Raw genomic sequence first — 55,826 nt, 5'->3', positions numbered from 1 at the left:
GCCGTTCGACACGGAGCAGGTGGTGGCCTTCCTATTCTAGCGCTTGGGCGATGGCAGCTTTCTCAATATTGGGTTACTGTATGTTTGTACAGCGATTGAATAGAGGGAACGCCCGTGGTGAATGTTGAACAACTGAAAAGCAGCGTTAATCGCATGTCCGCCGACGTCGTGCGCGATGCGGTGAACGAGCTGCGCCTCGACGGCCTGGTCACGGAAGGCAAGACGCCGTTTAACAAAGTGCATTTCAATACCTGCTTTGCCGAGATCGAAGCGCTGTTCCAGCGCGCCGGTTATCACAAGCAGTTGGATGTGGTGGGTTACCAGGGCTTGCTGTACGCGCTATATGATCCGGGCCGTTGGGAAGCGGTGGACGTGCTGCGCTGGCTCAAGGAATTTACCGAGGCCGCCAGTGCTTCGCCGATCCTGCGGGCGCAATTGGCCAAGGCCTGAGATCCGCCCTAGGCTCAATCCCGCTCCATGCGGGATAATGCCGGCCTGTTTCCCAGGCTTCGAGCATCTGCATGTCCACTTCCGGTTTTTCCGCGTCCCAGCATCAAGCCAGCACCCTGTACTTGCCGCCTGGCCCTTGGGCGACGGTGCTCGACTGCCTGTGCGAGCATTTCCCGGCGATCGGCCGCACGCAGTGGCTGGACCGCATCGCCCGTGGCCGGGTGCTGGATCTGCAGGGTAGCCCGATCCGCCTGGACCTGGCCTACAAGGAAGGCCTGTGCATCTACTACTTCCGCGAAGTGCCGAACGAAAAAGTCATCCCGGTGCAGGAAACCATCCTGTACGCCGACGAACACCTGGTGGTGGCGGACAAACCACACTTTCTGCCCGTCACCCCGGCGGGTGAGTACGTCGAGCAAACCCTGTTGCGCCGCCTGATCCGCCGCCTGGACAACCCGTCCCTGGTGCCTCTGCACCGCATCGACCGGCATACGGCGGGGCTGGTGCTGTTCTCGGCCAACCCGCAAAGCCGCTCGGCCTATCAGCAGTTGTTTCCCACGCGTCAAATCGACAAGTTCTACGAGGCCATCGCCCCGGCCTTGCCGAACCTGACCTTCCCGCTGGTCCACAAAAGCCGTCTGGTGGATGGCGAGCCGTTCTTTCGCATGCAGGAAGGGCCGGGCGCCAGCAACACCGAAACGGCCGTGGAAGTGCGCGAAACCCACGGCGACTTATGGCGCTATGGGCTGTTCCCTGTGACCGGCAAGAAGCACCAGTTGCGTGTACACATGACGGCGCTCGGCGCGAGCATCTGCAATGACCCGTTCTACCCCGAGGTGATCAAGGATGCCGTGGACGACTACGCCAATCCCTTGAAGCTGCTCGCCCAGGGGGTGCGTTTTATCGATCCGGTCACGGGTGCAGAACGCAGTTTCCGCAGCCAGATCACGCTCGACTGGTAACCGCAGAAACGACAAGGCCCGCGCGAGGCGGGCCTTGTATGCAAGCGTTGCGGCTTACAGGTCTTTAACGGTACGCACTTGATCCTTGTTGATGCGGGTGCGCTTGCCGTCAAGCTGTTCGAATTCGTAGAAACCCGTATCTTCATTGTATTTCGGGGTATCGACAGCCTGGATTTCGCGACCGTCATTCAGGGTGATCACTGTCGGCGAGGCGCAACCGGCAAGGGTAGCGAGGCCCAGTGCAAGCATGAAAGCGGCGATGGTCCGTTGAGTCATGGGTGTGTCTCCAAGAAAATTCTTTTTGATTGCTGACTGTGTGACGCGTGGCGCGTCGACAAAGTTCCTTGTGCGGGGTTCATTCTGACACGTCGGGCCTGGTGTGTAACAGCGCAGGCGTGTTCAGGTTGGCCAGGCGCGGATCATCTGCCGGGCATTCCAGCCCGATGCCCCCCAACTGCAGGAAGATCTTGCGCGGGCTGCGCTCACCGGCTTGCCAGGCCTGTTCTACCGCGCTTTGCAGGTGGGTGGGGATGATGCAGATCAACGGTTCCCAGAATTCACCGTGGCGCACCATCACCGGCAGCCGCAGATTGCGCTGCGCCGTCTTGCGCAGGTCGGCGAGCAGTCGAGCGTCAAGATGCGGCACATCGCACGGCAAAATCAGTAAGTGCTCATGGCGGGCGGCGTTCAAGCCTGCGCGGATACCGGCCAGCGGCCCGGGGAAATCCGTACTGTCGTCACTCACCAACTGGTCGGCATACGGCGTGTAGCGGTCCGGGTTGCGGTTGCACGAGATGATCAGGTCGTCGGTCAGTGGGCGCACCAAGTGGTGCAAGTGCGCGATCAATGGCTGACCCTGCCATTCCAGCAAGCCTTTGTCTTGTCCGCCCATGCGTTGGCCGCGGCCACCGGCCAACAGCAGAATCGAACAGGGCAGAGGCGAAGAATCGTCGGGCATGGGGGTTCCGCAGCGGCAGGTAAATAGGGGCCTGTGATATAACATCGGGCTGTTCCTTCGACAACCGGACCGTGCCATGAAAGCCAAGGCAGATGCGCCCTTTGTACCCCTGAATATCGCTGTACTGACGGTCAGCGACACCCGCACCCTGGACACCGACACTTCGGGCCAGGTTTTCGTCGACCGCCTGATCGCCGCCGGCCACCTCCTGGCCGAGCGCGTGCTGCTCAAGGACGACCTCTACAAGATTCGCGCCCAGGTGGCCCACTGGATCGCCGAAGACGTGGTGCAGGTCGTGCTGATCACCGGTGGCACCGGCTTCACCGGCCGCGACAGCACGCCCGAAGCGGTGAGCTGCCTGCTCGACAAACAGGTCGATGGCTTTGGCGAGCTGTTCCGCCAGATCTCCGTGGCCGACATCGGCACCTCCACCGTGCAATCCCGCGCCCTGGCCGGCCTGGCGAACGGCACCCTGGTGTGCTGCCTGCCGGGTTCGACCAACGCCGTGCGTACCGGTTGGGACGGCATCCTCGCCGAGCAACTGGACAACCGTCACCGCCCCTGCAACTTCGTACCGCACCTGAAGCAGGCCGAACCCTGTGAATCCCGTGGATAAGCCGGGCAAGACCGGCGCCTTGATGCCGGTGGAAGAAGCCCTGCAACGCTTGCTCGAGATGGCCGAGGCCGCGCCGATTCGCGAGCGGCAGGTATTGCCCCTGGCCGCGGGTGATGGCCGCGTACTGGCGCAGGATTTGATCTCCACCCTCGATCTGCCGCCGTGGCCCAACAGCGCCATGGACGGTTATGCCGTGCGCCTGGCGGACTGGACGGGCGAACCGTTGGCGGTGAGCCAGCGCATCTTCGCCGGTCAGGCCCCCGCGCCATTGGCTGCCGGCACCTGCGCACGCATCTTCACCGGGGCGCCCGTGCCCCAAGGCGCGGACTGCGTGGAAATGCAGGAAAACGCCGTGGTCCACGCCGACGCGCGTGTGAGCTTTACCGAGCCGTTGCATATCGGTCAGAACATTCGCCCGCAAGGGCAGGAAACCACCGTCGGCGAAGTGGTGCTGACCGCGGGCACGCGCCTGGGGCCGATCGAACTCGGCCTGGCTGCGTCCCTCGGTCTCGACCAATTGGCCGTGGTGCGCCGCGTGCGGGTCGCGGTGCTGTCCACCGGCGATGAGTTGATCGAGCCCGGCCTGCCCCTCGGCCCAGGGCAGATCTACAACAGCAACCGTCGCGTGCTGTGCAGTTGGCTGGAGCGCCTGGGATGCGAAGTGATCGATGCGGGCATTCTTCCCGATGACCTGGACCAGACGCGCACGTGTCTGGCGGGCCTGGGCGCGGTTGACTTGATTCTGTCGACCGGCGGTGTGTCGGTGGGCGAGGCGGATTTTCTCGGCATTGCCCTGCGTGAAGAAGGCGAGTTGGCCTTGTGGAAGCTCGCGATCAAACCGGGCAAGCCGCTGACCTTCGGCCATTTCCGTGGCGTGCCGGTGATCGGCCTGCCGGGCAATCCGGCGTCGACGCTGGTGACGTTTGCCCTGTTGGCACGCCCCTATCTGCTGCGCCGCCAAGGTGTGGCGCAGGTCGAGCCGCTGCGGTTCGAGGTGCCGGCGGGGTTCGTCTGGCCCAAACCGGGCAACCGCCGCGAATATTTGCGCGGGCGCATCGAGCAGGGCAAGGCGGTCATCTATCGCAACCAGAGCTCCGGCGTGCTGCGCAGCGCGGCGTGGGCGCAAGGGTTGGTGGAGGTGCTGGAAGGGACGACGCTGGCGATGGGCGACCGGGTGAATTTCATTCCCCTGAGCGAAGTCCTGAACTGAAGCCGATCTGAATGTGGGAGGGGGCTTGCCCCTCCCACATTTGGATTGTTGTTTGTCTGGGGCTACTCAGTAGTCGTCGCCACGCTCGGTGACATCGCGCTCGACCGGCTCGGCGTGCGGGTCGTACCCCGCCGGAAACTTGCCCTTCAGCGTCCAGGCAAACGCAATGATCTCGGCGATCGTGCGGTACAACTCTTCCGGGATACTGTCGCCCAGTTCCATGCGCGCCAGCAGCTTCACCAGCTCGGCGTTTTCATAGATGGGCACTTCGTTTTCCCGCGCCAGCTTGAGGATCGCTTCGGCCAGGGCATCGTCGCCCTTGGCGGTCAGGGTTGGCGCTTGTTGGCCGTCATACTTGAGGGCGATGGCCTGGCGCGGTGGGTTGGCGTTGTTCATGCGGTTTCGTCCACCCAGCGTTGCTCCAATCCGGTTTTCGGCCCGCGTGGCGGCGTGCCGAGGTGGCAGTCGAGGTCGCCGACATTGATGCCCGACGTCACCAGGCGCTCGCGCAAACTGCCCAAGTGACTTTCGATCAAACTGGCGGTGAACGGTCGCGTCGCCCACAACTGGCTCGACAGTTTGCCCTGAGACAACTGCGCCTGGACCTGCAAGGGCCCCAGCGGCTCCATGTCGAAGGCCAGTTCCACGCGCCAGAGCATCTGCTTGGGGTCTTTTTTGTCCTTGCGTTCAGGCTGGTCCTTGTCCTGCGCGGGCTCTTCGCGCTGGAACTTGACCTGCAGCGGCACGATGTCCTGCAGGGTCCGCATGGGGATTTCCAGCTGCCAGGTGGTTTGCAGGCGGCCGTCGGCGGTGGTGCCGGTCTGTTCCAGGCTCGACAGCTGATGGCTCTGTAACCGCGAGATGGCCCCGGCGGCCAGGCGCAGCAGGTTTTCCAGGTCGCCTTCGCCTTCCAGGCGTTGCATCAGCCGCTCCGGCAATGGAAAACCGGCGGGTGCCTGGCGGGCGCTGATCTGCCCGAGGGTGTTTAGCGGGCTGCGCACGAAGTTGGGCAGTATCTGGGCCAGGGTGTTGGCGGCGAGGATGGCATTGAGGTTGGTGCTGACGGGCAGGGCGGGCAGCAGATCGGCGACCAGGCGCAGCAGCGCGCCTTTCATATCCAGCGGTGGAATTTGCGGGTTTTGCCCGGCCAGCAACTTGGCTTCAAGAAACGCGCCGCTGTTCTGGATGACTTGCGCCAGCACCTTGGGATTGCTGACTTGCGCCAGGTCGGGCAATGCCGCGAGCAGCCGCGTGGCGGCCGAGCGCAGTTCGACGGACGTACTGTCGTCCTGGGGCAGGCGTTGCAACGCGGTGAACACCGCATCCAACGAGCCCTGGCGACTTTGCTGGGTGGCGAGTTGCTGGGTCACGGCCAGTTGATCCTTGAGCCCGCTCAAGGGCACAAAGTTCAGGGTCTGCGTGTCCTGTACCACAGCGCTGAGCAGGCTGCCGACGCGTAGCGGTTGCGGGCTTTCCAGGGTCAGGGTCGTGCCGGCCAGGGTGCTGTTGAGCACCGTCACCAACGAACGGTAGATCGTCGGTTGCGTGGTGCCTTGGGGCAGCGCTTGGCTGGTCAGGACTTTGGCTTGCAGCAAGGTGCCCGCCGGCATTTGTGTGGTGTCGATGCGGGTTAGGGCGGCGACGTTGGCGCTCAAGGCCTGCTGCAGGCTGAGGGTCAGGTTACCGGCGGACGTCTGGCTCACCGCCACATTGCTGCCCAGCGGCAAGGGTTGCGGGCTGCTGGCCTGCACCAGCGTCTGGCGGCCACCGTCGAGGGTCAATTTGAGCAGCAACTGAAAGGCTTCGCCGCCTTGTTTAAGTGCGATGACTTCGGCGTTCGCGGTTTTTCCCGGGTCGATCAAGCCGATCTGCGGCTCCAGCAGTTTCAGCAACTCACCGGTTGCTGGCGCCGGCGCCGGCGCAGGGGCCGGCCCGGCTGTCGGGGCAGGAGAAAGCGTAGGAAGGTTGATCTCACCGGTCATCGTGCGTGTCGTCTCAGGGGAAATAGCCCTCTTTAGCGTAGGGCATCGCATGTATAATGCGGCCCGTCTGCCATGAGAGCGGTAAAAACCTCACAACTATTTGATCCAGCTCTCTAAAATCGGTCGCCAAAGCCGTTATTGTGCTCCTTTCTATAACGGCCGCAGCACCGCCGACTTGAACCGTAAAGGCCCGCGATCTTTTGACCAGCCCTCTTCTTGAAGCCGTAGCGCTTGCCTGTGAACGCGACCTGCGCCTGCTGTTCGAGCACCTCGACCTGCGCCTGGCGGGCGGTGACATGGTGCAGATCAGCGGGCCCAACGGCAGCGGCAAGACCAGCCTCCTGCGTTTGCTGGCCGGGTTGATGCAGCCCACGGCGGGCGAAGTGCGGCTCAACGGCAAGCCCCTGAACGAACAACGCACCGAGCTGGCCCGCAACCTCACCTGGATCGGCCACGCCGCCGGGATCAAAGACGTGCTCAGCGCCGAGGAAAACCTCAGTTGGCTCAGCGCCCTGCATCATCCGGCCAGCCGCGAGGCGATCTGGCAGGCACTCGCCGCCGTCGGCCTCAAGGGCTTCGAAGATGTGCCCTGCCACACCTTGTCGGCCGGCCAGCAGCGCCGTGTGGCCCTGGCGCGCCTGTATCTGCCCGGCCCGCCGCTGTGGATTCTCGACGAACCCTTCACCGCCCTCGACAAACAAGGCGTCGCCCAGTTGGAAGAACACCTGGCGCGGCATTGTGAGCAGGGCGGCCTCGTCGTGCTGACGACGCACCACAGCCTGACGCGCCTGCCCGCCGGTTACCGCGAGCTGGACCTGGGGCGGTGGTCGGTATGAGTGTGTTCGCGCTGTTGGTGGCCCGCGAGGCGCGGCTGTTGTGCCGGCGCCCGGCCGAACTGGCCAATCCGCTGGTGTTCTTTGCGATTGTCATCGCGTTGTTCCCGCTGGCGGTCGGCCCCGAGACTAAACTGTTGCAAACCTTGTCTCCGGGACTGGTGTGGGTGGCGGCCCTTTTGTCCGTGCTGCTCTCGCTGGACGGGCTGTTTCGCAGTGATTTCGAGGACGGTTCCCTGGAACAGTGGGTCCTTTCGTCGCACCCCCTGCCACTTCTGGTATTGGCCAAGGTACTGGCACACTGGGCGTTTTCCGGCCTGGCGCTGGTGTTGCTCTCGCCGTTGCTGGCAATGATGCTAGGGTTGCCCAGTGAATGCCTGCCGGTATTGCTCATGTCCTTGTTGCTCGGCACGCCGGCGCTCAGCCTGTTGGGAGCGGTGGGCGCGGCGCTGACGGTGGGTTTGAAGCGCGGCGGCCTGCTGCTGGCCCTGTTGATTCTGCCTTTGTATATCCCGGTGTTGATCCTCGGCAGCGGCGCTTTGCAAGCCGCGCTCATGGGCATGCCGGCGACCGGTTACCTCCTGTGGCTTGGCAGCCTGACCGCCCTGGCGGTAACCCTGACACCCTTTGCCATAGCCGCCGGCCTGAAGATCAGCGTCGGCGAATAATGAAGTCGGGTTACGCGTAACCCGTTCTTCAACATAAGAAAGACCCTACGCTTCTTGCAAATACAAGACGCAACCGTGATGGAAACAGCAATGAACTGGACCTGGTTTCACAAGCTCGGCTCGCCCAAATGGTTTTACGGCATCAGCGGCAAGCTGCTGCCGTGGTTGAGCATCGCCGCCGTAGTGCTGATCGGCCTCGGCCTGGTCTGGGGCTTGGCCTTCGCGCCGCCGGATTACCAGCAGGGCAACAGCTTTCGCATCATCTATATCCACGTGCCTACCGCAATGCTGGCTCAGTCCTGCTACGTGATGCTGGCGGTGTGCGGCATCGTCGGCCTGGTGTGGAAGATGAAACTCGCGGACGTCGCCCTGCAATGCGCCGCGCCCATCGGTGCGTGGATGACCGCCGTGTCGCTGGTCACCGGCGCGATCTGGGGCAAACCCACCTGGGGCTCGTGGTGGGTGTGGGATGCGCGACTAACGTCCATGTTGATCCTGCTGTTTCTGTACTTCGGTCTGATTGCCCTGGGCAACGCGATCAGCAATCGTGACAGCGCCGCCAAGGCCTGTGCGGTGCTGGCGATTGTCGGTGTGATCAACATCCCGATCATCAAATACTCGGTGGAGTGGTGGAACACCCTGCACCAGGGCGCCACCTTCACCCTCACCGAAAAACCGGCGATGCCTGTGGAAATGTGGGCGCCGCTGTTGCTGATGGTGCTGGGGTTCTACTGCTTCTTCGGCGCTGTGCTGCTGATGCGGATGCGCCTTGAAGTGCTCAAGCGTGAAGCCCGCGCCAGTTGGGTCAAGGCCGAAGTGCAGAGCAGCCTGGGAGCGCGTGGATGAGTTTTGCTTCTTTCAGTGATTTTCTCGCCATGGGCCACCATGGCCTGTATGTCTGGACGGCCTACGGCATCTGCCTGGCGGTACTGGCCCTCAACGTTGCCGTGCCGATCCTGGCCCGCAAGCGTTACCTGCAACAAGAGGCGCGTCGTCTGCGCCGGGAGACCGAAAAGTGAATCCGCTGCGTAGAAAGCGTCTGTTGATCATCCTTGCCATTCTGGCCGGCGTCGGTATTGCCGTGGGCCTGGCGATGAGCGCCCTGCGGGAGAACATCAACCTGTTCTACACCCCAACCCAGATCGCCAACGGCGAAGCACCGCTGGGCACGCGCATCCGCGCCGGCGGCATGGTGGAGAAGGGCTCGTTGAAACGCTCCGGCGATTCTCTCGACGTCACCTTCGTGGTCACCGACTTCAACAAGGCCGTGACCATTACGTATCGCGGCATCCTCCCGGACCTGTTCCGCGAAGGCCAGGGCATCGTCGCCCTGGGCAAACTGAATGCCGATGGTGTGGTGGTGGCCGATGAAGTACTGGCCAAGCACGATGAGAAATACATGCCGCCGGAAGTCACCAAAGCGTTGAAAGACAGCGGCCAAACCGCTCCAACTCCAGCCAAGGAGGGCTAAGTGATGACGTCCGCACTGTTTATTCCGGAGCTGGGCCATTTGGCGATGATCCTCGCCCTGTGCTTCGCCATCGTCCAGGCCGTGGTGCCGTTGCTCGGCGCGTGGCGCGGCGACCGCCTGTGGATGAGCCTGGCGCAGCCGGCCGCCTGGGGCCAGTTTGCCTTCCTGGTGTTCGCGTTCGGTTGCCTGACCTACGCCTTTATGACCGACGATTTTTCCGTCGCCTATGTGGCCAGCAACTCCAACAGCGCCTTGCCCTGGTATTACAAGTTCAGCGCCGTGTGGGGCGCCCACGAAGGTTCGCTGCTGTTGTGGGCCCTGATCCTCGGCGGTTGGACCTTCGCCGTGTCGATCTTCTCCCGGCAACTGCCGCAAGTCATGCTGGCCAGGGTGCTGGCAGTGATGGGCATGATCAGCGTCGGCTTCCTGCTGTTCCTGATCATGACGTCCAACCCGTTCAGCCGCATCTTGCCGCAGATTCCGGTGGACGGGCATGACCTCAACCCGCTGCTGCAGGACATCGGCCTGATCGTCCACCCGCCGATGCTCTACATGGGCTACGTCGGTTTCTCCGTGGCCTTCGCCTTCGCCATCGCCGCCTTGCTCGGCGGGCGCCTCGATGCGGCCTGGGCGCGCTGGTCGCGGCCATGGACCATCGTCGCCTGGGCCTTCCTCGGCATCGGTATCACCCTGGGTTCGTGGTGGGCCTATTACGAGCTCGGTTGGGGCGGCTGGTGGTTCTGGGACCCGGTGGAAAACGCGTCCTTCATGCCTTGGCTGGTGGGTACGGCGCTGATTCACTCGCTGGCCGTCACGGAAAAACGCGGCGTGTTCAAGAGCTGGACGGTGTTGCTGGCCATCGCGGCGTTTTCCCTCAGCCTGCTCGGCACTTTCCTCGTGCGTTCGGGCGTGCTGACTTCGGTTCACGCGTTTGCGTCCGACCCTGCCCGCGGTGTGTTCATCCTGATGTTCCTGCTGTGTGTGGTCGGCGGTTCCCTGACCCTGTTTGCCCTGCGCGCGCCGGTGGTCAAGAGCCAGGTCGGCTTCAACCTGTGGTCGCGGGAAACCCTGTTGCTGGGCAACAACCTCGTGCTGGTGGTGGCCGCGTCGATGATCCTGCTCGGCACCCTGTACCCGCTGGTGCTGGATGCGCTGACCGGCGCCAAGCTGTCGGTCGGCCCGCCGTATTTCAACGCCTTGTTCATTCCGTTGATGGGCTTGTTGATGGTGGTAATGGCCGTCGGCGTGCTGGTGCGCTGGAAAGACACCCCGGTGAAATGGCTGGTGGGCATGCTGACCCCGGTGCTGCTGGGCAGCGCCGCCTTGGCCGTGATCGCCGGTATCGCTTATGGCGATTTCAACTGGGCGGTCCTCGCCACGTTCATGCTCGCCGCCTGGGTATTGCTGGCCGGCATGCGCGACATCGTCGACAAGACCCGTCACAAAGGCCTGATCAAAGGCCTGCCCACCCTGACCCGCAGCTATTGGGGCATGCAGATTGCGCACATCGGCATCGCCGTGTGTGCCCTCGGCGTGGTGCTCTCCAGCCAGAACAGCGCCGAGCGTGACCTGCGCCTGGCCCCCGGCGAGTCCATGGACCTGGCCGGTTACCACTTCATCTTCGAAGGCGCCAAGCACTTCGAAGGGCCGAACTTCACGTCCGACAAAGGCACTGTGCGCGTAGTCCGCAACGGTAAGGAAGTCGCCGTGCTGCACCCGGAAAAACGCTTGTACACCGTGCAGAGTTCGATGATGACCGAAGCCGGGATCGACGGCGGTTTCACCCGTGACCTTTACGTCGCCCTGGGTGAGCCGCTGGGCGAAGGTGCCTGGGCGGTGCGCGTGCATGTCAAACCGTTCGTGCGCTGGATCTGGTTCGGCGGTTTGCTCACCGGTCTGGGTGGTGTGCTCGCGGCTCTGGACCGGCGCTATCGGGTCAAGGTCAAGAGCCGGGTGCGTGAAGCACTGGGCCTGCAAGGAGCGGCGGTATGAAGCGTTGGTTGATGGTCGTGCCGCTGGCATTGTTTCTGCTGGTGGCGGTGTTCCTGTATCGCGGGTTGTACCTGGACCCGGCCGAGTTGCCCTCGGCCATGATCGGCAAGCCGTTCCCGGCGTTTTCCCTGCCGACGGTGCAGGGCGACAAGACCCTGACCCAGGCCGATTTGCTGGGCAAACCGGCGCTGGTCAACGTGTGGGGCACCTGGTGCATTTCCTGCCGCGTAGAACACCCGGTGCTGAACAAACTCGCCGAGAACGGCGTGGTGATCTACGGCATCAACTACAAGGACGACAATGCGGCGGCCTTGAAGTGGCTGGCGGAATTCCACAACCCGTACCAGTTGGATATCCGCGATGAAGACGGCAACCTGGGGTTGAATCTCGGCGTCTACGGCGCCCCGGAAACCTTCTTTATCGATGCCAAGGGCGTGATCCGCGACAAGTATGTCGGCGTGATCGATGAAGTGGTCTGGCGCGAACAACTGGCCGCCAAGTATCAGGCCCTGGTCGACGAGGCCAAGCCATGAAGCGCTGGTTAGCTGCTGCCGTATTGGCCCTGGGCCTGGCGGGCGTGGCCCACGCCGCCATCGACACCTACGAATTCGCCAACGACGCCGAGCGTGAGCGTTTTCGCGAACTGACCAAGGAACTGCGCTGCCCCAAGTGCCAGAACCAGGACATCGCCGACTCCAACGCGCCCATCGCCGCCGACCTGCGTAAAGAGATCTTCCGCATGTTGGGGGAGGGCAAGGACAACCAGCAGATCATCGACTTCATGGTCGACCGCTACGGCGATTTCGTGCGCTACAAACCGGCCCTCACCGGCAAGACCGCACTGCTCTGGTTCGGCCCCGCCGGGCTGCTGCTGGCTGGCATGGTGGTGATGGTGGTGATCGTCCGCCGTCGCCGCGCCGCGCCTACCGATGGTTCCGACGCGCTATCCCCCGACGAGCGCCAACGCCTCGACCAATTGCTGGACACCAAGACTGATGATTGATTTCTGGCTCGCAGCCGGTTTGCTGCTTCTGATTGCCCTGAGTTTCCTGTTGATCCCTGTGTTGCGCGGCCGTCGTGCCCAGCGCGAAGAGGATCGCACCGCGCTGAACGTGGCGCTGTATCAAGAACGCGTGGCCGAACTGCAAACCCAGCAGGACGAAGGCGTGCTCAACGCCACGCAACTCGACACCGGCCGCGCCGAAGCCGCGCGCGAATTGCTGGCCGACACCGAAGGCATGGAAAAGCCCCGCGAATCGCGTCTGGGCAAGCCGCTGCCGTTGCTCGCAGCGGTTTTAGTGCCCGTGCTGGGCATTGGCTTGTATCTGCACTTCGGTGCCAGCGACAAGGTCGAACTGACCCGCGAATTCTCCCAGCCACCGGTGTCCATGGAAGACATGACCCACCGCCTGGAACGGGCCGCCGCCGCCCAGCCGGATTCGGCAGAAGGCTTGTACTTCCTCGGTCGCGCCTACATGGCCCAGGACCGCTCCGCCGATGCCGCCAAGGTCTTCGAGCGCACCGTGGCCCTGGCCGGGCGCCAGCCGGAGCTGTTGGGCCAGTGGGCCCAGGCCCAGTACTTCGCCGACAACAAGCAGTGGTCGCCCAAGGTCCAGGCCCTGACCGACGAAGCCCTCAAGCTCGACCCGCGAGAAGTCACCAGCCTCGGTCTGCTTGGCATCGCGGCCTTTGAAGGCCAGCGCTACCAGGAGGCGATCGATTACTGGAGCCGCCTGCTGGCGCAACTGCCGCCCGAAGACAACTCCCGCGTCGCCCTGCAAGGCGGGATCGACCGCGCGGCAGAGCGGCTGAAAGCGAGCGGTGGCACCGTCGCCCAAAAAGCTGTGATGAAAGTGCGCGTGGACCTCTCCGCCGACATCAAGGCCAAGGCCCTGCCAAGCGACAGCGTGTTCATCTTCGCCCGCGCTGTCTCCGGCCCGCCGGCGCCGCTGGCGGCCAAGCGTGTGACCGTCGCCGACCTGCCGGTCACCGTCGAACTGGGCGATGCCGACGCAATGATGCCGCAGTTGAAACTGTCCAACTTCCCTGAAGTCCAACTGGTTGCGCGCATATCCCGGGCCGGTCAACCGACCACTGGCGAGTGGATCGGCCGCAGCCAACCCCTGGCCAGCACCACCACTGCGCTGCAGCAGCTGACCATCGACAGTCCGGACAAGTAATTCGAGGAAACGCCTATGACCGCCCTTGCACGCATCACCCTGCTCAGCCTGGTATTGGGCTTGAGCGCTTGTGCGGTCCACCGCCCACCTCCGGCACCCACCGGCCCGACCATTCCCCCATCGGGCCCCTCGACCAAGCCAGCCACCAGACCCTCCAGCCCGGTCACCGCACCCGCGAAAGCGCCACCGAGCAAGTCGCCGACCTTCGCCCCGCCACCCGGCGCGGCCAGCCACTGGGACGGCAAGATGCAGGTGTATGTGCTGGAAGACCAGCCCGACACCTTCTACCGCCAGCGCACCTACTACCGCTGGAGCAACGGCTGGAGCCGCTCCATCAGCCCGGACGGGCCGTGGGAAGAGACCGACGTGCATGGCGTACCGCCGGGGTTGAGCAAGCAGTACGCGCAGTGACAGAAGGCGACCTTTGGGTCGCCTTTTTCATGCCTGCAGTGTGGTCCTTCAAACGCTGGAGATCCAATGCCGGAGCCGGACTTGTCCGAGATAGAGGTCTGTCAGATAAAAATGATTTCCGAACTCAGCGCCATGAGTCCGTCATAGGCTGATGGCGTCATTCGGCGGATCTTCATCCTTACTCTCAACAAGTGCCGTTCGATAAAAGATTGTGCTGTCTTCGCACTTTCCACACGGACTGCCGCCATTCGCCCCTAGACGGACAGTTTGGGTGAAAAAATCGGCTCGACACCTACAAGCTGCTGGCGCGGCGTTGCTGCTTTCTTCGCCTTGTAGGACGGACCCTGTAGCGAGCAGGTAGGTATGAATGCCACCTCTGCGGACACGTACTTGGTGACCAGGGAATTGAGTTTCAGACAAGGCGAAAACTACTGCGATGGCATGGCGGAAAACCGCGCCTGTACTGCTGAAGGGCTGGGTCACATTGATTTCGTGATACTCGCACTTGAACTCCGCAGGATGGCGATCTGCGACACGCCCGCAATATCCGTATTGATTGAGACGGCGGCTGGTCAGCGAGCCGAGGAGGCCTGCGCGCCACAGTACGCCTACCGTAAAGGTAGGGCGAGATGAGCGAGGGGTAACTGCAAACCTGTAATTATGCTGCCCGGTAGCTCATAAGTTGAAGTTTGAAATTGCCCGTCAGGGGATGGTTGATGCGGTGTTGGGGATGTAACTCCATTAAATGAGAGGTTTCACTCAATAAAAAAGGAAGTTTCTATGTGTTGCCTACTTTTGTTGGAGTAGGAAGGAGGTTTTTTTTAAACTTGGCGGTTGGCTCATAGTTGGTTCGTAGCGGATGGCAAGGCTCTAAGTCGCATGTTTCATAGGTTTGTTGGAAATAATTGATTTGTGGATTGACATGTGTGGCGTGATGCTAATAATTTTGTGTGCAATGCCTTTTTAAAGGCGGGTTGAAATTCATTTGTTATAAAAACAAGGATAATTATATGAGTGTTCAGAATCCGATCGGCGCGGGATCAAATGAAAGATCTACTCGTGGTGAAATATATAAAGTGTGCGAGGCTGGTTATAATGAAATCGCAAATGCGATAGTGCGGCACTCTGCCCTACGTGAGCTTGAGTCGTTTGGGAAAATTATTTCCGATAAGCCACTAAGTCATCCAGAAAGGGCTCTATTTTTTGCAACTATTTGGGCTTTCTTCAAGGATGTTCCGGCTGGAATCGTCGCATTGGCTGCGCGCGTTACGGATGAATGGATTAAAGAAGATATGTGGCACGGCACGGCTAAAGCCGCGCATATTCTTTACGCATCCGTGGATGAATACGGTCTACATCAACATAGCAAGCATATGTTGCCAACCCATCATCAAATGTTCAAACAACTGACCACTCACCTGGGACTTTCCGATGCTGAGCTGTTCAATCCTCACTACATTCTTCCTGAGGGCACCGCCATGGGTAATAATACCCATCGAATGTACCGTTCTGAGTTTTTAGGTGAGGCATTGGGTTTTCATTTGGCGTCAGAAATGACTTCCTCACGAGAGTTTCAGTTTTTCCTGAAAGGATTTCAAAAATATGCCGGCGAATATGGCCTGGTCGACGAAGATGACCCCGTTTTGGCATTCTTTGCGATTCATTGTGAGGTTGAACCTATGCATGTCGCGACCGGGCGCGAAATCATGATTTCGTACTTGGAGAAAAATCCAACTATTGCCCCGCATGCAATGCGCGGGGCGATGGCATTTATGGATGGGTTCGAGCAAATGTTTGCCGCTTTGAATCGGCGGCTGGCCTGAAAATCGAACTTCTGATAGTGAAGGACATTATTATGAGTCGGTCTTATGAGTGCCAGATTTGCCACTACGTTTATTCAGAGTCTTCAGGCGAGGCTCTAGTCGATATAGAACCCGGCACGACTTGGGATGAGATTGGGGAGGCGTTTCAATGCCCGCACTGCCAAGCGAAGAAAAAGCTGTTTATTGAGGTTCTGAGTTAGATGCAGGGTTTTCTGAGTTCGATGGTATTCGCCACAATGCTTTCCATAGGTTTTGGACCGATAGCCTTGATCATCCTGAGGCAGTCCATCGCCTGTGGCTTTCGCGGCGCACTACCTGGGGCTCTAGGTGCGGCAGTTGCAGATGCGGTTTTTGCGGCTGTCGCATTTTATGGTTTGCAGACAATCAAGGCATTTTGGCTAGCCAATAACCGTCTGTTGACCTGGGTGGCAATTGCTTACCTGTTTTATCTGGGGGGCATTACATTTGCAAAACATACAGCTGTGGCACAAGTAAAAACGACAGCAGGATTTATCCCGGTCTTTTTACTGACGCTAATGAACCCACTCACTATCGTAGCGATCTCCTCCTATGTGATTGCCAGCGGCACGCTGTTTGAGGGGCTCGGGCTCTACCTGAGTCTGGCGGGTTTTCTGGTGGGTTCATTTTTAGGTCAGATGTTATATGCGCTGGGTGGCAGCCTCATCAGGACTGCGCTGATCGATAATCCTGATCTTGATGTGATCAATCGTATCAGCGGTGGACTATTGATTGGCTTTGCGGTGTGGCAATGCGCGCGCGTTTTGTCTGGAGGCTGACCCTCTGCCTTCCGGGAAACCGTGCACAGTTCCTGCACCCGAACATGAAAGCGCCTACGCGCACGCCTGACCGAGTGCGTAGCGCGTCACAATCCGATACTGTGGCCGCCGCCGTGAAACGTAGTCGGTCATGCAACAAATCTGCAGACAAGCGAAGAGGGTGTATTGATGGCGGGCAGGTTGATCTATCTCATCGGGCCATCGGGTTCGGGCAAGGACAGCCTGTTGGACGCTGCACGACCACGTTTGGCCGAGCGTGGCTGCCGCATTGTGCGTCGGGTGATTACGCGCTCGGCGGAAGCGGTGGGCGAGGCGGCACAGGGGGTGAGCGCCGAGCAGTTTGTCGCGATGCAAGCCGAGGGCGCGTTTGCGTTGAGTTGGCAGGCCAATGGGTTGTCCTATGGCATACCCACGGACATCGACGCGTGGCTGGCGGCGGGGGAGGATGTGCTGGTCAACGGCTCCCGTGCCCACCTGGCGCAGGCCCGCGAGCGTTACCCGGCGTTGCTGGTGGTGTTGCTGAGTGTCGATCAGGCGGCGCTGCGCCAGCGCTTGCTGGCGCGGGGGCGTGAGTCGGTGGCGGATATCGATGCGCGCCTGGCGCGTAATGCACGGTTTACGGCGCAGTTGCTGGCCGGCATGGGGGCGGGGTTGCTCGTGCTGGATAACTCCGGCCCGCTGGAGCATACGGTCGAGTGTTTGCTGCGCTACCTGGACCCGTCAGCGCGTTGACAACCGTTCCACATACTCCACAAACGCCCGCGCCTTGGCACTCGCCATCCGCCCTGTCGGAAACACCGCCCATAAGTCCCGCGCCGGCAAATGCCAGTCGGTCAGCACTGGCTTCACCGCGCCACTGGCCAGTTCCGGCGCGAACATCCAGGCCGATGCCAGGGTCAGGCCCAAGTGGTTCAGCACAGCCGCGCGCACCCCTTCCGCCGCTGTGATGTGCAAGCGGCCATGGACGACGATCGGGTATTCGCGGGCGTCTCGGGTAAATGTCCAGCGCGCGCCCTCGCCCTGGGTGTAGATGACCGCCTGGTGTCGCAGCAGATCGGCTGGCGTGGCGGGTTCGCCGAAGCGTTCGAAGTAGGCCGGGGTGCCCAGGATATGGCAGGGCGACGCCCCGATCTTGCGTGCGGTCAGCCCCGAATCGCTCAGGTTGCCCATGCGCAGGGCGACGTCGATGCCTTCTTCCACCAGGTTGAGGCTGTGGTCGTCGAGTACCACATCGATGTTCAACCCAGGGTACTGCTCCAGGAACGGCCCCAGGTGCGGAAGGATATGCAGGCTGGCGAAGGTCACGGCGGCGCTGATGCGCAAGTTACCCGACAGCCCGGCGCCCGCGCTGCGGGCAGCGTCGTCGGCCTCGTTGGCCTCATCGATGGCGCGCTTGGCTTTTTCGAAATACGCCAGGCCTGCTTCGGTCGGCGTCAGGCCCCTGGTTGAGCGCAGTACCAAGCGCACCGCCAGGCGCGCTTCCAACTGCGCGACGCTCTTCGACACCGCGGGCTGGCCGATGCCCAGGCGTTTGGCGGCGGCGGAGAACGAGCCGGTTTCGACAACGTGGACGAAGGTTTCCATGGCGGTCAGGCGGTCCATCGGGTGTCCCTTGCTTGTGATTGAGCGCATCGCGACGCAGTACGGCGCAAAGCCTACGGGGAATGGCTATGGCTTGTCACCCGCTCCCAGGCGGGGTTTATCGCCGTGAAGAAGCTTAAGTGGATATGTCTTTGTCTGGCGGGAATTGAAGTAAGCCAGTGACGGGTATTTGTTTAGAATTTGTTTTTTTATTGTAAAAGCAACCCGGTATTGGTGAGTCGGTTGTGTGGTTGGATGTTTAAATTGCAAATAAAATCCTGGTTGTCTGACTGCATGTTACGCGGCGTGTGGTTGTTTCAGCTGAAACTAAAATAGTGTTGGTCCGCTATTTTTCACTGTGCGAGATTATCGGCGATAACGATGAGCCTGGTTTAACGCGGCTCGCGGTTATTGATACTTAATCTCCGGATCGATTCGATTCGGTGTTCTTGTGTATTCATTAATAATACGAGTGCCGCACAATGAATGGACCTGATCTGTTTTCTGTAACTTCCCGCATGGGGTTTCCGATATCGGACCCCGGCCCGTTTGGTGCCGGGGCCTCGAAGAAACCGTCGTTTACGACGGACCAGGCGGCCAAACAAATCACGCGGGAAAATCATCGTTTCCGTGACCGTAACGGCGATCAGAAGATCGACTTGCACTACACGGTCGACGCGAGTTTCACCGCCCAGCAGAAACAGCGCGTGCACCAGGCAGTGCAAGCCTGGCAGGATGTGGCCAATATCAGTTTCCGCGAGCAGTCAAACGGTACGGACGGAGCGCTCAGTATCCACAACAACCCTCGCGGCGACCGGGGGGTTGCCGACTTACCTCATGGTTCCACGAATCGGACAGCGGCCACGATCGGCACCCGGGGCGGGGCGGCTTCGCCTGCGCTGGGCAGTCACTTTTCGGTCACGGCTATTCATGAAATCGGTCACGCTATTGGCCTGCAACATCCGGGACGCTATAACGGCGACGGTGCCAACTACCAAAACGGCGCGGTCTACGCGCAGGACACCAAGGCACGCACCGTGATGAGTTACTGGTCGGAACGCCATCAATCCGGTCATGACTTCAGATCGCTCAATCCGTCTGCCCCGATGATGGACGATATCGCCGCGGCGCAACGCTTGTATGGCGCCAACCACCAGACCCGCAAGACCGACACCGTCTATGGTTTCAACTCCAATACCGAGCGCGAAGTGATGAGCCTTACCAGCGCCAGGGACAAACCGGTGTTCTGTGTGTGGGATGGTGGTGGTGTGGATACGCTGGATTTTTCCGGGTTTTCCCAGGATCAGAAGGTCGATCTGAATGCGGAGTCGTTCTCTGACGTGGGCGGCTTGAAGGGCAATGTGTCCGTCGCCAAGGGATGTGTTATTGAAAACGCGATCGGCGGTGCCGGTCGTGATGCCTTGATCGGCAATGATGCGGCCAACCGCCTCAAGGGCGGTGCCGGCGCCGACACGTTGAGGGGCGGCGGCGGCGCGGATACGTTTGTCTACGATAACGTCAGCGACTCCGCCGCACAGAGCCCCGACCTGATCGAGGACTTCACCAGCGGTACCGATAAGATCGACGTCTCGGGTGCGTTAAAAGCGGCAGGTGTGCGCGCCCTGGTGTTTACCGATCGGTTCAGCGGCCGCGCCGGTGAAGCGGTGCTCAAACACGATGCCAGTACGGGGGGGGCGAGCCTGGCCATTGATCTGAAGGGGACGGGCAACGCGGACATGGTGATCAACAGCAAGGGGCAGATCAAGCCTGGCGATGTACGGTGGGATGGGTCGCAGCCTGAAGTTCAGTCTGTGCCGACGCCAGCCCCAACTCCGACTCCGGCTCCAACCCCAACCCCAACCCCAACCCCGCCGCCGGGTGAAACCCCAAACGGGCCGTCCGCACTGATCGAAATGCTTGCCAAGACGCTGTCAGCGTTCGTGTTACAGCTGCTGCAGATTATCGCCCCATCGTCCAGTGGCAGGCCGCGCTCGTAACCCCACCCACGATCCCGAGGCATCATGCCGTCAGGCAGTGACCGCCGAAGTGTGGCGCGAAGCACTGAGAAAGCGCAGCAGCGCCACCAGCGGGAACGCACTGCCCACCAGCATCACGCCCAGCCAGCCGCCGTGTTCGTACACGCTGCTGGCAATCGCCGAGCCGAAGGCACCGCCGATGAAGATGCTGGTCATGTACAGCGCGTTCAGGCGGCTGCGGCTGTTGGCGTCGAGGGCGTAGATGGCGCGTTGGCCGAGGACCATGTTCATCTGCACGCAGAAGTCGAGGACCACGCCGGTCACCGCCAGGCCGATCACGCTGTACAGCGGGTGTACGAAGGCCGGCAGGAAGCTCAGCACCGCAAACACCATGGCCAGCAGTGACGCGCGGTAGGTGTGGCCGGCATCGGCCAGGCGCCCGGCGATGGGCGCGGCGATGGCACCGATGGCACCGACCAGGGCGAAGATCGCGATCTGGGTCTGGCTCAGGCCATGGTTGCGCACCAACTCCAGCGGCGCGGCGGTCCAGAACAGGCTGAAGGTGGCAAACATGCAACCTTGATAAAAGGCGCGCTGGCGCAACAGCGGTTGTTCACGCAGCAGGGTGCCGAGGGAACGCAACAACTGGCCATAGCTGGCGCTGTGGTCGGGCTGGCGCTTGGGGATGGTCATCAGCAAGACCACGCTGATAACGGCCATCAACGCGGCGGCGGCCATGAACATCGCGCGCCAGCCGAAATGGTCGGCGACCACACTGGACACCGGCCGCGCCAGCAGGATGCCCAGCAACAGGCCGCCCATGATGCTGCCGACCACGCGGCCACGGGACTCGGCGGGTGCCAGGTGCGCCGCCAGTGGGATCAGGATCTGCACCGACACCGAGCTGAAACCGATCAACAACGACACCAGCAGGAACAGGTTCGGTTGCTCGGTAAACGCCGCACCCAGCAGGCTGGCGATGGCGATCACGGTGGTGCTGATCATCAGCTTGCGGTTTTCCAGCAAGTCACCCAGGGGCACCAGGAAGAACAGGCCCAGGGCGTAGCCGATTTGCGTCAGCGATACGATCAGGCTGGCCATGGCGGGCGTCAGGCCGATGTCCGGCGCGATCAGCTCGATGATCGGTTGCGCGTAGTAGATGTTGGCGACGATGGCGCCGCAGCAAAACGCAAACAGCATCACCATCCCGCGGGTCATGGTGCTCGTAGCGTGGGGAGTAGCGTTCATGGTGTTCTCATAAAAGCGAAGGAAGATGGCGAGCGAGAGTAAAGACAAGACACTGCGACGAGTAGGCTGTTAGCGGTGATAACACTCATGCCGTGAAATGATGACTGAAGCCTTGGCGTTGGCTTCGAACGCCCATGATACATGCAGACGCACCGGCCGAAACAGGCGACCCGGCGGCCTGACGATCACGCTTGGCATCAAACGAATGTGGGAGCGGGCTTGCCTGCAATGCGGACACCCCGGTGTATCGGACACACCCGGGCGACGCTATCGCAGGCAAGCCCGCCCCCACATGGGCTCGCGTTTCTTCAGTGCAAGCGGCTTACTGCCCGTTGTAGATCTGGTCGAACACCCCGCCATCGTTGAAGTGGGTTTTCTGCACGGTGCGCCAGTCGCCAAAGGTCTTCTCGACCGACAGGAAGTCGACTTTCGGGAAGCGATCGGTGTACTTGGCCAGCACTTTCGGGTCACGCGGGCGCAGGTAGTTGTTGGCCGCGATTTCCTGGCCTTCCGGCGACCACAGGTACTTCAGGTAGTCTTCGGCGACTGCGCGCGTGCCTTTCTTCTCGACCACTTTGTCCACCACCGTGACCGGTGGCTCGGCTTCGGCGGAGACACTTGGGTAGACCACTTCGAACTGATCGCGGCCGAATTCGCGGGCGATCATTTCCGCTTCGTTTTCAAAGGTCACCAGCACATCGCCGATCTGGTTGGTCATGAACGTCGTGGTCGCGGCACGGCCACCGGTGTCCAGCACGGGCGCTTGCTTGAACAGCTTGCCGACAAAGGCCTTGGCCTTGTCTTCGTCACCGCCGTTCTTCAGCACGTAGCCCCAGGCCGACAGGTAGGTGTAGCGACCGTTACCCGAGGTCTTCGGGTTGGGCACGACCACTTGCACACCATCCTTGAGCAGGTCCGGCCAGTCTTTCAGGGCTTTCGGGTTGCCCTTGCGCACGATAAACACGGTGGCCGAAGTGAACGGCGCGCTGTTGTTCGGCAGGCGGGTAGCCCAGTTGTCCGGCACCAGTTTGCCGTTGTCGACCAGGGCGTTGATGTCGGTGGCCATGTTCATGGTGATTACATCAGCCGGCAGGCCGTCGATCACCGAGCGCGCTTGTTTGCTGGAGCCGCCGAAGGACATCTGCAAGGTCAGCTTGTCGTTCGGGTGCTCGGCTTCCCAGTGTTTCTGGAAGGCGGCGTTGTAGTCCTTGTAGAAATCGCGCATCACGTCGTAGGACACGTTGAGCAGGGTGGTCGGTGCGGCCTGGACGACACCGGCCAATGCAAGGCCGGCGGCCAGAAGAGAGGCGCTAACGAGTTTTTTCACTGCTCATTCCTTGTTGTACGAGAGTAGAGAGAGGCACTTTGCCAGCGACTATAGCCGGGGGGGCACATTCGCTTAAAGATCAAAAAGATCTTTGCTTATTTCAACTTATTAAACAGTGCATTGCCACACCGTGAACAAAACGCCGCGTTTGCGTCATGGGTGTTTTTCTTGCACACCGGGCAGTCCGTTTGCAACTGTTCACCGCGCATGGCGTTGGCCAGTTCGGCGGTGAAGATCCCGGTGGGCACGGCGATGATCGAATAACCGGTGATCATCACCAGGGACGAGATCACCTGGCCCAGCGGGGTCTTGGGCACGATATCGCCGAAGCCCACGGTGGTCAGGGTCACGATCGCCCAGTAGATGCCCTTGGGGATGCTGGTGAAGCCGTGCTCCGGCCCTTCGATCACATACATCAAGGTGCCGAACACCGTCACCAGGGTGCAGACGCTGAGCAGGAACACCACGATCTTCTGCTTGCTGCCGCGCAACGCCGACATCAGGTAGTTGGCCTGCTTGAGGTACGGCCCGAGCTTGAGCACCCGGAAGATGCGCAGCATGCGGATGATGCGGATGATCAACAGGTACTGGGCATCGCTGTAATACAGCGCGAGGATGCCGGGCACGATGGCGAGCAAATCCACCAGGCCATAGAAACTGAAGGCATAGCGCAACGGCTTGGGCGAGCAGTACAGGCGCAGGCCATACTCGATGGCGAAGATGACGGTGAAGCCCCACTCGATGTAGGCCAGCACGGCGGCGTAATTGTCGTGGACTTCCTGGATGCTGTCGAGGATCACCACCACCAGGCTGGCGAGAATGATCAGCAGCAGGGTGCTGTCGAAACGCCGCCCGGCCGGTGTGTCACTCTGGAAAACCATGACATAGAGACGCTGGCGCCAGTCGTTGTTGCTGTCCATCACGTTCGCCCCTATCGAATATCGGGCAAGCCTAGGGGGATTCGAACGGGCTGTCCACGCGGGCTTTGTGCCACATCCGGCGGCTGGCGCGCACCAACCAGCAGGCGAGGATAAAGGGCGCGGTCAACGCGGGCAGGTGCAGCGCGGCAAAACCGGGGGTGAGGATGATCGCCAGGGCGATGCCGGCCAGCGGCAACCCAGGTCGGCGGCGTGTGCCGCTCAGGGCCAGGGCGGCCAGCGCCGGGTTGTAGCTGTGCAGGCCGAGGAGGGCGCCGACGGGCTCGCCCAGCAGCAGGGCGAACAGCACGCCGAGGACGGCGCCGGTCAATGCCCATGCTGCGGCACGGCGGTTGGCCAGGCATAACCCGAGCGCAATCAATGCGCCGGCCAGGGGCTGGTCCAGCAGCAGGATTTGCGCGAGGCCGCTAAAAGGCGCGCTGACGATGCCGAGAGCGTCGGGTTCGCGCAAGGCCACGGCGCTTTCGGCGGCCGCGCCCAGCAGCAGCCAGCCGAGGCCGACAAACGGCGCGGTATAGGCGGGCAAGGCCTCGGGCTGGGTGGTGTGTCGCAGCCATTGTCGGGTCAGGATCGCACTCAGGCCGCCGCAGGCGAGGATCAGCGGCACCACCATGACCGACCAGGCAAAGTGCTGGCTGATCAACAGGCCCAGCAACACACCGTTGTAGCTGTACAGGCCGGCCTGGCGTTCCGCCTTGGGATAGTCGCGGCGCTGGGCCGTGAGTAAGCCGGCGAGACCACCCAGCAGTGCACCGCCGAGCAGGGCTGGAGCGCCGAGCAGGATCGCCAGCAGACACAGCAGACCACACAGCGGCTGGCGCTGCAGGACGATCTGGCTGAAGCCGTTGAGCAGCGCTTCGGCCCAGTCGGGGCAGGAGGGAGTGGGCATTGTTGTGTGATTCAGTGAGAGCGAGTTGTCCTCATCGCAGACTTGCCTGCGATGAGGCCCTGACCGGCGCTAGATCAACGTCTGATCGACCCCGGTTGCGCAACCCGCAGTTTCGGCCCTTGCAGGTCCATCGGGATGCTGAAGGGGGCATTCAACAGGGTGGGCAGCCTCGAGAATCAGAATGGCGCGAAAGTCGTTGACGTTGGTGCGGGTCGGTTCGGTGATGATCAGATCGTCGAGGGCGGCGAAATAGCCGTAGCCATTGTTGTTGTCCAGCTCGTCGCAGGCCGACAGCCCCAGCGCTTCGGCGCGGGCGTAGCTGGTGGGGGTCATGAGCGCGCCGGCGTTGTCTTCCGAACCGTCGATGCCGTCGGTATCGCCGGCCAGGGCGTAGACGCCGGGCAGGCCCTTGAGGCTGTCGGTGAGGCTCAGCAGGAATTCGGCGTTGCGCCCGCCACGGCCAGTGCCGCGCACGGTCACGGTGGTTTCCCCGCCGGACAGGATCACGCATGGCGCCGCCAACGGCTGGCCGTGCTGCACGATCTGCCGGCTGATCCCGGCGTGGACCTTGGCCACGTCCCGCGCTTCGCCTTCGAGGTCGCCGAGGATCAGCGGGCTGAACCCGGCCTGGCGGGCTTTTACCGCGACCGCTTCCAACGACTGTTGTGGGCGGGCGATCAATTGGAAGTGGCTGCGGGCGAGCAGCGGGTCGCCGGGTTTGACGGTTTCCGAGGCCGGGTTCTGCAACCAGCTGCGCACGGACGCCGGCGCGTCGATGCCATAGCGCTTGAGAATGGCCAGGGCCTGTTGCGAAGTGCTTGGGTCGCCGACCGTGGGGCCGGAAGCGATCACCGTGGCCAGGTCGCCCGGCACATCGGAAATCGCGTAGGTATAGACCGTCGCCGGCCATGCCGCCCTGGCCAGTCGGCCGCCCTTGATCGCCGAGAGGTGCTTGCGCACGCAATTCATCTCGCCGATGGTGGCGCCGGATTTGAGCAGGGCTTTGTTGATGGCCTGTTTGTCGGCCAGGCTGATGCCTTCGGCGGGCAGGGCGAGCAACGCCGAACCACCGCCGGAGAGCAGGAAGATCACCCGGTCGTCGTCGCTCAGTTGGCTGATCAGCGCCAGCACGCGCTGCGCCACTTTGATGCCGGCAGCATCCGGGACCGGGTGGGCGGCTTCGACCACTTCGATTTTCTGGCACGGCGCGCCATGGCCGTAGCGGGTGACCACCAGGCCCGTGACTTCACCGTGCCAGGCGTTTTCCACGACCAGCGCCATGGCGGCCGCGGCTTTGCCGGCGCCGATCACAATCACCCGGCCGCTGCGGTCGGCGGGCAGGTAGGCTTCGAGGACTTGCCGGGGATGGGCGGCGTCAATGGCTGTGGCAAACAGCTCGCGAAGCAGGTGTTGCGGATCGACCGACATAAGCGGGCTCCCGGGGATTTTTTTGTTATTAGAGATGCAGCAATTGCGGCTATTGAAATGCGATCAACCTGTGGGAGGGGGCTTGCTCCCTCCCACATTTGACGGCATTTCAAAAGGGCAGCGGTGTGGGTTATTTGTCGCGAATCGAGAAGTTCGCCATATGCTCCAAGCCCTTGATCAACGCCGAGTGGTCCCAGTTGCCGCCCCCGATTGCGGTGCAGGTGCTGAACACCTGTTGGGTGCCAGCGGTGTTCGGCAGGTTGATCCCCAGCTCCTTGGCCCCGGCCAGCGCCAGGTTGAGGTCCTTCTGGTGCAGGTTGATGCGAAAGCCCGGATCGAAGGTGCCCTTGATCATGCGTTCGCCGTGTACTTCAAGGATCTTCGACGAGGCGAAGCCGCCCATCAGCGCTTCACGCACCTTGGCCGGGTCGGCGCCGTTTTTCGCGGCGAACAGCAGCGCTTCGGCCACCGCCTGGATGTTCAGCGCGACGATAATCTGATTCGCCACTTTGGCTGTCTGGCCGTCGCCGTTGCCGCCGACCAGAGTGATGTTCTTGCCCATGCTCTGGAACAGCGGCAAGGCACGCTCGAAGGTCTGCGGCTCACCGCCGACCATGATGCTCAAGGTGCCAGCCTTGGCCCCGACTTCACCGCCGGACACCGGCGCATCGAGGTACTGCGCGCCGGTCTGGTTGATCCTGGCGGCAAAGGCCTTGGTGGCGGTGGGGGAGATCGAGCTCATGTCGATCACCACCTTGTTCGGCGACAGGCCGGCGGCCACGCCATCGGCGCGGAACAGCACGTCATCGACCTGCGGGGTGTCGGGCACCATGACGATGATGAATTCGGCTTCCTGGGCGACGTGCTGCGGGGTGGCCAGCGCGATGGCGCCGGCGGCGATCAACTCGGCTGGCGCCTTGCCGTGATGCTCGGACAGGAACAGTTGGTGACCGGCTTTTTGCAGGTTGGCGGCCATGGGTTGGCCCATGATGCCGGTGCCGATGAATCCGATTTTAGCCATGAAGAAATCCTCTTTTTATTCGATAGAGCGCGGTCTGCCAAACACATGGGGTCCAAATGTGGGAGGGGGCAAGTCTCCTCCCACAGGTTGGTTGCGTGTTGTGCCTGTCAGAGGGCGTTATGGGTCTTGAGCCAACCCAAACCCGCTTCGGTGGTGGTCAACGGCTTGTATTCACAGCCGACCCAACCCTGATAACCGATACGGTCCAAATGCTCGAACAGGAACCGATAGTTGATCTCCCCGGTCCCGGGCTCGTTGCGACCCGGGTTATCCGCCAGTTGGATGTGGTTGATCTCACCCAGATGCGCGGCCAGGGTGCGGGCCAGATCGCCTTCCATGATTTGCATGTGGTAGATGTCGTATTGCAGGAACAGATTGGCGCTGCCCACCTGTTCGCGAATCGCCAGGGCCTGCGCGGTGTTGTTCAGGTAGAACCCAGGGATGTCGTGGGTGTTGATCGCTTCCATCACCAGCTTGATACCCGCCGCTTGCAGGGTGTCGGCGGCGTATTTGAGGTTGGCGACAAAGGTCTTTTCTACGATGGCATCGTCCACGCCCTGCGGCCGGATGCCCGCCAGGCAGTTGACCTGGGTGTTGCCCAGCACCTGGGCGTAAGCGATGGCCAGGTCGACCCCGGCGCGGAACTCCTCGACCCGATCCGGGTGGCACGCCAGGCCCCGTTCGCCCTTGGCCCAATCGCCGGCCGGCAGGTTGAACAGCACCTGGGTCAAGCCATTGGCATCCAACTGCGCCTTGATTTCGGCAGAGCTGAATTCGTAGGGGAACAGGTATTCGACGCCTGCAAAGCCCGCATCGGCGGCCGCTTTGAAGCGAGCGAGAAACGCCTGTTCGGTGAACAGCATGGACAGGTTGGCGGCAAAGCGCGGCATAAGGTTCTCCTTAATCGAGCAGGGAAATGGCGGTCGGCGCATCGTTGCCGACCAGGGCCAGATCTTCGAATTCGTTGACGGCGTTGATCTCGGTGCCCATGGAAATATTGGTCACGCGCTCCAGAATAATCTCAACGATCACCGGAACCTTGAATTCTTCGAGCATTTCCTGGGCACGGCGCAGTGCCGGCTGGATCTGGCCGGGCTCGAACACGCGCAGCGCCTTGCACCCCAGGCCTTCGGCGACCGCGACGTGGTCGACACCATAGCCGTTGAGTTCCGGGGCGTTGAGGTTGTCGAAAGACAACTGCACGCAGTAGTCCATTTCGAACCCGCGCTGGGCCTGGCGGATCAGCCCCAGGTAGGAGTTGTTCACCACTACGTGGATATACGGCAGCTTGAACTGCGCGCCCACGGCCAGTTCTTCGATCATGAACTGGAAGTCATAGTCGCCGGACAGCGCCACCACCTTGCGGCTCGGGTCGGCCTTGACCACACCGAGCGCCGCCGGGATGGTCCAGCCCAACGGGCCGGCCTGGCCGCAGTTGATCCAGTGACGCGGCTTGTAGACATGCAGGAATTGCGCGCCGGCAATCTGCGACAGGCCGATGGTGCTGACGTAGCAGGTGTCCTTGCCGAACACCTGGTTCATCTCTTCGTACACCCGTTGCGGCTTGACCGGCACGTTGTCGAAGTGGGTCTTGCGCTGCAAGGTGGCCTTGCGCTGCTGGCAGTCATGCAGCCAGGCGCTGCGGTCCTTGAGTTTGCCTGCGGCTTTCCACTCGCGGGCGACTTCGATGAACATCGTCAGTGCGGCCCCGGCGTCGGAAACGATGCCGAGGTCCGGGGTGAATACGCGACCGATTTGCGTCGGTTCAATGTCGACGTGAATGAACGTGCGCCCCTCGGTGTACACCTCCACCGAACCGGTGTGGCGGTTGGCCCAGCGGTTGCCGATGCCGAGCACCACGTCGGCTTTCAGCAGCGTCGCGTTGCCATAACGGTGCGACGTTTGCAGGCCGACCATGCCTACCATCTGCGGGTGATCGTCGGGGATGGTGCCCCAGCCCATCAAGGTCGGGATCACCGGGATGCCGGTCAACTCGGCGAACTCCACCAGCAGGTCGCTGGCATCGGCATTGATCACGCCGCCACCGCTCACCAGCAGCGGGCGTTCGGCCTGGTCGAGCAGGGCCAGGGCTTTTTCCACCTGGATGCGCGTGGCCAGCGGTTTGGCCAGGGGCAGCGGCTGGTAGGCGTCGATGTCGAATTCGATCTCGGCCATCTGTACGTCGAACGGCAGGTCGATCAGCACCGGGCCAGGGCGGCCGGAGCGCATTTCATAAAAGGCCTTCTGGAACGCATACGGCACCTGGCCGGGTTCGAGGACCGTGGTCGCCCACTTGGTCACCGGCTTGACGATGCTGGTGATGTCCACGGCCTGGAAATCTTCCTTGTGCATCCGCGCCCGGGGGGCCTGGCCGGTGATGCACAGGATCGGAATCGAGTCGGCCGAGGCGCTGTACAGGCCGGTGACCATGTCGGTGCCCGCCGGGCCCGATGTGCCGATGCACACGCCGATATTGCCGGCCTTGGTGCGGGTGTAGCCCTCGGCCATGTGCGAGGCGCCTTCAACATGGCGAGCAAGGACGTGATCGATGCCACCGACCTTCTGCAAGGCCGAATACAGCGGGTTGATCGCGGCGCCTGGGATACCGAAGGCGGTGTCTACCCCTTCACGACGCATCACCAGAACGGCGGCTTCGATTGCTCTCATTTTGCTCATTGTTTTGGTGCCTCTTGCGTTTTGTAATTGTATACAAGTGGTGTTTGGTCGAAGTGTATTCACGGCAAGCGCCACAGGTCAATGCATTTTATTCAGTAGCCTTTGCGTTCGTCGGAAGGTCTTTGCAGGGCATTTTTTCGACATTCGGTAGGTTTGTGCGAAAATATTGTATACAAAAGATAACTCTATTGTGTTCTATTTGTCGCATCCGGTATCTGTTCCAACAGAGCCCACGGCTTTCCCATAACAAGATAAGGACGGCACCCATGAGCGCTTTAACCTTGAAAGTCGCAGTCAACCTGGCCGGCCAGGCCCTCGCCGCAGGCCGCGCCATTGCCTCGGCACCGCTGACCATTGCGGTGCTGGACGGCGGCGGTCACCTGATCACCCTGCAACGGGACGACGGCGCCAGCCTGCTGCGCCCGCAGATCGCCATCGGCAAGGCCTGGGGCGCGATTGCCCTGGGCAAAGGCTCACGCTTGCTCGCGCTGGATGCGCAGCAACGCCCGGCGTTTATCGCCGCATTGAACAGCTTGGGGCAGGGCAGCGTGGTGCCGGCGCCGGGCGGGGTGTTGATTCGGGATCAGGAAGGGCTGGTGCTGGGGGCGATCGGGATCAGCGGGGACACGTCGGATATTGATGAGCAGTGTGCGATCACGGCGATTGAAGCGCTGGGTTTGTGGGCGGATGCGGGGGTGTCAGCCTGATTTTTGGATGACTGTCAGGGCCTTATCGGGAGCAAGCTCCCTCCCACATTTGACGGTATTCACAAATAGAAATGTGTGAACACAGTTAAAGGTGGGAGGGAGCTTGCTCCCGATTGCCACAGGCGCCTCGGTGTCTCAGTCCGGCGCACAGCCCTTGAGCACCAACCGAATAATCGTCTGCGCCGCCGCCTCGTAATCCGCCTCATCCAATTTGGCCTTGCCGGTCACCGCCGAAATCTGCCAATCGAAATCCGCATACGTCTGGGTTGCGGCCCAGATGCTGAACATCAAGTGATTGGGATCGATCGGCGCAATCAATCCGCGGTCCACCCAGTGCTGGATGCACTGGATATTGTGCTTGGCCTGGGCGTTGAGTTGCTCGACCTGTTCGGCGCTCAGGTGCGGGGCGCCGTGCATGATTTCGCTGGCGAACACCTTGGAGGCGAAGGGCAGGTCGCGGGAGATGCGGATTTTTGAGCGGATGTAGTTGCTCAGTACCACCGCAGGCTCACCCTCCGGGTTGAACGGCGTGGAGGCTGCCAGGATCGGCTCGATGATGCTCTCGAGCACTTCGCGGTAGAGGTTGTCCTTGGACTTGAAGTAGTAGTAGACGTTGGGCTTGGGCAGCCCGGCCTTGGCGGCGATGTCGCTGGTTTTGGTCGCGGCGAAGCCCTTGTCGGCAAACTCCTCGCTCGCCGCCCGCAGGATCTTTTCTTTGTTGCGCTCGCGAATGCTGCTCATAAACCAGAGGGTTCCTTGCCATGACAGGCGGTTGCGCATGGTAGCACCGGCCATCCGCGAGCCTCAACAATGTGCCCGCGACACTCTTGGGGTCGATCGTGCATCCAGGTTTTGGCCTACAAAAAACTCGGAAATAGACTATCTGTAAAATATAGACGAATTGTTTAGGTTGGCGTAGTGTCCGCTGGGTCAGTGACTGAGCCTGCGTCAATCACCCGTGTTCCTTCGGGTTAACCAGGCCTCAGGCACTACCCAGAATAAAAATAATTCGGTAGGTGCCTTCATGAAACAGGTCAAACAGACGCTCTATGCCGTAACGATCACCCTCGGGCTGTTGTCGGTGGCCCATGCGCAGCCGCTGCGTTTCGCCACGGAGGGTGCTTATCCGCCTTTCAACTACGTGGACTCGAATAACCAACTACGTGGTTTTGACGTCGATATGGCGAACGCCCTGTGCGCCAGGCTCGGCGTCGAATGCACGATTGTTGCCCAGGACTGGGAGGGCATCATCCCGGGCCTGCTCGCGAAAAAGTACGACGCGATCATCGCCTCGATGGCCATCACCGAAGAGCGCCAGAAGACCGTCAGCTTCACCCAGCCCTACAACCGCACGCGCATGGTCCTGGCAGTGCCCAGGGGCAGCGACATTCAGGACGCTGCGCCGGCCACGTTGTCCGGCAAGACGGTCGGCGCTCAGTCGTCGTCCACCCAGGGTATCTACAACCAGGATGTCTATGGCGCCAATGGGGCGCGGGTCAAGTTGTACGTCGGCCAGGACGAGGCCAACAGCGACCTGCTCAACGGCCGCCTGGATGCGGTGGTCAACGACAGCGCGCCAATGCAGGAGTGGTTGAAGAGCACCGACCCGCAGTGTTGCCGGGTGCTGGCTATCCCCGGTACGCAAAGCGACGCCGGTATTGCCGTGCGCAAGGCCGATGAGGCGTTGCGCGCCAGGCTGAACCAGGCCATCGCGGACGTGATCGCCGACGGCACGTATCGACAGCTCAAGTTGGCCCATGGCCTTGAGGATGATTAAGCGCGGGGGCGTCTTCCATGTTCGAGTCATTAGGGTTGTTGTCGTTGGGCGCCGGTGGGTGGGGCGGCGCGCTGCTGGCGGGCGCAGGGGTCACGATGGCGCTGGCATTGGCGTGTGTGCCGCTGGGGTTGCCATTGGGGTTGTTGGTGGCGCTGTGCAGCAGATCGGCAAACACCACGGTGAGGGCGATGGCTGCGCTGTTCTCCACCTGTTTTCGTGGCCTGCCGGAGTTGCTGACGTTATTGATCGTGTATTACGGCATCCAGATCGCGCTGCAGAAGTTCCAGGCGTATTGGGGCGGTTCGGCCGAGTTTGGCATCAACGCGTTCGTGGCGGCGGTGATCGCGTTCAGCCTGGTGCTGGCGGCCTTTTCCAGCGAGGTGTGGCTGGGGGCGTTGAAGACCGTGGCGCGCGGCCAGTACGAAGGCGCCCAGGCACTGGGCTTGAGCCGCAGGCACACGTTTTTCAAGGTGGTGCTGCCGCAGGTGATGAGGATCGCCTTGCCGGGGCTTTCGAACAACTGGTTGAGCCTGCTCAAGGACACGGCGTTGGTGTCGACCATTTCCCTGGTGGACCTGATGCGTCAGACCAGCCTGGCGGTGAACGCCACCAAGGAACCGATGCTGTTTTATCTGGCGGCGTGTGGCCTGTACCTGCTGCTGTCGTCGATGTCGGGGTTTTGCATCGCACAGCTTGAAAAGCACTACGGCCAGGGTCGGGAGCGTGCCTCATGATGGGGGGCGAGCGTTTTGCCGAGTGGCTCGGGCTTGAACTGCTTCAGCGCTACGGTGCGCAGTTGTTCGATGGCTTGTTGCTGACCCTGCAATTGGTGGCGATATCCAGCAGCGCCGGGATGGTGCTTGGCGTGCTGTTGGCGTTGGGCAGGACTTCACGCTGGCGTTTGTTGCAGTACGGGTGCAGGGCCTATCTCTACTTTTTCAGGGGCTCGCCGCTGTTGGCGCAGTTGTTCCTGATCTATTACGGCTTGGGTTCCTTCCACGGTTTCTGGCGCGACCTTGGCCTGTGGGGCTGGTTCGGCGACCCGTGGTTTTGCGCCGTGCTGGCGTTCACCTTGAATACGGCGGCCTATCAGGCCGAGATCTTTCGCGGCGGGTTGCTCTCCGTGCCCCGTGCCCACTATGAAGCCGCGACGGTGTTGGGGTTGAGCCGCACCACCACGTTTTTCAAGGTGACCTTGCCGCAGGTGCTCATCGTGACGGTGGGGCCACTGGGCAATGAACTGATTTTGATCATCAAGGCCAGCGCGATTGTGTCGCTGGTGACCTTGCTGGATTTGATGGGCGTGGCCAAGCTGGCGTTCTCACGCACTTTTGATTTCCAGGTGTATGTGTGGGTGGCGCTGGTCTACCTGCTGGTGGTCGAGTGTGTCCGGCGAGGGGTGAACCGGATCAATCGTCGACTCACCCGCCACATGCGGCCAACTGACGAATGATAGGGAAGGGTGGATACATGGGGTCATCAGGGGAGTTTGAGCGGTCGATCTGCGCGCCTGCGCCGGTGGTGATCGACGTCGAAGGGCTGAGTAAATGGTACGGCCCATACCAGGTGCTGCACGGTATCGACCTGCGCGTGGTGCAGGGCGAGCGGATTGTGCTGTGCGGCACCTCGGGCTCCGGCAAGTCCACGTTGATCCGTTGCCTCAATCGTCTGGAACCGGCGCAGCAGGGCCGAATCCAGGTGCTGGGCGCCGACTTGAGCGCTTCGCCGACGCTCTGCCGCGCGGCCTTGCGTGAGGTCGGCATGGTGTTTCAGGGCTTCAACCTGTTTCCGCACCTGACCGTCTTGCAAAACTGCATGCTGGCGCCGATGTCCGTGCGCGGCATGCCCCGCGACAGCGCGCAGGACCAGGCGATGGCGCTGCTGAAAAAAGTCGGGATCGATCAACACTGGAAAAAATACCCGGCGCAACTGTCGGGCGGCCAACAGCAGCGGGTCGCGATAGCCAGGGCATTGTGCATGACCCCGAAAATCATGCTGTTCGATGAGCCGACGTCGGCACTGGACCCGGAGGCTGTCGGCGAGGTGCTGGACGTGATGGTCATGCTCGCCGAAAGTGGCATGACCTTGCTCTGCGTCACCCACGAAATGGGCTTTGCCCGGCAAGTCGCCGGGCGTGTGCTGTTTCTCGATGGCGGGCGGATCATCGAAGACCAGCCGCCGGAGGCGTTTTTCACTGCGCCACGCACACCTCGCGCGCAAGCGTTTCTGGCGCAGGTGCTGGGGTAGGCGGCTGGTATCGAGCAGGCAAAAAAAAGCCATTCGAGCGCGTCGAATGGCTTTTTTACCGCGCGCTGCGCTTATTCGGCAATCTGCAACTTGCGCGATTCCGTATAGATGTAGCGCACCTTTTCGTACTCGAACGGCGAGTTCAACTGACCGTAGCGGAAGCTGGTCTGGTAACGCTTGTCGACCACGCGCAGGGCCCAGATCTCCGGATGGTTGGAGCTGACTTCGGAGACGTTCAGGAAGTTGATCTGCGATTCGGCGCTGTAGTCGACCACCAGGCCGCTGGTATCGCGCAGGTTCGATGGGCCCAGGATCGGCAGCACCAGATAGGCGCCGCCAGGCACGCCGTAGAAACCCAGAGTCTGGCCGAAGTCTTCGCTCTGGCGCGGCAGGCCCATGGCGGTAGCCGGGTCCCACAGCCCGGCAACGCCGATGGTGGTGTTGAGCAGCAGGCGCCCGGTGGTTTCCAGGGAGCGGTGACCCTTGAGTTGCAACAGGCTGTTCAACAGGTTGGGCACATCGCCCAGGTTGTTGAAGAAATTGCTTACGCCGGTACGCAGGAAGCTCGGCGTGACGTAGCGGTAACCGTCGACCACCGGCAGGAACACCCATTGGTCGAAGCGGTAGTTGAAGTGGTAAACGCGACGGTTCCACGATTCCAGCGGGTCGTACACGTTGAGGGCGGTCAGTGACGAGCGTTCGAACTCGCGCTGGTCCAGGCCCGGGTTGAACTTGAGTTTGCTCAGCGGCTCCTTGAAGCCGTCGGCACCCACGACGGTGGGCGCGTGCGCCTTGCTGTTGTCGGCATTGGCCACGCTTGCGCACATCAGGGCGGCAAGCAGCAGAAGATATTTAGCCACGGAAAAACTCCAGCATGGCGTCGGCGTTGACGCGGTAATTGAGGTTGCCGCAATGGCCGCCCAGCGGGTAGACAGTCAAGCGATCGCCGAAGGTTTGACGCAGGAAGCCGAGGTCGCCCGGGCCGAGGATCACGTCGTCGGCGTTATGCATGACGGCGATTTTCGGGCTGGTGTGCAGGTAGTCCTTGAGGGCGTACAGGCTGACCTGATCGACCAATTGCAACAGGCTGCCGCCATCGGAACGGGCGCGCCACATCGGGATGACCTGTTCGGTGAGGTAGCAATCGAAGTCACATTGCAGCGCGCGCTTGAGGAACGGCGTGAGGCTGGTGCCTTCGGTGATCGGGTACTTCGGCGGGATGATCAGGCCGCGGCGGTTGATCAGGTCCGAGGTGAACGCGATGTCGGCCGCCGAAAAACGGAACGTGGTGCCGATCAGCATGGCCATCTGTTCGTTGGTCAGGTGCTGCTTGGAGTTCTGGAAGTCGTAGAGCAGGGCGTCGTTAAGGTCGATGTAGCCCTTTTGCTGGAAGTAGCGGGTCAGCTTGTTCAACACCAGTTCATAAAAGGTCGTGGTGTTGTTGATGCCCTTGACCTCGGTCTGCACCAGCTTGTCGAGGTTGGTGATCGAGGTGTACAGGTTGACCGGCGGGTTGAGCAGCAGCACTTTCTTGAAGTTGAAGCTGCGGCGGGTTTCGTCGAGCTTGCTGACAAAAGCCGCATCCAGCGCACCGAGGCTGTAGCCGCTGAGGTAAAAGTCGGTGACCGGCAGTGAGGCGTTCTGCGCGCGCACTGCTTGCATCACGCGGTACATGTCTTCGGCGTCTTCCTGGGTGATACCCGGCGTGGCGAAGCGCGAGGCGGCGCTCATGAAGTCGAAGCTGGTCGGCGATGACAGTTGCACGACGTGGTAGCCGGCCTGGTAGTACAGTTTTTTCAGGTATTCGTTGATGCTGCTGTCAAACCGCGCACCGGTGCCCGAGATCAGGAAGATCAGCGGTGCGGCGCGGTCTTGCTTGGCGATGCGGTAGGTGAGCTTCTTCACTGCCCAGAAGTTGTCGGGCAGGCTGAACTCGCGCTCGGGACGCATGTTCAGGGTGTAGTCGGACTGGTTGATTTCGTCGTCGCTCGGCAAGCTGGGCCGAAGGTCAGGCGGGGTGGTGGCGATGGTCGCTTCGAACGGGTTGGTCAAAGGGAAGCCATAGCTGGCCTGGTCGATGTCGACGGCCAGTGCTGACGCACTCAAAAAAAGGCTGCCCAGCAAGGCAGCGCAGCGCAAGGAACGGAGCATGACTTAATCCCTAAGAGGAAACGTGCTGAATGAAGTTCGCAGGCTATGACCACCGCGTTGCCACCGAAGTGCCAGCCATCGGCACGAAAAGTCGGATAAAAAACGTCGGAGTCGGGGTAATAGTAGGCAGAAGATACACTTTGCCGCGTATTGATGGACACTTATCTGCGTACACATCTTGCTAACGGCCACCGGGGGATTAAGCTGAGCGCCGTTTTTGCCTATCGGAGTGCTCCATGTCCCGCCGCTTGCCGCTGACCCTACTGCTCATTGCCTTGCCATTATGGCTGGCCGCCAGTTATGCCGCGCGTTACGGCTTCATGGAGGATGGCCGGTGGGTCGGCATTTGCGCGGATGAAGCCAACCGCTGGGAATGCCAGGTGCGTTCGAACCTGGGCTTGATGATTCACTTCCAGGTGATGGGCTGGGCTGCGCTGATCGCGTCGGTGCTGGCGTTTTTCGTGCCGGGCCGTGCGGGGTGGGGGTTGGCGGTGCTGGGGCTGGTGTTCGGGTTGCCGGCGTTGGCGTTGTACAACACCACATTTGCGGTGTTTGCGGTGGTGATTGCCGGGTTGCGCTTGGTCCGCAAGCCACGGGCGGCCTGATAGGGGCAATCGGGGGCAAATCGAATCGTCGCACCGCCCCTTCCACATGGGAACGCATTCCAAATGTGGGAGGGGCTTGCCCCCGATGGCATCTTAAGCCTTGCGCATCCGCAAGCACCGCCACAAAGCCACAACCATCAACCCACTGACCAGCGCCCAACCCCATGCCTGCTGGTTCAACAGACCTTCGCGGAACAGCTGCGGCGCAATGCCGGCACCGATGATAAAGGCCAGTAGGGCAATTTCCCGACGTGGCCCGGTCACCGGGCGAATCAGATAGACCAGGGCAGGCAGCACCAGCGCCGCACTTGGGAAGCTGCGGTAGCGCGGGTCAAACACCAGCGCCAGCATCATCACCGCGCCAGCGAACCCGGCGATTGCCACCAGCCAGCCCGCGCGCGGCTCCAGCCAGTTGAACGCCCGCTCGCGCCAACCCTTGCGGCTGCTCAAGGCCAGGGCCGCATGTGCCAGTACCAGCAGGTTCAACGCGACCAGCAGCCCCGCCCACACCCATTCATCATTGAAGCGTGCGGTTACGCGGGTCAGTTCGGCCCAGGTGCCGATGGAACAGGCGGCGACGGCCCCGAGCAGCGGCAGCAGCCAGGCGGCGCGCACGCTGCGCACCCGCCCGCCGAGCGCCAGGGTGCCCAGCAGGATGAGTCCACCGACTCCCAGCCACAGTGGCCAGTACGGTACGTTGGTCACTGGGCCTGCGAGGATGCCTTTGTCCTGGCGATCGGCATCGAACAAGCCCCAGTAGCCGCCGACAGCGCCTTCACTGGCACGCTTCCACGGCTGGTCGAAGGCTTCGATCAGGTTGTAGTGCCAGCCATTGGCTTCTGCCATGGCCACGAAACCGCGCATGAACTTGGCCTCATTGACCCGGCTCGGCACCGCGGTTTCACGCTGGCGGCCTTCGCTGGGCCAGCCGGTCTCGCCGATCATTACGTCCTTGGGCGCGAATTTATTGCCGAAGGTCTGGCGCACGTCACCGACATGCTTGAGCGCCTGGTCGATTCCCGAGGGGGCGTCTTCCCAGTACGGCAGCAAGTGGATGGTCAGGAAATCCACCGCCGGGGCAATTTCCGGGTGTTGCAGCCAGAACTCCCAGACGTCGGCATACGTGACCGGCTGCTTGATCTGGCTTTTGACCTTATGGATCAGCTTCACCAACTGTGCGGCCGTGACTTCCTTGCGCAGCAGGGTTTCGTTACCGACGATCACCGAAGTCACCACGTCGGCGTTGGCGTTGGCCGAGGCGATCAAGGCGTCGACTTCTTTTTCGGTGTCGACCGGGTTGCCGTTGACCCAGGCGCCGATCATCAGTTTCAGCCCATGCTTGCGCGCCAGGTCCGGCAAGGCTTCCAGGCCGGTCATGGAGTAGGTGCGGATGCATTCGAAGCGGGTGGCCAGCAGGGCCAGGTCGGCGTCCATGCGCTCGGGGCGCAGCTTGAACGGCTGGTCGAACGGTGATTGGTCCTTGTCGAACGGTGTGTAGGAGGCGCATTGCAGTTTGTGGCTGGCGCTGGCCACGTCCGGCAGCACCACTGGCCGGCCGAGGCCATACCAGTACCCGACCAGCGCAAGCAGGCCGAGGATCAAGGCGAATAAATAGGGCAGGGCAGGGAAGCGGGCAGTTGCGGGCATGGTCGGCTTATCTGGGGAGCAAAGGCGCGCATCTTACCCGGATTTGTCGCGTCCCAGTGGGGCTGCATGATTTAGACATGCAAAGTTCGGGCGGGGTATGAGGTGAGCGTCCCATAACAACGCTAGCTGGCGATGTGATGTCGTTTCTTGCTTACCTGAGGTCGCTGACAGAGCAGGACAAAGGCCCCGGCAGGTTGATGATCGAAGTATCAGCACTCCACTGATGTCGTTGCCGCCGGATCGATGCGCGTGAAGGGGGCGTGGCGCACCACATAACAACAGGTTGACGTCGCTCGACATCCGTCGGGCGCAGCACTTTCGGGGAAGTACGATGAAGATGCGACGACTCTTGGGCGCAGTTGCCACTCTGGTAGTTGCGATGAGCTCCACACTGGCCAGCGCCGACAGCAAAACCCTGAGCATCGGCTACGTGGACGGTTGGTCCGACAGCGTTGCCACCACTCATGTGGCGGCAGAAGTGATCAAGGCAAAGCTCGGTTATGACGTCAAGTTGCAAGCGGTCGCCACCGGGATCATGTGGCAGGGTGTTGCTACCGGCAAGCTCGACGCCATGCTCTCTGCCTGGCTACCCGTGACCCACGGTGAATACTGGGCCAAGAACAAGGACAAGGTGGTCGACTACGGCCCCAACTTCAAGGATGCGAAGATCGGCCTGATCGTGCCGGAGTACGTCAAGGCCAAGTCCATCGAAGACCTCAAGACCGACACCACCTTCAAGAACAAGATCGTCGGTATCGACGCCGGTTCAGGCGTGATGCTCAAGACCGACGAAGCGATCAAGGCCTATGGCCTGGACTACAAGCTGCAAGCCAGCTCCGGTGCCGCGATGATCGCCGAACTGACCCGTGCCGAAGACAAGCAGGAATCCATTGCAGTCACCGGGTGGGTGCCGCACTGGATGTTCGCCAAGTGGAAACTGCGGTTCCTGGACGATCCAAAAGGGATCTATGGCGCTGCTGAAACCGTCAACAGCATTGGTAGCAAGGGCCTGGAGAAGAAAGCCCCGGAAGTCGCGGCGTTCCTGAAGAAATTCCAATGGGCTTCCAAGGACGAAATCGGTGAAGTCATGCTCGCCATCCAGGAGGGCGCCAAGCCCGATGCAGCCGCCAAGGACTGGGTTGCCAAGCACCCTGAGCGGGTTGCCGAGTGGCTCGCCAAGTAACCCCCCTTTGATGTAACCCCTTGTGGGAGGGGGCAAGCCCCCTCCCACATTATTATTTTCGCCGCCCGCAAATGTTTCTGCGCCCTCGCAAACCCTCGCTACACTCCCTCTAATACTAAGGTCGTCTGGAACCTGCCCCGTAGCCGCATACAGTGGCTATTGTTTCAATAATAACAAAGCTGTGCTGCGAGGATAAAAACAATGAACGACAGCATTTACCTCTCGATTCAAAACAGCCCGCGCTTCAAGGAGCTGGTTAGAAAAAGGGAAAGGTTCGCCTGGATTCTCTCGGCGATCATGCTAGGGCTTTACTCCGGATTCATCCTGTTGATTGCCTACGGGCCACAATTGCTGGGGGCTAAGATCAGCTCCACTTCGTCCATCACCTGGGGAATCCCTATCGGTGTCGGGCTGATTCTATCGGCCTTTGTCCTCACTGCGATCTACGTGCGACGCGCCAACGGCGAATTCGACGATCTGAACAATGCGATTCTCAAGGAGGCTGCGCAATGATCCGTCGTCTATTGGCTGTACTGGGTGCTTCGGTCTTCGCGCCTGCTATATGGGCGGGGGAGGCGTTGACCGGTGAAGTGCAAAAACAACCGCTGAATATTCCAGCGATCCTGATGTTCGTGGTCTTTGTCGGCGCGACGTTGTGCATTACCTACTGGGCGTCCAAGCGCAACAACTCGGCGGCCGACTACTATGCGGCCGGCGGCAAGATCACCGGTTTCCAGAACGGCCTGGCGATTGCCGGCGACTATATGTCGGCCGCGTCCTTCCTGGGTATTTCCGCACTGGTATACACCTCCGGCTACGACGGCCTGATCTACTCGATCGGCTTCCTGGTGGGCTGGCCGATCATTCTGTTCCTGATCGCCGAGCGCCTGCGTAACCTGGGCAAATACACCTTTGCCGACGTGGCGTCCTACCGCCTCGGGCAAACCCAGATCCGTAGCCTGTCGGCTTGCGGTTCGCTGGTGGTGGTGGCGTTCTACCTGATCGCGCAGATGGTAGGCGCGGGCAAGTTGATCCAGCTGCTGTTCGGCCTTGATTACCACGTAGCGGTGATCATGGTGGGTGTCCTGATGTGCCTGTACGTGCTGTTCGGCGGCATGCTGGCGACCACCTGGGTGCAGATCATCAAGGCTGTGTTGCTGCTGTCCGGCGCCACGTTCATGGCGGTGATGGTGATGAAGCACGTCAACTTCGACTTCAGCACGCTGTTTTCCGAGGCGATCAAGGTTCACCCTAAAGGTGAAGCGATCATGAGCCCTGGCGGTTTGGTGAAAGATCCGGTCTCCGCGTTCTCCCTGGCTCTGGCACTGATGTTCGGTACCGCCGGCCTGCCGCACATCCTGATGCGCTTCTTCACCGTGAGCGACGCCAAGGAAGCGCGCAAGAGCGTGTTGTACGCCACTGGTTTCATCGGCTACTTCTACATCCTGACCTTCATCATCGGTTTCGGCGCGATCCTGCTGGTCAGCACCAACCCGGCGTTCAAGGATGCTGCAGGCGCCTTGCTCGGTGGTAACAACATGGCGGCGGTTCACCTGGCCAACGCGGTGGGTGGCAGTATCTTCCTGGGCTTCATCTCGGCTGTGGCGTTTGCCACCATCCTCGCGGTGGTTGCGGGCTTGACCCTGGCCGGTGCTTCGGCGGTGTCCCATGACCTGTATGCCAGCGTGATCAAGAAAGGCAAGGCCAACGACAAAGAGGAGATTCGCGTCTCGAAGATCACCACTATCGCCTTGGCGGTGCTGGCAATCGGTCTGGGTATCCTGTTTGAAAGCCAGAACATTGCGTTCATGGTCGGCCTGGCGTTCTCTATCGCTGCCAGCTGTAACTTCCCGGTGTTGCTGCTTTCCATGTACTGGAAAAACCTCACCACCCGTGGCGCAATGATTGGCGGCTGGCTCGGGTTGGTCAGTGCCGTGGGCCTGATGGTCCTGGGGCCGACCATCTGGGTGTCGATCCTGCATCACGAAAAAGCCATCTTCCCGTATGAGTACCCTGCGCTGTTCTCGATGTTCATCGCGTTCGTCAGCATCTGGTTCTTCTCCATCACCGACAAGTCGGCGGCGGCAGTCAAGGAACGGGCACTGTACTTCCCGCAGTTTGTGCGTTCGCAGACTGGCCTGGGGGCGAGTGGGGCGGTTTCTCACTAAGGTTGTAGCTTAATAGGAAATGCCCCGGTCGATAGGCTGGGGCATTTTTTTTGGCTGGAGTTTTGTGGTGTCTGGGCCATTGCTATCGGGGGTAAGCCCCCTCCCACAGTTGATTGCATTCCAAGGTGGGTAGTTGGTCAGGTTTGGGGGGCTTAATAGGAAATGCCCCGGTCGATAGGCTGGGGCATTTTTTTTGGCTGGAGTTTTGTGGTGGCTGGGCCATTGCTATCGGGGGCAAGCCCCCTCCCACAGTTGGTTGCATTCCAAGGTGGGTAGTCGGTCAGGTTTGGGGGGCTTAATAGGAAGTGTCCCGGTCGATAGGCTGGGGCTTTGTGTTGGTTGGGCTATTGTCATCGGGAGCAAGCTCCCTCCCACATTCGACCGGGTACCTACCTTGGAATGCAGTCGGATGTGGGAGGGGGCTTGCTCCCGATAGCTGAATTTCAGACAAAACAGTTTCTTGGTTCCTGCACAAATAAAAACGGCCTCCATGAAGGAGGCCGCTTTTTTATTGCGCGTCGGTCAGATGCTTACTTGCGATCTTCCAACTTGGTAATGTCACGCGACTCGTAGCCGGTGTACAGCTGGCGCGGGCGGCCAATCTTGTACGGGCTGGAGAGCATTTCTTTCCAGTGGGAGATCCAGCCCACGGTCCGCGCCAGGGCGAAGATCACGGTGAACATGCTGGTTGGAATGCCGATCGCCTTGAGGATGATCCCCGAGTAGAAGTCGACGTTCGGGTACAGCGAGCGCTCGATGAAGTACGGGTCGGTCAGAGCGATCTCTTCCAGGCGCATGGCCAGTTCGAGTTGCGGATCGTTCTTGATGCCCAGTTCCCTCAACACTTCGTCGCAGGTCTTCTTCATGACGGTGGCGCGCGGGTCGCGGTTCTTGTAGACCCGGTGACCGAAGCCCATCAACTTGAACGGATCGTTCTTGTCCTTGGCCTTGGCGATGTATTTGTCGATGTTCGAGACATCGCCGATTTCATCGAGCATGGTCAATACGGCTTCGTTCGCACCGCCGTGGGCAGGGCCCCACAGCGCGGCGATACCGGCGGCGATACAGGCGAACGGGTTGGCACCCGAAGAGCCGGCCAGACGCACGGTAGAGGTGGAGGCGTTCTGCTCGTGGTCGGCATGGAGGATGAAGATCCGGTCCATTGCCTTGGCGAGCACCGGGCTGATCGGTTTGATCTCGCACGGGGTGTTGAACATCATGTGCAGGAAGTTTTCCGCGTAAGTCAGGTCGTTGCGCGGGTACATCATGGGTTGCCCCATGGAGTACTTGTAAACCATTGCGGCCAGGGTCGGCATCTTGGCAACCAGGCGGATCGCGGAGATTTCGCGATGCTGCGGGTTATTGATGTCGAGGGAGTCGTGATAGAAGGCCGACAGGGCGCCGACCACGCCGCACATGACGGCCATCGGGTGGGCGTCGCGACGGAAGCCGTTGAAGAACGTCTTCAACTGCTCGTGAACCATGGTGTGGTTCTTTACAGTACTGACAAACTGGGCTTTCTGCTCGGCGGTTGGCAACTCGCCATTTAGTAGCAGATAGCAGGTTTCCAGGTAGTCCGATTTCTCAGCCAGTTGCTCGATCGGGTAGCCCCGATGCAGCAAAATGCCATTATCGCCATCAATATAGGTAATCTTCGACTCGCATGAGGCGGTCGACATGAAACCTGGGTCGAAAGTGAAACGGCCCGTGGCCGTCAGGCCCCGTACGTCGATAACATCAGGACCAACGGTGCCGGTTAAAATGGGCAGCTCGACGGGGGCTGCGCCCTCGATGATCAACTGCGCTTTTTTGTCAGCCATGTGGCCTCCTATTTATGCTTCAAATCATCAGACAGACCCCCCACGCAGGGCCCGCACCACTATAGTGAGATAAATTCAGATGTCAATTTGCCTAAAGTCTTGCCCCAGAAGGCTTTAACCGGACTTTTTCCTCGAAATTTACCGCCATTTACGCCTTTTATCCTGCCAACGCAATGCGCTATTAGGGTGAGGTCAGCGCGTTGTCATTAGTAACCTAACTGTCTATACTCGGCCACCGACCGCCAAGGGCTTTTGGGCTTGCTTTCATTGGGGGTCGCACTCCCTGGGTGGTGTTACCTGACCAGTCCGCTCCCCAACAACTTTGCCCTGATTGTTAGGGGCTCTTCAGTGTGAAAAAAAGCCGTGAATAGCCAACGACCTGTAAACCTAGACCTAAGGACCATCAAACTCCCCATCACCGGCGTTACGTCGTTCCTGCACCGTGTTTCCGGCATCATCCTCTTCCTGGGCCTGGGCTTCATGCTTTATGCATTGAGCAAATCCCTGGGTTCCGAGGAAGGTTATGCCGAGGTGAAGGCATGCTTGACCAGTCCGCTGGCCAAGTTCGTAGCATGGGGCCTCTTGTCCGCTCTGCTGTATCACTTGGTAGCCGGCGTGCGCCACTTGATCATGGATATGGGCATCGGTGAGACGCTGGAAGGCGGCCGCCTGGGCTCGAAAATCGTCATCGCCGTTTCCGTGGCGCTGATCGTTCTGGCAGGAGTTTGGATATGGTAACCAGCGTAACGAATCTGTCGCGTTCGGGCCTCTATGACTGGATGGCACAGCGTGTGTCTGCGGTCGTTCTCGCGGCTTATTTCATTTTCCTGATCGGATACCTCGTCGCCAATCCGGGCATCGGCTATGAGCAATGGCATGGCCTGTTTTCCCACAATGCGATGCGAATCTTCAGTCTGCTGGCCCTTGTAGCCCTGGGCGCTCACGCCTGGGTCGGCATGTGGACCATTTCGACCGACTACCTGACGCCGATGGCGCTGGGCAAGTCTGCGACAGCAGTACGGTTTCTCTTCCAGGCAGTATGCGGCGTCGCGATGTTCGCTTACTTCGTCTGGGGTGTGCAGATTCTTTGGGGTATCTGATCCATGGCTAACATTCCAACTATTTCCTTCGACGCCATCATCATTGGTGGCGGCGGCGCCGGCATGCGCGCAGCGCTGCAACTGGCTCAGGGTGGTCACAAGACTGCCGTGATCACCAAGGTGTTCCCGACGCGTTCCCACACCGTATCGGCCCAGGGTGGCATCACCTGCGCCATCGCCTCCGCCGACCCGAACGATGACTGGCGCTGGCACATGTACGATACCGTCAAGGGTTCCGACTATATCGGTGACCAGGACGCTATCGAATACATGTGTCAGGAAGGCCCGGCCGCCGTGTTCGAGCTGGACCACATGGGTCTGCCGTTCTCGCGTACCGAGCAAGGTCGTATCTACCAGCGTCCATTCGGCGGTCAGTCGAAGGATTACGGTAAAGGCGGCCAGGCTGCCCGTACTTGCGCCGCGTCCGACCGTACCGGTCACGCGCTGCTGCACACCCTGTATCAGGGCAACCTGAAAGCCGGCACCACGTTCCTGAACGAGTACTACGCGGTTGACCTGGTAAAAAACCAGGACGGCGCATTCGTCGGCGTGATCGCCATCTGCATCGAAACCGGTGAAACCACCTACATCCGCGCCAAGGCTACCGTTCTGGCGACTGGCGGTGCAGGTCGTATCTACGCCTCGACCACCAACGCACTGATCAACACCGGCGACGGCGTTGGCATGGCGCTGCGTGCCGGCGTGCCGGTGCAAGACATTGAAATGTGGCAGTTCCACCCAACCGGCATCGCCGGCGCCGGTGTACTCGTCACCGAAGGTTGCCGTGGTGAAGGTGGCTACCTGATCAACAAGCACGGTGAGCGTTTCATGGAGCGTTATGCTCCGAACGCGAAAGACCTTGCCGGTCGTGACGTTGTAGCCCGTTCCATGGTCAAGGAAATCATCGCCGGCAACGGCTGTGGCCCGAACGGCGACCACGTGCTGCTCAAGCTCGATCACCTCGGCGAGGAAGTGCTGCACAGCCGCCTGCCAGGTATCTGCGAACTGTCCAAGACCTTTGCGCACGTTGACCCGGTGGTTGCTCCGGTTCCGGTTGTTCCGACTTGCCACTACATGATGGGCGGCGTGCCGACCAACATCCATGGCCAGGCAATCACCCAGAACGCCGACGGCGTGGACGAGATCATCCATGGTCTGTTCGCGGTGGGCGAAGTGGCTTGCGTATCGGTACACGGCGCCAACCGTCTGGGCGGCAACTCGCTGCTCGACCTGGTGGTCTTCGGCCGTGCTGCCGGCCTGCACCTGGAAAAGGCGCTGACCGACGGCATCGAATACGATGACGCTACCGACGCCAACATCGAAGCTGCCCTGGCGCGTCTGTCCGCTCTGAACGAGCGTACCGAAGGCGAAGACGTGGCTACCCTGCGTCGCGAGCTGCAAAGCTGCATGCAGAACTACTTCGGTGTATTCCGTACCGGCGAATACATGCAGAAGGGTATTGCCCTGCTGGCTGACCTGCGCAAGCGCATCGCCAACGTCAAGATCAACGATAAGAGCCAGGCGTTCAACACCGCTCGTATCGAAGCCCTTGAGCTGCAAAACCTGTTGGAAGTGGCTGAAGCGACTGCGATTGCCGCCGAGGTTCGTAAAGAGTCCCGCGGTGCTCACGCTCGTGAAGACTACGAAGACCGTGACGATGAAAACTGGCTGTGCCACACCCTCTACTTCCCGGGTGAAAAGCGCGTCACCAAGCGTGCCGTTAACTTCTCGCCGAAGACGGTTCCGATGTTTGAACCGAAAATTCGGACTTACTAAGGGTGGCTGCCATGTTGAAAGTCAGTGTGTATCGCTACAACCCTGATCGGGACGCTGCGCCGTTCATGCAGGAATTCCAGGTCAATACCGGTGGTAAAGACTTGATGGTGCTGGATGTGCTGGCCCTGATCAAAGAGCAGGACGAAGGGTTCTCCTATCGTCGCTCTTGCCGTGAAGGTGTTTGCGGCTCCGACGGCATGAACATCAACGGCAAGAACGGCCTGGCGTGCATCACGCCGCTGTCCGCCGTGGTCAAAGGCAACAAGCTGATCATTCGTCCTCTGCCAGGTTTGCCGGTTATCCGTGACCTGGTCGTCGATATGAGCATCTTCTACAAGCAATACGAGAAGGTTAAGCCATTCCTGCAGAACGATACGCCGGCTCCGGCCATCGAGCGTCTGCAGTCCCCGGAAGAGCGCGAGAAGCTCGACGGTCTGTACGAGTGCATCCTGTGCGCTTGCTGCTCGACGTCGTGCCCGTCCTTCTGGTGGAACCCGGACAAATTCCTGGGCCCGGCTGCTCTGCTGCAAGCATATCGCTTCCTGGCAGACAGCCGTGACACCCAGACCTCCGAGCGTCTGGCTTCACTGGATGACCCGTTCAGCGTATTCCGCTGCCGCGGGATCATGAACTGCGTCAACGTATGTCCTAAAGGCCTGAACCCGACTAAGGCCATTGGTCACATCCGTAACATGCTGCTGCAAAGCGGCGTGTAATTGACGTTGTAGCAAAGCAGGACCGTTGTGCCCGTAAATGCTACGGCGCAGGCTTCAACCGGCGCCGTAGTCTTAACTTGAGCAGCGACTTACAAAGCCGCGGCTCTTATTTTGAAGAAATGAGACAAGCAGGGGCATTCGGGTTGGTACCCGAACTATCAGCGTGATCCTAAGTGGCTTGTTTTGGTCGCTGCACTTGGCCTTTTGCAAGCAAACTCGGTGTCGCCGCCGGTGGTGTCCCCAAATCGAGGGTGACCAAGCATGCAAGAAAGCGTGATGCAGCGCATGTGGAACAGCGGCTATCTTTCAGGTGGTAACGCTGCCTATGTGGAAGAGCTTTATGAGCTCTACCTGCACGACCCTAACGCTGTGCCAGAAGAATGGCGCACCAAATTTCAGACGTTGTCTTCAGACGGCAACGCTGCCACCGATGTATCGCACGCAACAATTCGCGATCAGTTCGTGCTGCTGGCAAAGAACCAGCGCCGCGCCCAACCGGTTTCCGCCGGAAGCGTGAGCAGTGAGCATGAGAAGAAGCAAGTTGAAGTACTGCGACTGATCCAGGCCTACCGTATGCGCGGCCACCAGGCGGCCCAGCTCGACCCGCTGGGGCTCTGGAAGCGTCCTGCACCTGCAGACCTGTCGATCAATCATTACGGCTTGACCAATGCCGATCTTGATACGACCTTCCGTGCCGGAGACCTGTTCATCGGCAAAGAGGAAGCGAGCCTACGCGAAATTCACGAAGCGTTGCAGCAGACATATTGCCGCACCATTGGCGCTGAGTTCACGCACATCACCGACTCCGAACAGCGTCACTGGTTCCAGCATCGCCTGGAAGGCGTGCGTGGCCGTCCGGTGTTGTCTGCCGATGTGCGCAGCCACCTGCTTGAGCGCGTGACCGCAGCCGAAGGCCTCGAAAAATACCTGGGCACCAAATACCCGGGCACCAAGCGTTTCGGCCTGGAAGGCGGCGAGAGCCTGATTCCGATGCTCGACGAGCTGATCCAGCGTTCCGGCTCCTACGGCACCAAGGAAATCGTGATCGGCATGGCCCACCGTGGCCGTCTCAACGTGCTGGTCAACACCTTCGGCAAGAACCCGCGCGACTTGTTCGACGAGTTCGAAGGCAAGAAAAAGGTCGAGCTGGGTTCCGGTGACGTTAAATACCACCAGGGCTTCTCGTCCAACGTGATGACCACCGGCGGTGAAGTTCACCTGGCCATGGCCTTCAACCCATCCCACCTGGAAATCGTTTCTCCAGTGGTCGAGGGTTCGGTGCGCGCTCGCCAGGATCGTCGTAACGACGCGACCGGTGAGAAGGTTCTGCCGATTTCCATCCACGGCGACGCGGCATTCGCCGGTCAAGGCGTGGTCCTGGAAACCTTCCAGATGTCGCAGACCCGCGGCTTCAAGACCGGCGGTACTGTTCACATCGTCATCAACAACCAGGTGGGCTTCACCATCAGCAACCCGTTGGACGCGCGTTCCACCGAGTACGCCACCGACGTTGCCAAGATGATCCAGGCGCCGATCCTCCATGTGAATGGTGATGATCCGGAAGCCGTGCTGTTCGTGACCCAACTGGCTGTCGACTACCGCATGCAGTTCAAGCGTGACGTGGTGATCGACCTGGTTTGCTACCGCCGTCGCGGTCACAACGAAGCGGACGAACCAAGCGGCACCCAGCCGTTGATGTACCAGCAGATCACCAAGCAGCGCACCACCCGTGAGCTGTACGCCGAAAGCCTGACCAAGGCCGGTGTGGTTGACGAAGCGCGTGTTCAGGCGAAAGTCGACGAATACCGCAACGCGTTGGACAACGGTCTGCATGTTGTAAAAAGCCTGGTCAAAGAGCCGAACAAAGAGCTGTTCGTCGACTGGCGTCCGTACCTGGGCCACGCCTGGACTGCGCGTCACGATACGTCGTTCGATCTGAAGACTCTGCAGGAACTGTCTGCCAAGCTGCTGGAAATTCCTGACGGCTTTGTCGTACAGCGCCAGGTCGCGAAGATCTACGAAGACCGTCAGAAGATGCAAGCCGGCGGCCTGCCGATCAACTGGGGTTACGCCGAAACCATGGCGTATGCGACCCTGGCGTTCGAAGGTCACCCGATCCGCATGACCGGCCAGGACATCGGCCGTGGTACGTTCTCGCACCGTCACGCGGTTCTGCACAACCAGAAAGACGCAGGCACCTACATCCCGCTGCAACACCTGTACGAAGGCCAGCCACGTTTCGACCTGTACGATTCGTTCCTGTCCGAAGAAGCCGTACTGGCGTTCGAATACGGTTACTCGACCACCACGCCTAACGCGCTGGTGATCTGGGAAGCCCAGTTCGGCGACTTCGCCAACGGTGCCCAGGTGGTTATCGACCAGTTCATCACCAGCGGCGAGCACAAGTGGGGCCGTCTGTGCGGTCTGACCATGCTGCTGCCACACGGTTATGAAGGTCAGGGTCCGGAGCACTCCTCGGCCCGTCTGGAGCGTTACCTGCAGCTGTGCGCCGAGCACAACATCCAGGTGTGCGTGCCGACTACCCCGGCCCAGATCTACCACTTGCTGCGTCGCCAGGTCATTCGCCCGCTGCGCAAGCCGCTGGTAGTGCTGACGCCGAAATCGCTGTTGCGTCATAAATTGGCCATCTCGACCCTGGAAGATCTGGCGGAAGGCTCGTTCCAGACCGTTATTCCAGAAATCGATACACTGGACGCGGCCAAGGTCACTCGCCTGATCCTGTGCAGCGGCAAGGTCTACTACGATTTGCTGGAAAAACGCCGTGCCGAAGGCCGCGAAGACATCGCCATCGTGCGTATCGAGCAGCTTTACCCGTTCCCGGAAGATGACCTCATGGAGATCATCGCGCCTTACACCAACCTCACTCATGTAGTGTGGTGTCAGGAAGAACCGATGAACCAGGGCGCCTGGTACAGCAGCCAGCATCATCTGCGTCGCAGCATTGGTAACCACAACAAGGCCCTGGGCCTGGAATACGCCGGTCGCGATGCTTCTGCCGCGCCTGCCTGTGGTTATGCATCGATGCACGCCGAGCAGCAGGAAAAACTCCTGCAAGATGCTTTCACTGTTTAACGCCTTCGCGCTGACTGAAACCGAATTTTAAGGACCCACAGATAATGGCTATCGAAATCAAAGCCCCGACATTCCCGGAATCGGTTGCCGATGGCACCATTGCCACTTGGCACAAGAAACCAGGCGAGGCTGTAAAGCGTGACGAACTGATCGTCGACATCGAGACCGACAAAGTCGTTCTGGAAGTGTTGGCTGAAGCTGACGGCGTGTTGGGCGCGATCATTGCCAACGAAGGCGATACCGTCCTGTCCAACCAGGTACTGGGCTCGATCGAAGCGGGCAGCGCTGCTGCCGCTCCGGCTGCCGCTGCACCGGCTGTTGCTGCTTCTGCTCCAGCTGCCGCTCCGGCGGCGGGTGGCGAAGATCCAATCGCCGCACCGGCTGCTCGTCAGCTGGCCGAAGAGAACGGCATCAACCTGGCTTCCATCAAAGGCACCGGCAAAGACGGCCGTGTGACCAAGGAAGACGTGGTTGCTGCCGTTGAAGCCAAGAAAAACGCTCCAGCTGCCGCACCTGCCAAGGCTGCAGCACCTGCTGCCGCTGCTCCTGTGTTCGCCGCTGGCGACCGCACCGAGAAGCGCGTGCCCATGACCCGCGTGCGTGCCACCGTGGCCAAGCGTCTGGTTGAAGCACAGTCGAACATGGCGATGCTGACCACCTTCAACGAAGTCGACATGACCGAAGTCATGGCCCTGCGTTCGAAGTACAAGGACCTGTTCGAGAAGAGCCACAACGGCGTGCGCCTGGGCTTCATGTCGTTCTTCGTGAAAGCGGCCACCGAAGCGCTGAAACGCTTCCCGGCAGTCAACGCTTCCATCGACGGCAGCGACATCGTTTACCATGGTTATGCAGACGTCGGCGTTGCCGTGTCCAGCGACCGCGGCCTGGTGGTTCCGGTTCTGCGTAACGCCGAGCTGATGAGCCTGGCTGAAATCGAAGGCGGCATCGCCGGCTTCGGCAAGAAAGCCCGTGACGGCAAGCTGACCATCGACGAGATGACCGGCGGCACCTTCACCATCACCAACGGTGGTACCTTCGGTTCGATGATGTCGACTCCGATCGTCAACCCGCCGCAAGCTGCGATCCTGGGCATGCACAACATCATCCAGCGTCCGATGGCCATCAACGGCCAAGTCGTGATCCGTCCGATGATGTACCTGGCGCTGTCTTACGATCACCGCCTGATCGATGGTAAAGAAGCCGTGACTTTCCTGGTGACCATCAAGAACCTGCTGGAAGACCCAGCTCGTCTGCTGCTGGATATCTGATAGAAGCAGCTGCGGGCCTCAAGTGACAGGCTGCCGGATACGGCAGTCGGGCTTGGGGCCTGCGGCTTGACAGCTTGCTGCTAAATAGAGGAACTATTTTCATGTCGCAGAAATTTGACGTTGTAGTGATTGGTGCAGGTCCTGGCGGCTATGTTGCCGCTATCAAGGCCGCACAACTGGGCCTCTCGACTGCTTGCATCGAAAAATACACCGACAAGGAAGGCAAACTGGCACTGGGCGGTACTTGCCTGAACGTTGGTTGCATTCCTTCCAAGGCGCTGCTGGACAGCTCCTGGAAATTCCACGAAGCGCAAAGCGGTTTTGCCATCCACGGCATCAGCCACGCTGGCGTGACCATGGACGTACCCGCGATGGTTGGCCGTAAAGCCAACATCGTCAAAGGCCTGACCTCCGGCGTTGCCACCCTGTTCAAGGCCAACGGCGTAACTTCCCTGCAAGGCCACGGCAAGCTGCTGGCCGGCAAGAAAGTTGAAATCACCAAGCCGGACGGTTCGGTCGAAATCATCGAAGCCGAAAACGTGATCCTGGCTCCAGGTTCGCGTCCGATCGACATTCCACCAGCACCTGTTGACCAGAAAGTCATCGTTGATTCGACCGGCGCCCTGGAATTCCAAGCAGTTCCCAAGCGTCTGGGCGTGATCGGCGCTGGCGTGATCGGCCTGGAACTGGGTTCGGTCTGGTCCCGCCTGGGTTCCCAGGTCACTGTGCTCGAAGCCCTGGACACGTTCCTGCTGGCTGCTGACACCGCAGTGTCCAAGGAAGCCCTGAAAACCCTGACCAAACAGGGTCTGGACATCAAGCTGGGCGCTCGCGTGACCGGCTCGAAGGTCAACGGCGAAGAAGTGGTCGTGACCTACACCGACAAGGATGGCGAACAGACCATCACCTTCGACAAGCTGATCGTAGCCGTTGGTCGCCGTCCAGTGACCACCGACCTGCTGGCAGCCGACAGCGGCGTGAACATCGACGAGCGTGGTTTCATCCACGTTGACGATCACTGCGCTACCACCGTTCCTGGCGTCTACGCCATTGGCGACGTGGTTCGCGGCATGATGCTGGCGCACAAGGCTTCCGAAGAAGGCATCATGGTTGTCGAGCGCATCAAGGGCCACAAAACCCAGATGAACTACGACCTGGTCCCATCGGTTATCTACACCCACCCGGAAATTGCATGGGTCGGCAAGAACGAACAGCAGTTGAAAGCTGAAGGCGTTGAAGTTAACGTCGGCACCTTCCCGTTCGCTGCTTCTGGTCGTGCCATGGCAGCCAACGACACCGGTGGTTTTGTCAAAGTCATCGCTGATGCCAAGACTGACCGCGTATTGGGCGTCCATGTGATTGGCCCAGGCGCAGCAGAACTGGTCCAGCAGGGCGCAATCGGTATGGAATTCGGCACCAGTGCCGAGGACATCGGCATGATGGTTTTCTCCCATCCGACCCTGTCCGAAGCATTGCACGAAGCCGCGCTGGCAGTGAATGGTCATGCCATTCACATCGCGAACAAGAAGAAGCGCTAAAACGAGATAATAAGAAACCACGGCGGTTGCCCGTCGTGAGCCTTGCGCGCAAGACTCACCGCGGAATATCCGCTGGACGCAGTCTTGCGCAGCTTGACCGGGCTTGAGTCCGGCAAGTTGCGTAAGCAGCAGTCACAGGTGGCGCGGCACTCATAATGAGCGCAGCGCCGAATGCGCAGTACCTAACGAAGACGGTAAAAAGCATGAATCTTCACGAGTATCAGGGTAAGCAGCTGTTCGCTGAATACGGCCTGCCAGTATCCCAGGGCTACGCAGTAGACACCCCGGAAGCAGCAGCAGAAGCTTGCGATAAAATCGGCGGGACCGAATGGGTTGTAAAAGCCCAGGTTCACGCAGGTGGTCGCGGTAAAGCGGGCGGCGTTAAGCTGGTTCGCAGCAAAGAAGACGCCAAGGCCTTCGCACAGCAGTGGCTGGGCAAGCGTCTGGTGACTTACCAGACTGATGCCAATGGCCAGCCAGTCACCAAGATCCTGGTTGAATCGTGCACTGATATCGCTAAAGAGCTGTACCTGGGCGCTGTCGTTGACCGTTCGAGCCGTCGCATCGTGTTCATGGCTTCCACCGAAGGTGGCGTGGACATCGAGAAGATCGCTCACGATACCCCTGAAAAAATTCTGAAAGCCACTATCGATCCACTGGTTGGCGCTCAGCCATTCCAGGGTCGCGAGCTGGCTTTCCAGCTGGGTCTGGAAGGCAAGCAAGTTGCCCAGTTCGCCAAGATCTTCGTAGGTCTGGCCAAACTGTTCCAGGATCACGATCTGGCCCTGCTGGAAGTGAACCCGCTGGTGATCAAGGCTGACGGCGATCTGCATTGCCTCGACGCCAAGATCAACATCGACGCCAACGCCATGTACCGTCAGCCTAAGCTGAAGACTTTCCACGATCCGTCGCAAGACGATCCGCGCGAAGCGCACGCTGCCAAGTTCGAACTGAACTACGTAGCCCTGGAAGGTAACATCGGCTGCATGGTCAACGGTGCCGGCCTGGCCATGGGTACCATGGACATCGTCAACCTGCATGGCGGCAAACCAGCCAACTTCCTCGACGTGGGCGGTGGTGCTACCAAAGAACGCGTAACCGAAGCCTTCAAGATCATCCTGTCCGACTCCAACGTCGCTGCAGTACTGGTCAACATCTTCGGCGGCATCGTTCGTTGCGACATGATTGCCGAAGGCATCATCGGTGCAGTGAAAGAAGTCGGCGTGAAAATCCCGGTTGTTGTTCGCCTTGAAGGTAACAACGCTGAACTGGGCGCTAAAGTACTGGCAGAAAGCGGTTTGAACATCATCGCGGCTACCAGCCTGACCGACGCTGCTCAACAAGTTGTCAAAGCTGCGGAGGGCAAATAATGAGCGTCCTGATCAATAAAGACACCAAAGTTATCTGCCAGGGTATTACCGGTTCGCAAGGTAGCTTCCACACCCAGCAAGCCATCGAATACGGCACCAAGATGGTTGGTGGTGTAACGCCGGGCAAAGGCGGCACCGAGCACCTGGGCCTGCCAGTGTTCAACACCGTTAAAGACGCAGTAGCTGCCACTGGCGCGACCGCCAGCGTGATCTACGTTCCGGCTCCTTTCTGCAAAGACTCGATCCTGGAAGCGGCGTTCGGCGGCATCAAGCTGATCGTGTGCATCACCGAAGGCATTCCTACCCTGGATATGCTGGATGCCAAGGTCAAGTGCGACGAGCTGGGCGTGGTCCTGATCGGTCCTAACTGCCCAGGCGTGATCACTCCAGGCGAATGCAAGATCGGCATCATGCCTGGTCACATTCACTTGCCAGGTAAAGTCGGTATCGTTTCCCGTTCCGGCACCCTGACCTACGAAGCTGTGAAGCAGACCACTGACGCCGGTTTCGGTCAGTCGACTTGCGTCGGCATCGGCGGTGACCCGATCCCAGGCTCGAACTTCATCGACATCCTGAAGCTGTTCCAGGAAGACCCGAAGACCGAAGCGATCGTCATGATCGGTGAGATCGGCGGTTCGGCTGAAGAAGAAGCGGCTGCCTACATCAAGGCCCACGTGACCAAGCCGGTTGTTTCCTACATCGCTGGTGTGACTGCCCCTGCTGGCAAGCGCATGGGCCATGCTGGCGCAATCATCTCTGGCGGCAAAGGCACTGCAGACGAGAAATTCGCTGCACTGCAAGACGCAGGCGTAAAAACCGTGCGTTCGCTGGCAGACATCGGCAAGGCCCTGGCCGAGCTGACCGGTTGGGCAGTCAAGTAAGCCTCGCGCTTAACTGACGCTTCACCAGCAAAGGCCACCTTCGGGTGGCCTTTGTGCATTCTGGGCGGCCCATTTATTGAAATGTACTTGGTCCCATGTGGGAGGGGGCTTGCTCCCGATAGCGGTGGCTCAGTCACTGATGATGTGATTGAACCTCCGCTATCGGGAGCAAGCTCCCTCCCACATTTTTTGTCTGTATCGCCACATTAAGTATGAAAACACGACATTCCAATGTCGCTTATCGGACAGTTCGCCCTGCAACAGTGCGTTTATCGGCCAAATTCTGTAACCTTGCCGCCTCTTTAAGCGCTCGCATCCCAAAAGGAAGCCGCGCGCTAGACC

General features: G+C 60.5%; 57 protein-coding genes (1 of these 57 running past the window's edge). 39 read left to right on the top strand and 18 right to left on the bottom strand.

The genetic code is table 11. The features are described from left to right. From TU80_RS01755 to TU80_RS01745, 3 genes are all read left to right on the top strand, one after another. On the top strand, positions 1–40 hold the 3' end of the coding sequence (locus TU80_RS01755) for a glutaredoxin family protein (RefSeq protein ID WP_046384225.1). 197 nt of this gene lie to the left of the window's left edge; only the last 40 of its 237 coding nucleotides appear in the window; its start codon lies off the left edge, out of view; it ends in the stop codon at positions 38–40. Positions 41–114: 74 nt separating this feature from the next. Continuing rightward, positions 115–450, top strand: coding sequence for a hypothetical protein (locus tag TU80_RS01750; RefSeq protein ID WP_017529348.1), 336 nt, complete (start codon positions 115–117; stop codon positions 448–450). A 71-nt stretch (positions 451–521) separates the two neighbouring features. Beyond that, entirely contained in the window at positions 522–1,412 is an 891-nt protein-coding gene (locus TU80_RS01745; RefSeq protein WP_046384224.1) for a pseudouridine synthase, read from the top strand. Between the two features lie 54 nt (positions 1,413–1,466). Here the strand turns inward: TU80_RS01745 and TU80_RS01740 are convergent, their stop codons facing one another. Next, positions 1,467–1,688 carry a YgdI/YgdR family lipoprotein gene (locus TU80_RS01740; protein WP_017849428.1) on the bottom strand — a complete coding sequence of 74 codons (222 nt, stop codon included), beginning with the start codon at positions 1,686–1,688 and terminating at the stop codon, positions 1,467–1,469. A gap of 79 nt (positions 1,689–1,767) precedes the next feature. Beyond that, positions 1,768–2,370, bottom strand: coding sequence for a molybdenum cofactor guanylyltransferase MobA (gene mobA / locus TU80_RS01735; RefSeq protein WP_057003719.1), 603 nt, complete (start codon positions 2,368–2,370; stop codon positions 1,768–1,770). A gap of 76 nt (positions 2,371–2,446) precedes the next feature. On the opposite strand from mobA, the gene moaB reads away from it, so the two are divergent. Continuing rightward, positions 2,447–2,986, top strand: coding sequence for a molybdenum cofactor biosynthesis protein B (gene moaB / locus TU80_RS01730; RefSeq protein ID WP_017849430.1), 540 nt, complete (start codon positions 2,447–2,449; stop codon positions 2,984–2,986). Next, positions 2,970–4,196, top strand: coding sequence for a molybdopterin molybdotransferase MoeA (locus TU80_RS01725; protein ID WP_057003718.1), 1,227 nt, complete (start codon positions 2,970–2,972; stop codon positions 4,194–4,196). The genes moaB and TU80_RS01725 overlap by 17 nt, the downstream gene beginning before the upstream one ends. Before the next feature lie 66 nt (positions 4,197–4,262). Here the strand turns inward: TU80_RS01725 and TU80_RS01720 are convergent, their stop codons facing one another. Further along, entirely contained in the window at positions 4,263–4,592 is a 330-nt protein-coding gene (locus tag TU80_RS01720; protein ID WP_046384221.1) for an EscU/YscU/HrcU family type III secretion system export apparatus switch protein, read from the bottom strand. After that, entirely contained in the window at positions 4,589–6,178 is a 1,590-nt protein-coding gene (fliK, locus tag TU80_RS01715) for a flagellar hook-length control protein FliK (protein ID WP_057003717.1), read from the bottom strand. The genes TU80_RS01720 and fliK overlap by 4 nt, the downstream gene beginning before the upstream one ends. Positions 6,179–6,378: 200 nt before the next feature. On the opposite strand from fliK, the gene ccmA reads away from it, so the two are divergent. From ccmA to phnN, 15 genes are all read left to right on the top strand, one after another. Further along, positions 6,379–7,014, top strand: coding sequence for a cytochrome c biogenesis heme-transporting ATPase CcmA (ccmA, locus tag TU80_RS01710; RefSeq protein WP_017849434.1), 636 nt, complete (start codon positions 6,379–6,381; stop codon positions 7,012–7,014). Next, complete coding sequence (gene ccmB / locus TU80_RS01705) at positions 7,011–7,679, top strand: heme exporter protein CcmB (protein ID WP_017849435.1); 669 nt, start codon at positions 7,011–7,013, stop codon at positions 7,677–7,679. The genes ccmA and ccmB overlap by 4 nt, the downstream gene beginning before the upstream one ends. Positions 7,680–7,769: 90 nt before the next feature. Next, on the top strand, positions 7,770–8,525 hold the full coding sequence (locus TU80_RS01700) for a heme ABC transporter permease (RefSeq protein WP_017849436.1): 756 nt from the start codon (positions 7,770–7,772) through the stop codon (positions 8,523–8,525). Beyond that, positions 8,522–8,698 (top strand): heme exporter protein CcmD, encoded by a 177-nt coding sequence (ccmD, locus tag TU80_RS01695; RefSeq protein WP_017849437.1) that lies wholly within the window; start codon positions 8,522–8,524, stop codon positions 8,696–8,698. The genes TU80_RS01700 and ccmD overlap by 4 nt, the downstream gene beginning before the upstream one ends. Continuing rightward, positions 8,695–9,150 carry a cytochrome c maturation protein CcmE gene (gene ccmE / locus TU80_RS01690; RefSeq protein ID WP_057003716.1) on the top strand — a complete coding sequence of 152 codons (456 nt, stop codon included), beginning with the start codon at positions 8,695–8,697 and terminating at the stop codon, positions 9,148–9,150. Before ccmD ends, ccmE begins: the two co-directional genes overlap by 4 nt. Before the next feature lie 3 nt (positions 9,151–9,153). Further along, complete coding sequence (locus tag TU80_RS01685) at positions 9,154–11,142, top strand: heme lyase CcmF/NrfE family subunit (protein WP_017849439.1); 1,989 nt, start codon at positions 9,154–9,156, stop codon at positions 11,140–11,142. Then, positions 11,139–11,675, top strand: coding sequence for a DsbE family thiol:disulfide interchange protein (locus TU80_RS01680; protein ID WP_017849440.1), 537 nt, complete (start codon positions 11,139–11,141; stop codon positions 11,673–11,675). The genes TU80_RS01685 and TU80_RS01680 overlap by 4 nt, the downstream gene beginning before the upstream one ends. Then, positions 11,672–12,145: a cytochrome c-type biogenesis protein gene (locus TU80_RS01675; RefSeq protein WP_017849441.1), complete on the top strand. Its 474-nt coding sequence runs from the start codon at positions 11,672–11,674 to the stop codon at positions 12,143–12,145. Before TU80_RS01680 ends, TU80_RS01675 begins: the two co-directional genes overlap by 4 nt. Next, positions 12,138–13,322 (top strand): c-type cytochrome biogenesis protein CcmI, encoded by a 1,185-nt coding sequence (gene ccmI, locus TU80_RS01670; RefSeq protein ID WP_057003715.1) that lies wholly within the window; start codon positions 12,138–12,140, stop codon positions 13,320–13,322. The genes TU80_RS01675 and ccmI overlap by 8 nt, the downstream gene beginning before the upstream one ends. A 15-nt stretch (positions 13,323–13,337) precedes the next feature. Next, positions 13,338–13,733, top strand: coding sequence for a hypothetical protein (locus tag TU80_RS01665; protein ID WP_017849443.1), 396 nt, complete (start codon positions 13,338–13,340; stop codon positions 13,731–13,733). A gap of 363 nt (positions 13,734–14,096) precedes the next feature. After that, positions 14,097–14,366 (top strand): hypothetical protein, encoded by a 270-nt coding sequence (locus TU80_RS01660; RefSeq protein ID WP_046384218.1) that lies wholly within the window; start codon positions 14,097–14,099, stop codon positions 14,364–14,366. Between the two features lie 377 nt (positions 14,367–14,743). Beyond that, positions 14,744–15,556 carry an iron-containing redox enzyme family protein gene (locus TU80_RS01655; protein ID WP_046384217.1) on the top strand — a complete coding sequence of 271 codons (813 nt, stop codon included), beginning with the start codon at positions 14,744–14,746 and terminating at the stop codon, positions 15,554–15,556. A gap of 32 nt (positions 15,557–15,588) precedes the next feature. Continuing rightward, a complete protein-coding gene (locus TU80_RS33885; protein ID WP_017849446.1) occupies positions 15,589–15,756 on the top strand; it encodes a rubredoxin in 168 nt (55 codons plus the stop codon). Beyond that, entirely contained in the window at positions 15,757–16,353 is a 597-nt protein-coding gene (locus TU80_RS01650) for a LysE family translocator (RefSeq protein WP_046384216.1), read from the top strand. Positions 16,354–16,521: 168 nt separating this feature from the next. Next, the gene (phnN, locus tag TU80_RS01645; RefSeq protein WP_017849448.1) at positions 16,522–17,085 is read left to right on the top strand and encodes a phosphonate metabolism protein/1,5-bisphosphokinase (PRPP-forming) PhnN; all 564 of its coding nucleotides are present in this window, start codon (positions 16,522–16,524) and stop codon (positions 17,083–17,085) included. Here phnN and TU80_RS01640 read toward each other — a convergent pair. After that, positions 17,074–17,955 carry a LysR family transcriptional regulator gene (locus TU80_RS01640; protein ID WP_017849449.1) on the bottom strand — a complete coding sequence of 294 codons (882 nt, stop codon included), beginning with the start codon at positions 17,953–17,955 and terminating at the stop codon, positions 17,074–17,076. The genes phnN and TU80_RS01640 overlap by 12 nt on opposite strands. A gap of 461 nt (positions 17,956–18,416) precedes the next feature. Here TU80_RS01640 and TU80_RS01635 point away from each other — a divergent pair, with 461 nt between their 5' ends. After that, positions 18,417–19,931: a M10 family metallopeptidase C-terminal domain-containing protein gene (locus TU80_RS01635; RefSeq protein WP_057003714.1), complete on the top strand. Its 1,515-nt coding sequence runs from the start codon at positions 18,417–18,419 to the stop codon at positions 19,929–19,931. Positions 19,932–19,961: 30 nt separating this feature from the next. Here the strand turns inward: TU80_RS01635 and TU80_RS01630 are convergent, their stop codons facing one another. The 8 genes from TU80_RS01630 to gcl all read right to left on the bottom strand — a co-directional run bounded on the left by TU80_RS01630 (position 19,962) and on the right by gcl (position 29,437). Continuing rightward, positions 19,962–21,158, bottom strand: a complete 1,197-nt coding sequence (locus TU80_RS01630) for an MFS transporter (RefSeq protein WP_082643794.1) — start codon at positions 21,156–21,158, stop codon at positions 19,962–19,964. A 322-nt stretch (positions 21,159–21,480) separates the two neighbouring features. Next, entirely contained in the window at positions 21,481–22,485 is a 1,005-nt protein-coding gene (locus TU80_RS01625) for a sulfate ABC transporter substrate-binding protein (RefSeq protein WP_046384213.1), read from the bottom strand. Positions 22,486–22,580: 95 nt separating this feature from the next. Beyond that, positions 22,581–23,405, bottom strand: a complete 825-nt coding sequence (locus tag TU80_RS01620) for an ion transporter (RefSeq protein ID WP_046384212.1) — start codon at positions 23,403–23,405, stop codon at positions 22,581–22,583. 31 nt (positions 23,406–23,436) lie between these two features. After that, a complete protein-coding gene (locus TU80_RS01615; protein WP_046384211.1) occupies positions 23,437–24,312 on the bottom strand; it encodes an urea transporter in 876 nt (291 codons plus the stop codon). A 69-nt stretch (positions 24,313–24,381) separates the two neighbouring features. Next, on the bottom strand, positions 24,382–25,740 hold the full coding sequence (locus TU80_RS01610) for a glycerate kinase type-2 family protein (protein ID WP_057003712.1): 1,359 nt from the start codon (positions 25,738–25,740) through the stop codon (positions 24,382–24,384). Between the two features lie 130 nt (positions 25,741–25,870). Then, positions 25,871–26,761 (bottom strand): 2-hydroxy-3-oxopropionate reductase, encoded by an 891-nt coding sequence (locus TU80_RS01605; RefSeq protein ID WP_046486391.1) that lies wholly within the window; start codon positions 26,759–26,761, stop codon positions 25,871–25,873. 107 nt (positions 26,762–26,868) lie between these two features. Then, positions 26,869–27,651 carry a hydroxypyruvate isomerase gene (hyi, locus tag TU80_RS01600; protein ID WP_057003711.1) on the bottom strand — a complete coding sequence of 261 codons (783 nt, stop codon included), beginning with the start codon at positions 27,649–27,651 and terminating at the stop codon, positions 26,869–26,871. 10 nt (positions 27,652–27,661) lie between these two features. Beyond that, positions 27,662–29,437 carry a glyoxylate carboligase gene (gene gcl / locus TU80_RS01595; protein ID WP_017849458.1) on the bottom strand — a complete coding sequence of 592 codons (1,776 nt, stop codon included), beginning with the start codon at positions 29,435–29,437 and terminating at the stop codon, positions 27,662–27,664. Between the two features lie 266 nt (positions 29,438–29,703). Between gcl and TU80_RS01590 the strand changes: the two genes are divergently transcribed. Next, complete coding sequence (locus TU80_RS01590; protein ID WP_057003710.1) at positions 29,704–30,144, top strand: GlcG/HbpS family heme-binding protein; 441 nt, start codon at positions 29,704–29,706, stop codon at positions 30,142–30,144. 135 nt (positions 30,145–30,279) lie between these two features. Here TU80_RS01590 and TU80_RS01585 read toward each other — a convergent pair whose 3' ends face one another. Next, the gene (locus TU80_RS01585) at positions 30,280–30,885 is read right to left on the bottom strand and encodes a TetR/AcrR family transcriptional regulator (RefSeq protein ID WP_046384206.1); all 606 of its coding nucleotides are present in this window, start codon (positions 30,883–30,885) and stop codon (positions 30,280–30,282) included. Between the two features lie 283 nt (positions 30,886–31,168). On the opposite strand from TU80_RS01585, the gene TU80_RS01580 reads away from it, so the two are divergent. From TU80_RS01580 to TU80_RS01565, 4 genes are read left to right on the top strand one after another with little or no spacing between them, the layout of a single operon-like run. After that, positions 31,169–31,921, top strand: a complete 753-nt coding sequence (locus TU80_RS01580) for a transporter substrate-binding domain-containing protein (RefSeq protein WP_057003709.1) — start codon at positions 31,169–31,171, stop codon at positions 31,919–31,921. A gap of 17 nt (positions 31,922–31,938) precedes the next feature. After that, positions 31,939–32,655, top strand: coding sequence for an ABC transporter permease (locus tag TU80_RS01575; RefSeq protein WP_057003708.1), 717 nt, complete (start codon positions 31,939–31,941; stop codon positions 32,653–32,655). After that, positions 32,652–33,374: an ABC transporter permease gene (locus TU80_RS01570; protein WP_046384203.1), complete on the top strand. Its 723-nt coding sequence runs from the start codon at positions 32,652–32,654 to the stop codon at positions 33,372–33,374. The genes TU80_RS01575 and TU80_RS01570 overlap by 4 nt, the downstream gene beginning before the upstream one ends. 17 nt (positions 33,375–33,391) lie before the next feature. Next, positions 33,392–34,168 (top strand): amino acid ABC transporter ATP-binding protein, encoded by a 777-nt coding sequence (locus tag TU80_RS01565; protein WP_046384202.1) that lies wholly within the window; start codon positions 33,392–33,394, stop codon positions 34,166–34,168. 71 nt (positions 34,169–34,239) lie between these two features. Here the strand turns inward: TU80_RS01565 and TU80_RS01560 are convergent, their stop codons facing one another. Both TU80_RS01560 and TU80_RS01555 read right to left on the bottom strand, forming a co-directional pair. Next, positions 34,240–35,028 carry an MlaA family lipoprotein gene (locus TU80_RS01560; protein WP_046384201.1) on the bottom strand — a complete coding sequence of 263 codons (789 nt, stop codon included), beginning with the start codon at positions 35,026–35,028 and terminating at the stop codon, positions 34,240–34,242. After that, a complete protein-coding gene (locus TU80_RS01555) occupies positions 35,021–36,319 on the bottom strand; it encodes a serine/threonine protein kinase (protein WP_046384200.1) in 1,299 nt (432 codons plus the stop codon). Before TU80_RS01555 ends, TU80_RS01560 begins: the two co-directional genes overlap by 8 nt. A 236-nt stretch (positions 36,320–36,555) precedes the next feature. Here TU80_RS01555 and TU80_RS01550 point away from each other — a divergent pair, with 236 nt between their 5' ends. Further along, positions 36,556–36,924, top strand: coding sequence for a hypothetical protein (locus TU80_RS01550; protein WP_046384199.1), 369 nt, complete (start codon positions 36,556–36,558; stop codon positions 36,922–36,924). A 93-nt stretch (positions 36,925–37,017) separates the two neighbouring features. Here TU80_RS01550 and TU80_RS01545 read toward each other — a convergent pair whose 3' ends face one another. Continuing rightward, positions 37,018–38,571 carry a glycoside hydrolase family 17 protein gene (locus tag TU80_RS01545; RefSeq protein ID WP_057003707.1) on the bottom strand — a complete coding sequence of 518 codons (1,554 nt, stop codon included), beginning with the start codon at positions 38,569–38,571 and terminating at the stop codon, positions 37,018–37,020. Positions 38,572–38,902: 331 nt separating this feature from the next. Between TU80_RS01545 and TU80_RS01540 the strand changes: the two genes are divergently transcribed. From TU80_RS01540 to TU80_RS01530, 3 genes are all read left to right on the top strand, one after another. After that, positions 38,903–39,754 (top strand): glycine betaine ABC transporter substrate-binding protein, encoded by an 852-nt coding sequence (locus tag TU80_RS01540; RefSeq protein ID WP_057003706.1) that lies wholly within the window; start codon positions 38,903–38,905, stop codon positions 39,752–39,754. Positions 39,755–39,955: 201 nt separating this feature from the next. After that, positions 39,956–40,267, top strand: coding sequence for a DUF485 domain-containing protein (locus tag TU80_RS01535; RefSeq protein WP_017846760.1), 312 nt, complete (start codon positions 39,956–39,958; stop codon positions 40,265–40,267). After that, positions 40,264–41,922, top strand: coding sequence for a cation acetate symporter (locus TU80_RS01530; RefSeq protein ID WP_017846761.1), 1,659 nt, complete (start codon positions 40,264–40,266; stop codon positions 41,920–41,922). Before TU80_RS01535 ends, TU80_RS01530 begins: the two co-directional genes overlap by 4 nt. A 530-nt stretch (positions 41,923–42,452) precedes the next feature. Here the strand turns inward: TU80_RS01530 and gltA are convergent. After that, positions 42,453–43,742: a citrate synthase gene (gltA, locus tag TU80_RS01525; protein ID WP_017846762.1), complete on the bottom strand. Its 1,290-nt coding sequence runs from the start codon at positions 43,740–43,742 to the stop codon at positions 42,453–42,455. 363 nt (positions 43,743–44,105) lie between these two features. Here gltA and sdhC point away from each other — a divergent pair, with 363 nt between their 5' ends. The 9 genes from sdhC (at position 44,106) to sucD (ending at position 55,484) form a co-directional block, all read left to right on the top strand. Continuing rightward, positions 44,106–44,480, top strand: a complete 375-nt coding sequence (gene sdhC, locus TU80_RS01520) for a succinate dehydrogenase, cytochrome b556 subunit (protein ID WP_017846763.1) — start codon at positions 44,106–44,108, stop codon at positions 44,478–44,480. Next, complete coding sequence (sdhD, locus tag TU80_RS01515; protein WP_017846764.1) at positions 44,474–44,842, top strand: succinate dehydrogenase, hydrophobic membrane anchor protein; 369 nt, start codon at positions 44,474–44,476, stop codon at positions 44,840–44,842. The genes sdhC and sdhD overlap by 7 nt, the downstream gene beginning before the upstream one ends. Before the next feature lie 3 nt (positions 44,843–44,845). Then, entirely contained in the window at positions 44,846–46,618 is a 1,773-nt protein-coding gene (gene sdhA / locus TU80_RS01510) for a succinate dehydrogenase flavoprotein subunit (protein ID WP_017846765.1), read from the top strand. An 11-nt stretch (positions 46,619–46,629) separates the two neighbouring features. After that, positions 46,630–47,334 carry a succinate dehydrogenase iron-sulfur subunit gene (locus TU80_RS01505; RefSeq protein ID WP_017846766.1) on the top strand — a complete coding sequence of 235 codons (705 nt, stop codon included), beginning with the start codon at positions 46,630–46,632 and terminating at the stop codon, positions 47,332–47,334. Between the two features lie 261 nt (positions 47,335–47,595). After that, the gene (locus tag TU80_RS01500) at positions 47,596–50,427 is read left to right on the top strand and encodes a 2-oxoglutarate dehydrogenase E1 component (RefSeq protein WP_046384197.1); all 2,832 of its coding nucleotides are present in this window, start codon (positions 47,596–47,598) and stop codon (positions 50,425–50,427) included. 44 nt (positions 50,428–50,471) lie between these two features. Continuing rightward, entirely contained in the window at positions 50,472–51,695 is a 1,224-nt protein-coding gene (gene odhB / locus TU80_RS01495) for a 2-oxoglutarate dehydrogenase complex dihydrolipoyllysine-residue succinyltransferase (protein WP_017846768.1), read from the top strand. 101 nt (positions 51,696–51,796) lie between these two features. Then, the gene (gene lpdA, locus TU80_RS01490) at positions 51,797–53,233 is read left to right on the top strand and encodes a dihydrolipoyl dehydrogenase (RefSeq protein ID WP_046384196.1); all 1,437 of its coding nucleotides are present in this window, start codon (positions 51,797–51,799) and stop codon (positions 53,231–53,233) included. Between the two features lie 203 nt (positions 53,234–53,436). Next, positions 53,437–54,603: an ADP-forming succinate--CoA ligase subunit beta gene (gene sucC, locus TU80_RS01485; protein ID WP_017846770.1), complete on the top strand. Its 1,167-nt coding sequence runs from the start codon at positions 53,437–53,439 to the stop codon at positions 54,601–54,603. Then, positions 54,603–55,484 (top strand): succinate--CoA ligase subunit alpha, encoded by an 882-nt coding sequence (gene sucD, locus TU80_RS01480; protein WP_003172813.1) that lies wholly within the window; start codon positions 54,603–54,605, stop codon positions 55,482–55,484. Before sucC ends, sucD begins: the two co-directional genes overlap by 1 nt. The last annotated feature ends 342 nt before the right edge of the window (positions 55,485–55,826 follow it).

Source organism: Pseudomonas veronii, assembly GCF_001439695.1.
GTDB classification, from domain to species: Bacteria; Pseudomonadota; Gammaproteobacteria; order Pseudomonadales; family Pseudomonadaceae; genus Aquipseudomonas; species Aquipseudomonas veronii.
This window is presented reverse-complemented; position numbering and strand designations above follow the sequence as displayed.

What these genes read in the sequence shown, in the direction of transcription:
- fliK (WP_057003717.1), bottom strand. Translation starts at nt 6,178, where the DNA reads ATGACCGGTGAGATCAACCTTCCTACGCTTTCTCCTGCCCCGACAGCC.
- TU80_RS01550 (WP_046384199.1), top strand. Translation starts at nt 36,556, where the DNA reads ATGTCCCGCCGCTTGCCGCTGACCCTACTGCTCATTGCCTTGCCATTA.
- odhB (WP_017846768.1), top strand. Translation starts at nt 50,472, where the DNA reads ATGGCTATCGAAATCAAAGCCCCGACATTCCCGGAATCGGTTGCCGAT.
- TU80_RS01630 (WP_082643794.1), bottom strand. Translation starts at nt 21,158, where the DNA reads ATGAACGCTACTCCCCACGCTACGAGCACCATGACCCGCGGGATGGTG.
- sdhA (WP_017846765.1), top strand. Translation starts at nt 44,846, where the DNA reads ATGGCTAACATTCCAACTATTTCCTTCGACGCCATCATCATTGGTGGC.
- TU80_RS01615 (WP_046384211.1), bottom strand. Translation starts at nt 24,312, where the DNA reads ATGCCCACTCCCTCCTGCCCCGACTGGGCCGAAGCGCTGCTCAACGGC.
- moaB (WP_017849430.1), top strand. Translation starts at nt 2,447, where the DNA reads ATGAAAGCCAAGGCAGATGCGCCCTTTGTACCCCTGAATATCGCTGTA.
- ccmB (WP_017849435.1), top strand. Translation starts at nt 7,011, where the DNA reads ATGAGTGTGTTCGCGCTGTTGGTGGCCCGCGAGGCGCGGCTGTTGTGC.
- TU80_RS01500 (WP_046384197.1), top strand. Translation starts at nt 47,596, where the DNA reads ATGCAAGAAAGCGTGATGCAGCGCATGTGGAACAGCGGCTATCTTTCA.
- TU80_RS01650 (WP_046384216.1), top strand. Translation starts at nt 15,757, where the DNA reads ATGCAGGGTTTTCTGAGTTCGATGGTATTCGCCACAATGCTTTCCATA.
- TU80_RS01700 (WP_017849436.1), top strand. Translation starts at nt 7,770, where the DNA reads ATGAACTGGACCTGGTTTCACAAGCTCGGCTCGCCCAAATGGTTTTAC.
- lpdA (WP_046384196.1), top strand. Translation starts at nt 51,797, where the DNA reads ATGTCGCAGAAATTTGACGTTGTAGTGATTGGTGCAGGTCCTGGCGGC.
- TU80_RS01720 (WP_046384221.1), bottom strand. Translation starts at nt 4,592, where the DNA reads ATGAACAACGCCAACCCACCGCGCCAGGCCATCGCCCTCAAGTATGAC.
- TU80_RS01655 (WP_046384217.1), top strand. Translation starts at nt 14,744, where the DNA reads ATGAGTGTTCAGAATCCGATCGGCGCGGGATCAAATGAAAGATCTACT.
- gcl (WP_017849458.1), bottom strand. Translation starts at nt 29,437, where the DNA reads ATGAGCAAAATGAGAGCAATCGAAGCCGCCGTTCTGGTGATGCGTCGT.
- TU80_RS01640 (WP_017849449.1), bottom strand. Translation starts at nt 17,955, where the DNA reads ATGGACCGCCTGACCGCCATGGAAACCTTCGTCCACGTTGTCGAAACC.
- TU80_RS33885 (WP_017849446.1), top strand. Translation starts at nt 15,589, where the DNA reads ATGAGTCGGTCTTATGAGTGCCAGATTTGCCACTACGTTTATTCAGAG.
- TU80_RS01565 (WP_046384202.1), top strand. Translation starts at nt 33,392, where the DNA reads ATGGGGTCATCAGGGGAGTTTGAGCGGTCGATCTGCGCGCCTGCGCCG.
- TU80_RS01590 (WP_057003710.1), top strand. Translation starts at nt 29,704, where the DNA reads ATGAGCGCTTTAACCTTGAAAGTCGCAGTCAACCTGGCCGGCCAGGCC.
- hyi (WP_057003711.1), bottom strand. Translation starts at nt 27,651, where the DNA reads ATGCCGCGCTTTGCCGCCAACCTGTCCATGCTGTTCACCGAACAGGCG.
- TU80_RS01605 (WP_046486391.1), bottom strand. Translation starts at nt 26,761, where the DNA reads ATGGCTAAAATCGGATTCATCGGCACCGGCATCATGGGCCAACCCATG.
- sucD (WP_003172813.1), top strand. Translation starts at nt 54,603, where the DNA reads ATGAGCGTCCTGATCAATAAAGACACCAAAGTTATCTGCCAGGGTATT.
- TU80_RS01635 (WP_057003714.1), top strand. Translation starts at nt 18,417, where the DNA reads ATGAATGGACCTGATCTGTTTTCTGTAACTTCCCGCATGGGGTTTCCG.
- TU80_RS01675 (WP_017849441.1), top strand. Translation starts at nt 11,672, where the DNA reads ATGAAGCGCTGGTTAGCTGCTGCCGTATTGGCCCTGGGCCTGGCGGGC.
- TU80_RS01555 (WP_046384200.1), bottom strand. Translation starts at nt 36,319, where the DNA reads ATGCTCCGTTCCTTGCGCTGCGCTGCCTTGCTGGGCAGCCTTTTTTTG.
- gltA (WP_017846762.1), bottom strand. Translation starts at nt 43,742, where the DNA reads ATGGCTGACAAAAAAGCGCAGTTGATCATCGAGGGCGCAGCCCCCGTC.
- TU80_RS01620 (WP_046384212.1), bottom strand. Translation starts at nt 23,405, where the DNA reads ATGGACAGCAACAACGACTGGCGCCAGCGTCTCTATGTCATGGTTTTC.
- mobA (WP_057003719.1), bottom strand. Translation starts at nt 2,370, where the DNA reads ATGCCCGACGATTCTTCGCCTCTGCCCTGTTCGATTCTGCTGTTGGCC.
- ccmD (WP_017849437.1), top strand. Translation starts at nt 8,522, where the DNA reads ATGAGTTTTGCTTCTTTCAGTGATTTTCTCGCCATGGGCCACCATGGC.
- sucC (WP_017846770.1), top strand. Translation starts at nt 53,437, where the DNA reads ATGAATCTTCACGAGTATCAGGGTAAGCAGCTGTTCGCTGAATACGGC.
- TU80_RS01610 (WP_057003712.1), bottom strand. Translation starts at nt 25,740, where the DNA reads ATGTCGGTCGATCCGCAACACCTGCTTCGCGAGCTGTTTGCCACAGCC.
- TU80_RS01530 (WP_017846761.1), top strand. Translation starts at nt 40,264, where the DNA reads ATGATCCGTCGTCTATTGGCTGTACTGGGTGCTTCGGTCTTCGCGCCT.
- TU80_RS01585 (WP_046384206.1), bottom strand. Translation starts at nt 30,885, where the DNA reads ATGAGCAGCATTCGCGAGCGCAACAAAGAAAAGATCCTGCGGGCGGCG.
- TU80_RS01570 (WP_046384203.1), top strand. Translation starts at nt 32,652, where the DNA reads ATGATGGGGGGCGAGCGTTTTGCCGAGTGGCTCGGGCTTGAACTGCTT.
- TU80_RS01505 (WP_017846766.1), top strand. Translation starts at nt 46,630, where the DNA reads ATGTTGAAAGTCAGTGTGTATCGCTACAACCCTGATCGGGACGCTGCG.
- TU80_RS01580 (WP_057003709.1), top strand. Translation starts at nt 31,169, where the DNA reads ATGAAACAGGTCAAACAGACGCTCTATGCCGTAACGATCACCCTCGGG.
- phnN (WP_017849448.1), top strand. Translation starts at nt 16,522, where the DNA reads ATGGCGGGCAGGTTGATCTATCTCATCGGGCCATCGGGTTCGGGCAAG.
- TU80_RS01545 (WP_057003707.1), bottom strand. Translation starts at nt 38,571, where the DNA reads ATGCCCGCAACTGCCCGCTTCCCTGCCCTGCCCTATTTATTCGCCTTG.
- TU80_RS01680 (WP_017849440.1), top strand. Translation starts at nt 11,139, where the DNA reads ATGAAGCGTTGGTTGATGGTCGTGCCGCTGGCATTGTTTCTGCTGGTG.
- TU80_RS01665 (WP_017849443.1), top strand. Translation starts at nt 13,338, where the DNA reads ATGACCGCCCTTGCACGCATCACCCTGCTCAGCCTGGTATTGGGCTTG.
- TU80_RS01660 (WP_046384218.1), top strand. Translation starts at nt 14,097, where the DNA reads ATGAATGCCACCTCTGCGGACACGTACTTGGTGACCAGGGAATTGAGT.
- TU80_RS01540 (WP_057003706.1), top strand. Translation starts at nt 38,903, where the DNA reads ATGAAGATGCGACGACTCTTGGGCGCAGTTGCCACTCTGGTAGTTGCG.
- TU80_RS01535 (WP_017846760.1), top strand. Translation starts at nt 39,956, where the DNA reads ATGAACGACAGCATTTACCTCTCGATTCAAAACAGCCCGCGCTTCAAG.
- ccmI (WP_057003715.1), top strand. Translation starts at nt 12,138, where the DNA reads ATGATTGATTTCTGGCTCGCAGCCGGTTTGCTGCTTCTGATTGCCCTG.
- TU80_RS01685 (WP_017849439.1), top strand. Translation starts at nt 9,154, where the DNA reads ATGACGTCCGCACTGTTTATTCCGGAGCTGGGCCATTTGGCGATGATC.
- TU80_RS01740 (WP_017849428.1), bottom strand. Translation starts at nt 1,688, where the DNA reads ATGACTCAACGGACCATCGCCGCTTTCATGCTTGCACTGGGCCTCGCT.
- TU80_RS01745 (WP_046384224.1), top strand. Translation starts at nt 522, where the DNA reads ATGTCCACTTCCGGTTTTTCCGCGTCCCAGCATCAAGCCAGCACCCTG.
- TU80_RS01575 (WP_057003708.1), top strand. Translation starts at nt 31,939, where the DNA reads ATGTTCGAGTCATTAGGGTTGTTGTCGTTGGGCGCCGGTGGGTGGGGC.
- sdhD (WP_017846764.1), top strand. Translation starts at nt 44,474, where the DNA reads ATGGTAACCAGCGTAACGAATCTGTCGCGTTCGGGCCTCTATGACTGG.